Origin of the sequence: Wenyingzhuangia gilva (genome assembly GCF_030519655.1) — a bacterium.
In the GTDB taxonomy this organism is placed as follows: domain Bacteria; phylum Bacteroidota; class Bacteroidia; order Flavobacteriales; family Flavobacteriaceae; genus Wenyingzhuangia; species Wenyingzhuangia gilva.
The window spans coordinates 115,344-162,954 of the sequence record NZ_JAUMIT010000007.1 but is presented as its reverse complement, the minus strand read 5'-3'; the positions used below and the strand labels follow the sequence as shown (position 1 = coordinate 162,954).

Annotated in this window: 51 protein-coding genes and 1 tRNA gene (1 of these 52 running past the window's edge); 24 read left to right on the top strand and 28 right to left on the bottom strand. The window is 30.5% G+C overall.

The window, feature by feature from the left end; genetic code table 11:
• Nucleotides 1-166: 166 nt before the first annotated feature.
• From QVZ41_RS13135 to uvrA, 5 genes are all read right to left on the bottom strand, one after another.
• Entirely contained in the window at nucleotides 167-1,099 is a 933-nt protein-coding gene (locus QVZ41_RS13135; protein ID WP_302885092.1) for a tetratricopeptide repeat protein, read from the bottom strand.
• A gap of 46 nt (nucleotides 1,100-1,145) precedes the next feature.
• Nucleotides 1,146-3,110 (bottom strand): DUF3857 domain-containing protein, encoded by a 1,965-nt coding sequence (locus QVZ41_RS13130; RefSeq protein WP_302885091.1) that lies wholly within the window; start codon nucleotides 3,108-3,110, stop codon nucleotides 1,146-1,148.
• 130 nt (nucleotides 3,111-3,240) lie between these two features.
• Complete coding sequence (locus tag QVZ41_RS13125) at nucleotides 3,241-3,804, bottom strand: VIT1/CCC1 transporter family protein (RefSeq protein WP_302885090.1); 564 nt, start codon at nucleotides 3,802-3,804, stop codon at nucleotides 3,241-3,243.
• Nucleotides 3,805-3,881: 77 nt separating this feature from the next.
• A complete protein-coding gene (locus QVZ41_RS13120) occupies nucleotides 3,882-4,250 on the bottom strand; it encodes a glyoxalase (protein ID WP_302885088.1) in 369 nt (122 codons plus the stop codon).
• Nucleotides 4,250-7,039: an excinuclease ABC subunit UvrA gene (gene uvrA / locus QVZ41_RS13115; RefSeq protein WP_302885087.1), complete on the bottom strand. Its 2,790-nt coding sequence runs from the start codon at nucleotides 7,037-7,039 to the stop codon at nucleotides 4,250-4,252. The genes QVZ41_RS13120 and uvrA overlap by 1 nt, the downstream gene beginning before the upstream one ends.
• Nucleotides 7,040-7,225: 186 nt before the next feature.
• Here uvrA and QVZ41_RS13110 point away from each other — a divergent pair, with 186 nt between their 5' ends.
• Nucleotides 7,226-7,813, top strand: coding sequence for an RNA polymerase sigma factor (locus tag QVZ41_RS13110; RefSeq protein ID WP_302885086.1), 588 nt, complete (start codon nucleotides 7,226-7,228; stop codon nucleotides 7,811-7,813).
• A gap of 222 nt (nucleotides 7,814-8,035) precedes the next feature.
• Here QVZ41_RS13110 and QVZ41_RS13105 read toward each other — a convergent pair whose 3' ends face one another.
• Nucleotides 8,036-8,692 (bottom strand): endonuclease III domain-containing protein, encoded by a 657-nt coding sequence (locus QVZ41_RS13105; RefSeq protein WP_302885085.1) that lies wholly within the window; start codon nucleotides 8,690-8,692, stop codon nucleotides 8,036-8,038.
• Between the two features lie 138 nt (nucleotides 8,693-8,830).
• Here QVZ41_RS13105 and QVZ41_RS13100 point away from each other — a divergent pair, with 138 nt between their 5' ends.
• From QVZ41_RS13100 to QVZ41_RS13045, 12 genes are all read left to right on the top strand, one after another.
• The gene (locus QVZ41_RS13100) at nucleotides 8,831-10,060 is read left to right on the top strand and encodes an MFS transporter (protein WP_302885084.1); all 1,230 of its coding nucleotides are present in this window, start codon (nucleotides 8,831-8,833) and stop codon (nucleotides 10,058-10,060) included.
• Nucleotides 10,061-10,159: 99 nt separating this feature from the next.
• Nucleotides 10,160-10,612 carry a thioredoxin-dependent thiol peroxidase gene (gene bcp, locus QVZ41_RS13095; protein WP_302885082.1) on the top strand — a complete coding sequence of 151 codons (453 nt, stop codon included), beginning with the start codon at nucleotides 10,160-10,162 and terminating at the stop codon, nucleotides 10,610-10,612.
• Between the two features lie 4 nt (nucleotides 10,613-10,616).
• Complete coding sequence (idi, locus tag QVZ41_RS13090; RefSeq protein WP_302885081.1) at nucleotides 10,617-11,129, top strand: isopentenyl-diphosphate Delta-isomerase; 513 nt, start codon at nucleotides 10,617-10,619, stop codon at nucleotides 11,127-11,129.
• Nucleotides 11,129-11,332: a hypothetical protein gene (locus QVZ41_RS13085; RefSeq protein ID WP_302885080.1), complete on the top strand. Its 204-nt coding sequence runs from the start codon at nucleotides 11,129-11,131 to the stop codon at nucleotides 11,330-11,332. The genes idi and QVZ41_RS13085 overlap by 1 nt, the downstream gene beginning before the upstream one ends.
• A 2-nt stretch (nucleotides 11,333-11,334) precedes the next feature.
• A complete protein-coding gene (locus QVZ41_RS13080; RefSeq protein WP_302885078.1) occupies nucleotides 11,335-11,745 on the top strand; it encodes a 6-pyruvoyl trahydropterin synthase family protein in 411 nt (136 codons plus the stop codon).
• Nucleotides 11,746-11,754: 9 nt separating this feature from the next.
• Entirely contained in the window at nucleotides 11,755-12,489 is a 735-nt protein-coding gene (gene kdsB, locus QVZ41_RS13075; RefSeq protein ID WP_302885077.1) for a 3-deoxy-manno-octulosonate cytidylyltransferase, read from the top strand.
• Nucleotides 12,482-13,171 carry an HAD family hydrolase gene (locus tag QVZ41_RS13070; protein ID WP_302885076.1) on the top strand — a complete coding sequence of 230 codons (690 nt, stop codon included), beginning with the start codon at nucleotides 12,482-12,484 and terminating at the stop codon, nucleotides 13,169-13,171. The genes kdsB and QVZ41_RS13070 overlap by 8 nt, the downstream gene beginning before the upstream one ends.
• 105 nt (nucleotides 13,172-13,276) lie before the next feature.
• A complete protein-coding gene (locus QVZ41_RS13065) occupies nucleotides 13,277-13,474 on the top strand; it encodes a methyltransferase domain-containing protein (protein WP_073118923.1) in 198 nt (65 codons plus the stop codon).
• A 57-nt stretch (nucleotides 13,475-13,531) separates the two neighbouring features.
• Nucleotides 13,532-13,912 (top strand): hypothetical protein, encoded by a 381-nt coding sequence (locus QVZ41_RS13060; protein WP_302885075.1) that lies wholly within the window; start codon nucleotides 13,532-13,534, stop codon nucleotides 13,910-13,912.
• A 96-nt stretch (nucleotides 13,913-14,008) separates the two neighbouring features.
• Complete coding sequence (locus QVZ41_RS13055) at nucleotides 14,009-14,881, top strand: MbnP family protein (RefSeq protein ID WP_302885074.1); 873 nt, start codon at nucleotides 14,009-14,011, stop codon at nucleotides 14,879-14,881.
• A 54-nt stretch (nucleotides 14,882-14,935) separates the two neighbouring features.
• On the top strand, nucleotides 14,936-16,042 hold the full coding sequence (locus QVZ41_RS13050; protein ID WP_302885072.1) for a cytochrome-c peroxidase: 1,107 nt from the start codon (nucleotides 14,936-14,938) through the stop codon (nucleotides 16,040-16,042).
• Entirely contained in the window at nucleotides 16,026-16,913 is an 888-nt protein-coding gene (locus QVZ41_RS13045) for a transporter (protein WP_302885071.1), read from the top strand. The genes QVZ41_RS13050 and QVZ41_RS13045 overlap by 17 nt, the downstream gene beginning before the upstream one ends.
• 414 nt (nucleotides 16,914-17,327) lie before the next feature.
• On the opposite strand, the gene QVZ41_RS13040 is transcribed toward QVZ41_RS13045, so the two are convergent.
• Nucleotides 17,328-17,711: a hypothetical protein gene (locus tag QVZ41_RS13040; RefSeq protein WP_302885070.1), complete on the bottom strand. Its 384-nt coding sequence runs from the start codon at nucleotides 17,709-17,711 to the stop codon at nucleotides 17,328-17,330.
• A 145-nt stretch (nucleotides 17,712-17,856) separates the two neighbouring features.
• Between QVZ41_RS13040 and priA the strand changes: the two genes are divergently transcribed.
• The gene (gene priA / locus QVZ41_RS13035) at nucleotides 17,857-20,313 is read left to right on the top strand and encodes a replication restart helicase PriA (protein ID WP_302885069.1); all 2,457 of its coding nucleotides are present in this window, start codon (nucleotides 17,857-17,859) and stop codon (nucleotides 20,311-20,313) included.
• A 34-nt stretch (nucleotides 20,314-20,347) separates the two neighbouring features.
• On the opposite strand, the gene QVZ41_RS13030 is transcribed toward priA, so the two are convergent.
• Nucleotides 20,348-21,382, bottom strand: a complete 1,035-nt coding sequence (locus QVZ41_RS13030; protein ID WP_302885068.1) for an AI-2E family transporter — start codon at nucleotides 21,380-21,382, stop codon at nucleotides 20,348-20,350.
• Nucleotides 21,383-21,654: 272 nt separating this feature from the next.
• Here QVZ41_RS13030 and QVZ41_RS13025 point away from each other — a divergent pair, with 272 nt between their 5' ends.
• Both QVZ41_RS13025 and QVZ41_RS13020 read left to right on the top strand, forming a co-directional pair.
• The gene (locus QVZ41_RS13025) at nucleotides 21,655-22,692 is read left to right on the top strand and encodes an AI-2E family transporter (protein ID WP_302885065.1); all 1,038 of its coding nucleotides are present in this window, start codon (nucleotides 21,655-21,657) and stop codon (nucleotides 22,690-22,692) included.
• Nucleotides 22,693-22,763: 71 nt separating this feature from the next.
• Nucleotides 22,764-23,162 (top strand): DoxX family protein, encoded by a 399-nt coding sequence (locus QVZ41_RS13020; RefSeq protein ID WP_302885064.1) that lies wholly within the window; start codon nucleotides 22,764-22,766, stop codon nucleotides 23,160-23,162.
• 64 nt (nucleotides 23,163-23,226) lie between these two features.
• Here QVZ41_RS13020 and QVZ41_RS13015 read toward each other — a convergent pair whose 3' ends face one another.
• From QVZ41_RS13015 to QVZ41_RS13005, 3 genes are read right to left on the bottom strand one after another with little or no spacing between them, the layout of a single operon-like run.
• Nucleotides 23,227-23,577 (bottom strand): antibiotic biosynthesis monooxygenase family protein, encoded by a 351-nt coding sequence (locus tag QVZ41_RS13015; protein WP_302885063.1) that lies wholly within the window; start codon nucleotides 23,575-23,577, stop codon nucleotides 23,227-23,229.
• Nucleotides 23,578-24,105 (bottom strand): KdsC family phosphatase, encoded by a 528-nt coding sequence (locus QVZ41_RS13010; protein WP_302885062.1) that lies wholly within the window; start codon nucleotides 24,103-24,105, stop codon nucleotides 23,578-23,580.
• The gene (locus QVZ41_RS13005; RefSeq protein WP_302885061.1) at nucleotides 24,089-24,841 is read right to left on the bottom strand and encodes a Rossmann-like and DUF2520 domain-containing protein; all 753 of its coding nucleotides are present in this window, start codon (nucleotides 24,839-24,841) and stop codon (nucleotides 24,089-24,091) included. Before QVZ41_RS13005 ends, QVZ41_RS13010 begins: the two co-directional genes overlap by 17 nt.
• 104 nt (nucleotides 24,842-24,945) lie before the next feature.
• On the opposite strand from QVZ41_RS13005, the gene QVZ41_RS13000 reads away from it, so the two are divergent.
• The 3 genes from QVZ41_RS13000 (at nucleotide 24,946) to QVZ41_RS12990 (ending at nucleotide 26,379) form a co-directional block, all read left to right on the top strand.
• Nucleotides 24,946-25,512: a glutathione peroxidase gene (locus tag QVZ41_RS13000; protein WP_302885060.1), complete on the top strand. Its 567-nt coding sequence runs from the start codon at nucleotides 24,946-24,948 to the stop codon at nucleotides 25,510-25,512.
• A gap of 2 nt (nucleotides 25,513-25,514) precedes the next feature.
• Nucleotides 25,515-26,237: a bacillithiol biosynthesis deacetylase BshB1 gene (bshB1, locus tag QVZ41_RS12995; RefSeq protein WP_302885059.1), complete on the top strand. Its 723-nt coding sequence runs from the start codon at nucleotides 25,515-25,517 to the stop codon at nucleotides 26,235-26,237.
• 66 nt (nucleotides 26,238-26,303) lie between these two features.
• Nucleotides 26,304-26,379 (top strand) — tRNA-His (locus tag QVZ41_RS12990).
• A gap of 417 nt (nucleotides 26,380-26,796) precedes the next feature.
• Here the strand turns inward: QVZ41_RS12990 and QVZ41_RS12985 are convergent.
• The 5 genes from QVZ41_RS12985 to QVZ41_RS12965 form a co-directional block, all read right to left on the bottom strand.
• Nucleotides 26,797-28,674 carry a hypothetical protein gene (locus QVZ41_RS12985; protein ID WP_302885058.1) on the bottom strand — a complete coding sequence of 626 codons (1,878 nt, stop codon included), beginning with the start codon at nucleotides 28,672-28,674 and terminating at the stop codon, nucleotides 26,797-26,799.
• A 36-nt stretch (nucleotides 28,675-28,710) separates the two neighbouring features.
• Nucleotides 28,711-28,986 (bottom strand): hypothetical protein, encoded by a 276-nt coding sequence (locus QVZ41_RS12980; protein WP_302885057.1) that lies wholly within the window; start codon nucleotides 28,984-28,986, stop codon nucleotides 28,711-28,713.
• Entirely contained in the window at nucleotides 28,973-29,152 is a 180-nt protein-coding gene (locus tag QVZ41_RS12975; protein WP_302885056.1) for a hypothetical protein, read from the bottom strand. The genes QVZ41_RS12980 and QVZ41_RS12975 overlap by 14 nt, the downstream gene beginning before the upstream one ends.
• Before the next feature lie 69 nt (nucleotides 29,153-29,221).
• Nucleotides 29,222-29,980, bottom strand: coding sequence for a hypothetical protein (locus QVZ41_RS12970; protein WP_302885055.1), 759 nt, complete (start codon nucleotides 29,978-29,980; stop codon nucleotides 29,222-29,224).
• 83 nt (nucleotides 29,981-30,063) lie between these two features.
• Nucleotides 30,064-30,618, bottom strand: coding sequence for a hypothetical protein (locus QVZ41_RS12965; protein WP_302885052.1), 555 nt, complete (start codon nucleotides 30,616-30,618; stop codon nucleotides 30,064-30,066).
• Nucleotides 30,619-30,833: 215 nt separating this feature from the next.
• Between QVZ41_RS12965 and QVZ41_RS12960 the strand changes: the two genes are divergently transcribed.
• The gene (locus QVZ41_RS12960; protein WP_302885049.1) at nucleotides 30,834-33,287 is read left to right on the top strand and encodes a hybrid sensor histidine kinase/response regulator; all 2,454 of its coding nucleotides are present in this window, start codon (nucleotides 30,834-30,836) and stop codon (nucleotides 33,285-33,287) included.
• Here QVZ41_RS12960 and QVZ41_RS12955 read toward each other — a convergent pair.
• The 5 genes from QVZ41_RS12955 to QVZ41_RS12935 all read right to left on the bottom strand — a co-directional run bounded on the left by QVZ41_RS12955 (nucleotide 33,284) and on the right by QVZ41_RS12935 (nucleotide 36,591).
• Entirely contained in the window at nucleotides 33,284-34,612 is a 1,329-nt protein-coding gene (locus QVZ41_RS12955) for a sigma-54-dependent transcriptional regulator (protein ID WP_302885048.1), read from the bottom strand. The two genes, QVZ41_RS12960 and QVZ41_RS12955, sit on opposite strands and share 4 nt — an antisense overlap.
• A 134-nt stretch (nucleotides 34,613-34,746) precedes the next feature.
• Nucleotides 34,747-35,055 carry a hypothetical protein gene (locus QVZ41_RS12950; protein WP_302885046.1) on the bottom strand — a complete coding sequence of 103 codons (309 nt, stop codon included), beginning with the start codon at nucleotides 35,053-35,055 and terminating at the stop codon, nucleotides 34,747-34,749.
• Between the two features lie 65 nt (nucleotides 35,056-35,120).
• Nucleotides 35,121-35,429 (bottom strand): hypothetical protein, encoded by a 309-nt coding sequence (locus tag QVZ41_RS12945; protein ID WP_302885045.1) that lies wholly within the window; start codon nucleotides 35,427-35,429, stop codon nucleotides 35,121-35,123.
• Nucleotides 35,430-35,477: 48 nt separating this feature from the next.
• A complete protein-coding gene (locus QVZ41_RS12940) occupies nucleotides 35,478-35,786 on the bottom strand; it encodes a hypothetical protein (protein ID WP_302885044.1) in 309 nt (102 codons plus the stop codon).
• A gap of 211 nt (nucleotides 35,787-35,997) precedes the next feature.
• On the bottom strand, nucleotides 35,998-36,591 hold the full coding sequence (locus QVZ41_RS12935) for an HPP family protein (protein ID WP_302885042.1): 594 nt from the start codon (nucleotides 36,589-36,591) through the stop codon (nucleotides 35,998-36,000).
• A 159-nt stretch (nucleotides 36,592-36,750) separates the two neighbouring features.
• On the opposite strand from QVZ41_RS12935, the gene QVZ41_RS12930 reads away from it, so the two are divergent.
• On the top strand, nucleotides 36,751-37,638 hold the full coding sequence (locus tag QVZ41_RS12930; protein WP_302885038.1) for a LysR family transcriptional regulator: 888 nt from the start codon (nucleotides 36,751-36,753) through the stop codon (nucleotides 37,636-37,638).
• A gap of 66 nt (nucleotides 37,639-37,704) precedes the next feature.
• Here the strand turns inward: QVZ41_RS12930 and QVZ41_RS12925 are convergent, their stop codons facing one another.
• The 7 genes from QVZ41_RS12925 to aroB all read right to left on the bottom strand — a co-directional run bounded on the left by QVZ41_RS12925 (nucleotide 37,705) and on the right by aroB (nucleotide 45,195).
• Nucleotides 37,705-39,651, bottom strand: a complete 1,947-nt coding sequence (locus QVZ41_RS12925) for a glycoside hydrolase family 97 protein (protein WP_302885037.1) — start codon at nucleotides 39,649-39,651, stop codon at nucleotides 37,705-37,707.
• 80 nt (nucleotides 39,652-39,731) lie between these two features.
• Entirely contained in the window at nucleotides 39,732-39,965 is a 234-nt protein-coding gene (locus tag QVZ41_RS12920; protein WP_302885036.1) for a hypothetical protein, read from the bottom strand.
• Nucleotides 39,966-40,126: 161 nt separating this feature from the next.
• Complete coding sequence (locus QVZ41_RS12915; protein WP_302885034.1) at nucleotides 40,127-40,945, bottom strand: ATP-binding cassette domain-containing protein; 819 nt, start codon at nucleotides 40,943-40,945, stop codon at nucleotides 40,127-40,129.
• A complete protein-coding gene (gene modB / locus QVZ41_RS12910) occupies nucleotides 40,945-41,616 on the bottom strand; it encodes a molybdate ABC transporter permease subunit (RefSeq protein ID WP_302885033.1) in 672 nt (223 codons plus the stop codon). The genes QVZ41_RS12915 and modB overlap by 1 nt, the downstream gene beginning before the upstream one ends.
• A gap of 42 nt (nucleotides 41,617-41,658) precedes the next feature.
• Nucleotides 41,659-43,779 (bottom strand): DNA helicase RecQ, encoded by a 2,121-nt coding sequence (recQ, locus tag QVZ41_RS12905; protein WP_302885031.1) that lies wholly within the window; start codon nucleotides 43,777-43,779, stop codon nucleotides 41,659-41,661.
• Between the two features lie 6 nt (nucleotides 43,780-43,785).
• Nucleotides 43,786-44,127 carry a DUF1801 domain-containing protein gene (locus QVZ41_RS12900; protein ID WP_302885030.1) on the bottom strand — a complete coding sequence of 114 codons (342 nt, stop codon included), beginning with the start codon at nucleotides 44,125-44,127 and terminating at the stop codon, nucleotides 43,786-43,788.
• Nucleotides 44,128-44,130: 3 nt separating this feature from the next.
• The gene (gene aroB / locus QVZ41_RS12895) at nucleotides 44,131-45,195 is read right to left on the bottom strand and encodes a 3-dehydroquinate synthase (protein ID WP_302885029.1); all 1,065 of its coding nucleotides are present in this window, start codon (nucleotides 45,193-45,195) and stop codon (nucleotides 44,131-44,133) included.
• 126 nt (nucleotides 45,196-45,321) lie between these two features.
• Between aroB and QVZ41_RS12890 the strand changes: the two genes are divergently transcribed.
• The 3 genes from QVZ41_RS12890 to typA form a co-directional block, all read left to right on the top strand.
• The gene (locus QVZ41_RS12890) at nucleotides 45,322-46,569 is read left to right on the top strand and encodes a metallophosphoesterase (RefSeq protein ID WP_302885028.1); all 1,248 of its coding nucleotides are present in this window, start codon (nucleotides 45,322-45,324) and stop codon (nucleotides 46,567-46,569) included.
• 3 nt (nucleotides 46,570-46,572) lie between these two features.
• On the top strand, nucleotides 46,573-47,085 hold the full coding sequence (locus tag QVZ41_RS12885) for a hypothetical protein (protein ID WP_302885027.1): 513 nt from the start codon (nucleotides 46,573-46,575) through the stop codon (nucleotides 47,083-47,085).
• 117 nt (nucleotides 47,086-47,202) lie between these two features.
• A protein-coding gene (typA, locus tag QVZ41_RS12880; protein WP_302885026.1) for a translational GTPase TypA crosses the window boundary here: on the top strand, nucleotides 47,203-47,611 show its beginning. It continues 1,364 nt past the right edge of the window; only the first 409 of its 1,773 coding nucleotides appear in the window; the start codon lies at nucleotides 47,203-47,205; the stop codon falls past the right edge of the window.

The window sequence follows — 47,611 nt, the reverse complement described above, 5'->3', positions numbered from 1 at the left end:
GTTATAGAGTGTTCTCCTTTAAGAATCAACCTTACACATTCTTGTTTAAAGTCTAATGTGTATTTTACTTTTCTAGACATAAAAATACCCCCAAATTGTGTCTAACTTTTTGGGGGCACTCTAAAATTGTAGGGGATTTTTGTTTACTATCCAAGTAGGTTATGTTTTATTTCATCAAAATATTATTAGACTTTAAAATATCTATAAATTTTTCTTCTTTTCCACTTTCTTTCATGGATTTGTAAATCATGTTCATAATGGTTTGAGCATCATTTTTATAAGGAGATTTTTCTTGATCATATATATTATAAGCTTTACATATATAATCTAATCCTTTCTCCGATTCTTTTAATTTAAGGGCATATATTAGTCCAATTCCATAATATATTTCAGGATTGTTATTGTCTATTTCAGCTAGTGATTCAAAGGCCTTAATAGCTTTATGGTATTCTTCTTTGTATTGATAGGCAATGGCAATATTTTGTAAAGGCATCACTCCATTTGGATCTAATGTCAAAGATTTTTCATAACACTCAATGGCTTTGTCATAGTCATTTAATTTTCGATAACTCAAACCTAAGTTGTCCCAAGCAAAAGCAAAAACAGAATCAATTTTAATCGCTTTTTTGAAGTATTTAATGGCTTTTTTGTGATTTCCATTGTTACTCTTATCAATTCCTTTATAATACAACTTCAGTGCTTTTTCATCGGTAGAAAGAGAGTTTTTATTTACAAAATCTCTACTGCCAATTTTTTCCTTCAGTGTGATACAATTTTTAAAAAGATAGTTTTCTAATTTGCTGTATGATGCTTTGTAATCATCTGAGTTTGTATTGGTATTAAGAATGATGTCTTGACTTGTTGTCGTTAAATCAATGTTGGCTAATTTACTACCTATCTGATAAGCTCCCACCTGTTTGTTAATACAATCTTCTACTTCTTTATTAATTAAAAAAGGAGATTTGTTTGTTGTACTAATAGAGTCTATACACATACAGGAATTTTCTGATAGCTCTTGTAATAATTTGTCTTTGTTTATTTGAGATACTCCACTAAAATAAGTGATGCTTAGTATTGCAATTAGTGTTTTCTTTTTCATAGATTTTGATGTTTACAAAAGGCGTTTTATATTATTTATAGGCTAGTTACTCTATTTTTTCTAAAACAACATATTGATTAAATTTATTAACAATTGTGTTTAAATAAGTCTTTATTCTATCATATTCACTAGCAACATAAATAGATTTTTTAAACTTGTAATTTCCTATTACAAAAATGGTCTCTCCATTATTGGCATAGTTTAGATTAATATTAATCAAGTCATTGTCTATACTATAATTTTCAGGTAGACTATTCGTTTTGTATTTTTTTGGAATTTTAATGGTGGCACTAAATTGTTTTTCTTTGATGTATTCAAAATCAACAGGATAACTTCGTTCTTTTAGAGTAAGATTGTTTTTGTCTAAAGGGAAGTTTAAAAAGGGTTTGATAATTAATTTATTAATTAATTGTTCTGTTTGATAAGTTCCCTTTAGATTTATAGCATAAGGATGCATTTCTTTATCAAAAGCACGAGTTTTTACAATATTAATTTCACCAATTTTTGCATCATAGTAGTTTTTTATTTTAAGAGTATCGTTTTCAAAAAAATCTCTATTTTGATAAGCCTCATAATTTGTACTCTGTATAGCTACTAACGCTTTTGTATTTAATGTTAAAGAGTCAATATTATGCTGAATGTTAATTTTTTCTAAGGATTCTAATTGACTATTTAGGCTTACCCATTTTATATCTTCTTCTTCATCTACAATAAGTCCTTTTTCATTTAAACACTTAACGGGTAACATATTATAAGGTAAATGATCTTTAGTAGCGTCCGTTAAAAAAGCTGGACTAGTATTAACAAAAGCAATGACATAATTGGTTACATGATCAAAAGGGTAATCTATAGGGATTTTACCATGACTACGAGTACTTAAAATAATAGGTTTGGCTTCAATACCAGCTTCATTTAACATGGCTATTAAAAAAAGATTGATTTCAGCTACATTACCTTCATGTTTATTAACAAACTCTTTTACTGTTTGATGAGCATATTTACCATGGGAACCATTCCAACTAAAATGAAGTTTTACATATTCAATAATTTTTTGAGCTTTTAAAGTGTTGTTCAAACCACCTAATTGCAAATCTTCTTCTATAATTTTTTTAGCATAGCGAGAAGCACTTTTGATGTATTTACCAAAATTTTTGTGTTTCATCAAAGCTTCGTTTAATGCTGTCCATGTTGACATAATGTCTTTTGTGCCTCCTGTAGGATATTTAACTTTAGACATTTGAAAATCCATTTTCATGATATAATCGTTTACAGAGGTAATGTAAGATTCGTCTTTAAAAGCAGGGATGTCTTTTAATACATATGTATGAACATAGTCTTTAAATTTAATCCCTCTATAACTTCTATCCGAACCTGCTATTTCTGAAAGTTGATAATCAAATTTTTTAATTCCTTGGGCAATAAATACATAATCATAAAAAGGAATCATGCGGGCTTCATATTCGCTATAAATAGTAGGGATTTTATCTTGAAATGTCCAATCAGGAATGTTAAAAAAGAAAGGGGTTTCTAACTCATAGGTAAATTCAAAAACAGAACCGTCTTGAACATCTGGAAACACAAACTTTTTTTGATGCCATCGTTCATTAATTTGTTCGTCATAAATGTTTGAGTGGTCAAGTTTGGTTTCTATTAAATTATTGTTTTCTAAGGTAAAGGTAACGGCTTTTATATTTTTAACGATCTCTGTTTTTCCATAACCATCTACATAATATGGAATAGTGATTTCTGCAAATTCTGAAGCGGTTTTATCAAATATTTTAATTCTTTTATGTCTAGTGAATTTTATGATATAACCTCTATCTGTATCCATAAAACTTGTTTTTCCAATATCAAATAAGACTACGGCCTTAGCAGTTGTATCTTTTTCGTAACTAGACATTTTTATTTCTTCTCTTGAGAATTCACCAAATTTTACGTCTAACTTTTGAGAATGAACCAGCGAAGTAATAAATAAACTTAGAATTAAGGAGGAAATTTGTTTATGTTTCATTTTAAATGTTTTCTTTTTCTTTTTTAACGTAGTTGTATATGGCTATTTAAGAGTGTTTGAATACCTAAACAGACCAAGCAATTGTTTTTTTGTAAACATAATGATAATTTGTAAAAAAGGAAAAGGAGGTTTAAGAAATAACTCCTTCAATAAAATCGCCTACGTAATAAGAAACTAAAGCAGCTAAAATTCCTAGTAAAAGTGTTTCAGCAACTCCTTTCCAAATAGCAATATGGTTGATATAAGACTTTAAAGATCCTACTATTATAAATCCAATTCCGGTACTAATCGAAGAGTATATAAACACATTGGCTTCTATTGGAGAAACATCATCAATAACATAGGCCAAAAGCGGAAAAATCCCGATGAGCAAAAAAGAAGCATAGGTTACCATAGATTTTCCTAAAGGATCAAAATTCTTCTCTATTTCATCAATATCTTCTTTTCTATGTGCATATTTTAATCCATTGTCTTTTTCTGTTTTGGCAGATAAATATGCTCCAACAGACATGGCGAAGCCATCGGCAAGTAAGTTCGCAAAACCTAAAATAATGATAACAGAACTATCTAAATTGGCACCTACGGAACCCGCTACCACCGCAAAAGTTGTGACACACCCATCAATACCACCATAAACAAACTCTCCAAGGTATTTTTCAATTTTTTGGTATAAATGAGACGTAGATGATATCATAATAGTAAGATTGTTAACTTACTTAAAGTTATGACTTTGAGTGTTTAGAAACGATAAAAATTGTGTAGTGCAATGATTTAATAAGTATCTTGAAGTCTTTGAGAAATCATTTGGATAATTCGTCTACTGTATTCAGAAGCATTGTTTAAATACAGTGTAAATTCCTCATCAGTAAACATTCCTATAACCATGCCAACGTACTGATTTCTTAAATGTTGATTTCTTGTTACTGCTGTTTTTAAAAACTCATTTTTTTGATAAACCTCTAGAGATTTTAAATTAAAATCAGCGTGTTGTAAATAGTTGTCAAACAAAGCAATGATCAAGTTGTATTGCATTTTAATTATGGGACGTAAGACTGCATTCTGAAATTGTTCTTCTGCAGACATGGTTTCGTTAACCTTTGCTGATGGAATATTTGGTCTTATTGATGTTTTACTTTCCATTATTTTAATTTTTCTTTTAAAAAGGCTCCTGTATAAGATTCTTTGTTTTGCACCAAAGCTTCAGGTGTTCCCATAAATAATACATTTCCTCCTTTTTTACCACCTTCTTTTCCTATGTCGATGATATAATCGGCACATTTAATAAAATCGATGTTGTGTTCAATTACAATTAAAGAATGTCCGTTGTCTATCAGCGCATTCATAGATTTTAACAACTTTTTAATATCGTGAAAATGCAATCCTGTGGTAGGTTCATCAAAAATAAATAAGGTTGGTTCTTGACGACTTCCTTTCACTAAGAAAGAAGCTAATTTAATACGTTGCGCTTCACCTCCAGAAAGGGTAGAAGAGGACTGTCCTAAAGCGACATAACCCAAACCAACATCTTGTAAAGGTTGTAGCTTTTTACTGATTTTACTTTGTTTGGTTTTTCCAAAAAAGTCAACTGCCTCATCAATAGATAAGTTTAAAATATCATCAATGTTTTTATCGTTGAATTTGACCTCTAAAACCTCTTTTTGGAAACGTTTACCGTTACAAGTTTCACAGGGCAAATGTACATCGGCCATGAATTGCATTTCTATAGTTACCTCACCTTCTCCTTTACAAGTTTCACATCGACCTCCATCTACGTTGAAAGAAAAATGTTTGGGTTGATAGTTTCTCATTTTGGCCAAGTTTTCGCTGGCAAATAAAGAACGAATATCATCATATGCTTTGATGTAGGTCACTGGATTAGAACGAGAAGATTTTCCAATAGGGTTTTGATCAATAAATTCTACGTTTTTAATCGCATCTAAATCTCCTTTAACTTGAGATACTTCACCAATTTTATTTCCTTGTCCAAAAATGTGTTTCTGTAAAGTAGGATATACAATATCTTTTACCAAAGTACTTTTTCCACTTCCTGAAACTCCGGTAATGACAGACAAACAATTTAAAGGAATACTAACATTAATATTTTTTAAATTATTTTCTCTAGCTCCAATAATTTCAATTTTGTTTTTGGTAGTTCTTCTCTTTTTGGGAACTTCAATTTTGTCAGTACCATTTAAATAATTTGCAGTGTGCGTGTTGGATTTTAAGATTTCATCGTAAGTTCCTTCTGCAACCAATTCTCCACCAAACACTCCTGCATCAGGACCAATATCAATAATATAATCGGCCTGTTTCATAATATCTTCATCGTGTTCTACCACAATAACTGTGTTTCCTAAATCGCGCAATTGTTTTAAAACTTCAATGAGTTTTAAACTGTCTTTTGGGTGCAAACCAATACTAGGTTCGTCTAAAATATACATAGAACCAACCAAACTACTTCCTAAAGAAGTGGCCAAGTTAATTCGCTGACTTTCCCCACCAGACAAAGTGTTAGAAGCTCTGTTTAAGGTTAAATAACCCAAACCAACATTGTCTAAAAATTGTAGCCTGTTGTTTATTTCTGTGAGTAATCTTTTCCCAATGACGGCATCGTATTTATCAAGATTTAATTCTTTCATAAAAACCGTTAATTCATCAATAGGAAGATTAATGAGTTCGTTGATGTTTTTTCCACCTACAAAAACATTCTTGGTTTCTGGTCTTAATCTCGTTCCTTTACAAGTAGTACATTTTGTTTTTCCACGATAACGAGATAACATGACACGGAACTGAATTTTATAACTTTTGGCTTCTAAATATTTAAAAAAGTCATGTATACCTTCAAAGGATTTGGTTCCATTCCAAACCAATTCTTTTTGTGCATCGGTCAATTCAAACCAAGGTTTGTGGACAGGAATGTCATATTCATAAGCATGATTGATTAATTGATTTTTCATATCAGCACCGCTTTCACCTTTCCAAGGAGCAATACAATCTTCGTAAATAGATAATGAAGTATTTGGTATGACTAATTCTTCATCTACACCAATAACATTTCCGTAACCTTCACAAGTAGGGCAAGCCCCATAAGGATTGTTAAAACTAAAAAAATGAGTGTTGGGTTCGTAAAAAGTCATGCCATCCAACTCAAATTTATTGCTAAATTCTCGTGTATATTGATCGTCTAAATTTTCTAAAACACAGAGTCCTTTTCCTTCGTAAAATGCAGTTTGAATAGAGTCTGCCAATCTATTGTAGTAATCTTCATCATCTTTAACTACAATTCTATCAATCACTAAATTCAATACTGTTTTGGCGGTAATATCTTTAGGATTTACCTCTTCAATTCTATAGGTTTCTTCATCAACTTTAATCCTGGCATATCCTTGCTGCACCAAAATTTGTAATGCTTTTTCAGGATTTCTATCTCCTAATTCATAAGGAGCCAACAATAATAATTTGGTACGTTCTTTTAACTTCTTTAAATGATTGATGACATCAGAAACCGTTTCTTTTTTTACTTCGTTTCCAGAAATAGGGGAGATGGTTTTACCAATTCGGGCATATAATAATTTTAAGTAATCATAAATCTCCGTGGTGGTTCCTACTGTTGATCGTGGGTTAGAAGAATTTACTTTCTGTTCAATTGCAATAGCTGGAGCAATTCCTTTGATATAATCTACTTTAGGTTTGTTTAGTTTCCCTAAAAACTGACGAGCATAAGAAGATAAACTTTCTACATATCTACGTTGTCCTTCAGCATACAAAGTATCAAAAGCCAAACTAGATTTTCCAGATCCAGACAATCCTGTAATCACCACCAATTTGTTTCTTGGAATGGCAACATCAATATTTTTTAAATTGTGCAATCCTGCCCCTTTGATAATGATAAATTCTTTAGGAGATAAATTTTCAAGTACTTTACTCATGAATAATGCTTGTGTTGAGAATGTAAAAATAATTGTTTTGTAACAATTATAAGGTAAACCATTATTTATATCATGTTAATTAGAATAATTAAATTTTGGTATGTTTATTGTATATTTACAATTCGTAATAACTTTAAAAAACGTCGCCTATACATTAAAATTACTCGAACTAAAAAGTAATTATAAATGGAATTAAATTCTAAGCAGTCAGATGCAACATTGGTCTCTTTATATATTAAAGGTGATGAAAAATGTTTGTCTGAGTTGATAGCGCGACACCAAGAAAAGATTTTCGGTTATATATATTCTAAAACTTTTGATAGAGACTTGTCTGATGATCTTTTTCAAGACACATTTATCAAAATTATTCACACCTTAAAAAGAGGGAAATACAACGAGGAAGGAAAATTTTTACCTTGGGCTTTGCGTATTGCACATAACTTAACCATGGATTTTTACCGTGATAAAAAACGTAAAAAGACAAAATACGCCACAGAAAATTATGATGTTTTAGATTTTATAGAAGCAGAAGATTTGAATGCTGAAGATAAAATTGAACTGGAACAAACCCTTAAAAATGTATCAGAATTGGTTGATTTTTTACCTGAAGATCAACAAGAAGTATTGAGAATGAGGATTTTTATGGATTTAAGTTTTAAAGAAATAGCAGAACACACCAATGTAAGTATTAATACGGCTTTGGGTAGAATGCGCTACGCTTTGATTAATTTAAGAAAAATATTAAATGAAAACCAAGTGATAAAATCTAACTAGTATAATAAAATCTTATATCTAACGTTACTAAATTATCAAACAATAGATATATGATAAAAAACTACTCTGATTCGTCATTTGACAAAAAAATGAATACCCTTAATTTACAACCCAAAAAAGAAACTGTTTCTTTTATTCTTAACTTTTCAAAATCCCTAAGCATTGTTAAGGGAACAGTGATTAAAGAAATAAGGTTTGACAAAAATTAATGTCAAACCTTATTTATTTTTTCTTTTTATAATATTCCTCAATCACCGATTTTCTACCAATGGTTTTGGTAATAACATCTTTGTCTAAATCCCAACCTCGTGCTGGTGAATATTCACGTCCATAGTAAATAATTTGCAAATGTAATTTATTCCAAGTGTGTTCTGGAAACAACCGTTTGGCATCTTTTTCAGTTTGTTCCACATTTTTTCCATTGGTCAATCCCCAACGATACATCAATCTGTGTATGTGTGTATCTACCGCAAAAGCAGGAATGTTAAAAGCTTGACTCATCACTACACTTGCCGTTTTATGTCCCACAGCAGGTAATGCTTCTAAATCTTTAAAATTGGCAGGAACTTCTCCATTGTGTTTATCAATTAAAATATGTGACAAGCCGTGAATTCCTTTTGATTTCATAGGTGATAATCCCACAGGTTTGATAATTTCTCTAATTTCATCTACCGATAATTTTATCATGTCATAAGGATTGTCTGCTTTAGCAAACAATAAAGGAGTAATGGTGTTTACACGAGCATCTGTACTTTGAGCGGACATCAACACAGCAATTAATAAAGTATAAGGATCTTTATGGTCTAATGGAATTGGGGTTTCTGGGTAAAGTTCTTCTAAAGTATCTAGTACAAATTGTACTTTTTCTTGTTTTAACATAGGAATAAGTTTCAGTTCAAAAGTAATTATTTATAAAGAAAAACGACAGAAGTTTGAGATTTCTTTAAATGAAATATTCAAGAAAAAATAGAGATCATAATCTGTAAATAATAATGTTCTAAATACTATTTTTACCTCATGAAAAAATTCATTCCAGCTTATTTACTAACCTTTGTAAACGTATTAGGATTTAGCCTGTTAATGCCTATTTTACCTTTTGTGGTCAATAGTTATGGGGCTCCTAAGTGGGTGTTTGGTTTGTTAATTACTTTATATAGTGCTTTTCAGTTTATTGGAGCTCCATGGTTGGGGTCTATGTCTGATGCCAAAGGGAGAAAACCGTTATTACTAATTAGTCAATCCGGAACTTTATTAAGTTGGATTATTTTTGTCATCGCCATTGCTTTGCCAGAATATCCCATTTTTGGCTTTGCCCTTCCTTTATGGGTGATTGCATTGTCCAGAATTTTAGATGGAATTACAGGAGGAAATACTTCGGTAACCAATGCTTATGTAAGTGATTTAACCACCACCAAAGAGAAAGAATATATTTTTGGTTATTTGGGTGGTATTGCTGGAATTGGAATGATTATCGGTCCAGGTTTAGGAGGGATTACCGCATCAACTTCTATAGGATATTTAGGAACTTTATTTACCTCAATTTTTATTTCTGTAGTAACTTTAATCACCATTTTTAAATGGCTAAAAGAAACACATCCTGTAGAAAAAAGAGTTGCCAAAAAGAAAACAAATATTTGGGAAATATTAATTATTCCCCTAAGGATTAAAAGAGTAGATCCATCACCTCTTATTAAAGTACTGTTTACTATGAAGTTTTTCTTCTCTGCTATGATGGGCTTCTACATAGGGACCATGGCTTTATTTTTAATTGATTTGTTTGATTTTGATGTTAAAGAATTAGGTTTGTTCATGTTTGTTATTGGGCTCTTTTTGTCTTTAAACCAAGCATTTGTATCTAAGTTTTTTATTAGTAAACTAGGAGCTTTTAAAACCTTAATTCTAGGACTTATTTGTTGTGTATTAGGATTAATTGCGATTACATTAACAAAAAACTTGTGGTTGTTTATTCTATTTTATTATGTCTTAAATTTAGGATTATCACTTTGTTTTCCTGTGTTTAATTCATTAATATCTGTAAATGCCAATCCAAAAAAGCAAGGAGAAATTATGGGAATTAGTGAGGCGATTAACTCTTTTTCTATGGCTTGTTTTCCTGTTATTTCAGCTATTATATACTCAACTATCGGAAATCATTTATACCGTTATATGATTTTATTACCCATGGCTGCTTTGGTTTTTGCTTTTATAGGAATTAGAAAATATGGGAAAAGTACTTTTCAACCTTAAGATTTAGTAATTGTCTAAATAACAACTTTCTTGAGTTCTGTTTAGTCATCCTAACTGCTTTCTTTATATTTGTTCTTCGATTAAAAAAATCAACGTATTATGGAGATGTTAAAAGTAGGAGATAAGGCTCCCCATTTTGAGGCAATAGATCAACATGAAAAAACAATCAAACTAAGTGATTTTGCTGGAAAAAAATTAGTAGTTTTTTTCTATCCAAAAGCGAGTACACCAGGTTGTACAGTTGAGGCTTGTAATTTAAGAGACAATTATCAAACTTTTTTAGCTCAGAATTATGAGGTCGTTGGAGTAAGTGCAGATTCTGTAAAAAGACAAGCAAATTTTGCCAACAAACAAGAATTACCCTTTTCTTTATTAGCAGATGAAGACAAAAAAGTGATTGAAGCTTTTGGTGTTTGGGGACCTAAAAAGTTTATGGGAAAAGAATATGATGGTATTCACAGAACTACCTTTATTATTGATGAAAATGGTATTATAGAAGAAGTGATAGCCAAAGTAAAAACCAAAGAGCACACAGCTCAAATTTTAAAATAAATATATGGATCAAGTGATTCTTGTCAATGAACAAGACGAACCAATAGGAACCATGGAGAAAATAGAAGCGCATGAAAAAGCCTTATTACATAGAGCTTTTTCAGTTTTTGTTTTTAATGATGCGGGTGAATTAATGTTACAACAACGTGCTAAAGATAAGTATCATTCTCCATTGTTATGGACCAATACTTGTTGTAGTCATCAAAAAGTAGGAGAAACCAATATAGAAGCGGGAAAACGTAGGTTGCAAGAAGAAATGGGCTTTACTACCGATTTAAAAGATGTTTGTTCCTTTATATACAAAGCACCTTTTGATAATGGATTAACCGAACATGAATTTGATCATGTATTGACTGGGGTTTATAATGAGGAACCTAATTTAAATCCTGAGGAAGCAGAAGCCTATAAATGGATGAAGTTAGAAGATGTAAAAGCAGATATGCAAAAAAATCCCGAAATTTACACGGCTTGGTTTATTATTATTTTTGATAAATTTTATGAGTTTATAAGTCAATAATGGAAAGGGTTAAGAAAAAATTATTTATCGGAATTATCTTTGCCATTTCAGCAAGTTTGGTAAGTGTTTTGATTCAATATCATGAGAATTTATGGGAGTTGATTCAATACAATTCAGAAACTATTGGATTTAATTTTTTATTGTACTTTTTAGTAGGTTATGTATTAATAGGAAACCTATTTGCTAATAAAAAAGCTAATTAATTATGGAAATTACGGTACATAGAGTTGCTTATTTTAATGCAGCGCATCGTTTGTTTAGACCCGATTGGGACGATGCTAAAAACTTTGAGGTTTTTGGTAAATGTAGCAATCCCAATTATCATGGGCATAATTATGAGTTGGTCGTATCTGTTACCGGTGCCATAGATCCAGAAACAGGTTTTGTGATGGATTTAAAAATACTAAAAAGGTTAATCAGAACAGAAGTTGAAGATGTTTTAGATCACAAAAATTTAAACTTAGAAATTCCTGAATTTAAAACAACCAATCCAACGGCAGAGAATATCTCTATTTATATATGGAATCAATTAAGAACCTATATTCCATCACACTTAAAATTGGCGATCACTTTATACGAAACGCCTAGAAATTACGTAACTTATTCAGGAAAATAATCCATTGTTATGAAAGTAATTGCTATGATTCCTGCTCGTTTGCAAGCGACCAGATTCCCTAAAAAATTATTAAGAGATTTATGTGGTAAAACCGTTATTACTCGTACTTATGAAGCAACGGTAGGAACAGGACTTTTTGATGATGTTTATGTGGTAACAGACAGTGAGGAGATAAAATCCGAAATTGAAAAAAATGGAGGAAAAGTCATCATGAGTATTAAAGAACACGAATGTGGTTCTGATAGAATTTCCGAAGCTGCTGAAATGGTTTCTGGAGATATTATTATCAATGTTCAGGGAGATGAACCTTTTACTAGAATAGAACCTTTGCAAGATTTAATAGAGGTTTTTAAAAACGATGCCAAAGAAGAAATTGCTGTGGCCTCTTTGGTACACACCATGGAAGATTGGCACGAAATTGTAAACCCAAACAACGTAAAAGTAGTACTAGATAATAACAATTGTGTGATGTATTTTTCTAGAGCTCCAATTCCACATCCTAGAGACAAAGAAGTAGATGTAAAGTATTACAAACACATAGGAATATATGCCTTTAGAAGACAAGCATTGTTAGATTTTCCTAAAATGAAAATGTGTCAGAATGAAGCGACAGAAAAATTAGAAGGAATTCGTTTTTTGGAACATGGTATGAAAATAAAAATGGTAGAAACGCCTTTTAAAGTTGTTGGGATTGATACTCCTGAAGATTTACAAAAAGCAATTCATATTTTACAACATGGCTAAATACAAAGTCATCGCTTTTGATGCCGATGATACACTTTGGGTAAACGAACCTTATTTTAGGGAAGCAGAAGATCAGTTTGCCAAGCTGTTGTCTATTTACGAAACGGAAAATAAAATTCAGCAAGAACTCTATAAAGTTATTACAGGGAACATTCCTTTATATGGTTATGGAGTAAAAAGCTGCATTTTATCTATGATTCAATGTGCTACAGAGCTATCCAATAATCAACTTCCTGCAAGAATTACCCAACAAATTTTAAACATTGGTAAGGAAATGCTTTCTAAACCTATTGAGTTGCTACCAGGCATTGAAGAGGTTTTAAAATTATTGTCAAAAAAATATACATTAATCGTTTTGACCAAAGGAGATTTGTTAGATCAAGAAAAAAAACTAGAAAGATCAGGTTTGTTAAATTACTTTCATCATGTAGAGGTGATGAGTGAAAAAAATCCAGAAGGATATCAACGAATTTTAAAACATTTAGATATTGCTCCTAAAGACTTTTTGATGATTGGAAATTCTTTAAAATCAGATGTTCTACCGGTACTTAATATTGGAGCAGAGGCAATACATATTCCTTTTCATAGCATTTGGCAGTTCGAAACAGTAGACCAAAAAATACTCGATACTCAACAATATAAAACACTAAGTTCCGTTAAAAAAATATTAAACATTTTATAGATATACTTGTTATTGTTTGCTCAGTATTAACACTGAATTTTCAAATTTTAGTAGAAATAAACAAATGTTTAAGTTATATTTGTTTCGCTATAAAAATTGATAAAAATGCCAAGAGAAATGTACACCTATACCCTAAACATACTTGAAAAAGTAAGTTTTGATGTAGATTTGTTTATTAATGAATTTAATAAGGCAACCAAAAGATTATTACCCCACGAAATAAACGAATTAAATCTTTGGTTAACTAACTATATATTTATGAACCCTCATCTAGAACCTGCTGCAATGGTATTAAAAATCTAAGATATCTATTAGAATCTTAGGTTTTAATTAGAATGCTTTTCTATATTTGCAGCCGAAATGTTTCAGAAATTTATCCTCATATTATTACTGACAACTTTGTCTTTACGTCCCGCATATTTTGTTGGGAACGTGGTGTATTATGAAACTCATTTAAGTGAAATTATAGAGAAGTATTGTGTTAACAAAGATAAGCCAGAGTTACAGTGTAATGGGCAATGTCATTTAGCAAAAGAACTAAGTGTAGCAGATGCTTCTAAAGATGGAAAAGCAATTGTGGAGGTAAGTGCTGCTTTTTTTCCGGTTTACTTTCAAGAAATAGAACAAACCAATTTGTCTTTTTTTTCCATTATGAAAAAGACTCCTTATTTGGATTATGACTTTACTTATGCTTACATGTTAAGTCATAGAATTAACAAACCCCCTATGGTATCATTTTAAATAATTTGTTGGCAAACCTATGCCTTTTTGTGACTTCGATTTCATCATTTCGAAAGTCATCATATCTATTTATTTAAAATTTATTATACCATAAAAATGAAAACCTTAAAATCTTATATATTAGGAGCCATTGCTGCTGCTTTATTAATTTCTTGTACAAAAAATAACGAATCTATTGAAGAAGGTACTCATGTATCAGCAGTCATAAAATTTTATCATTCTTACGCTATTGGAGATGAAATTACTTTAACAGATTCTAATAATGAATCGCAAACTTTAACACTTAATAAGTTTAAATTCATTATTTCTGATGTAATGTTAAGAACTACCGATAATGAACAAGTTCATTTACCTAATAACATTGCTGCTAATTTAATTGATTTGGCCAATGCTGACGAAACCAATAAAGTAAGAGTGTATTTAACAGAAGTTCCATTTGGAAGCTACAAAAGTATTTCTTTTGGTTTAGGAGTGAGTCAAGAGGTGGCTAATGGAAGTACAGAAGATCAAACTAGGTTGATGGAATTGGCCGAGGCGGATATGCAATGGACATGGAATCCTAATTCTTATATTTTTTCTAAAATAGAAGCTACCAATACCAATACTGAAACGACTACACCTAAGAATTTAATCGCTCATGTTGGTAATAAGGGAGGATTTAGTAGTTATGTTACTATTGATTTAGAGTTTCTAGAAACCTTAATCATCAAACAAGAAATTTCTCCAAGTATTCACACAACTGTTGATATTGACAAATTATTTACTCCTGATGAAAGTATTGGAGGTGCAAAAGTTCCATTTGATTTATTAGGACATGGAGAGGCAAATGATGCCTTTAATAATTTTGTAACCAATTATAAGGAGATTTTTGAAATTGGGCATATCCATCCAAATGAACCTGCTATTAATTTGGAAGATGTTGAAGAAAATCATCATACAGAAGAAACTACAACTGGGCATTCTCACTAAACACACACAAATACCATGAACACTTTATTGCTCATGGTATTTGTTCGATAAAAAATGAAATACTCTAAAATTATATATATACTCTTTATTGTCTTCGTGAGTTGTTCGCAAAACAGTGATGAGTATTCAGCGTTTGAAATTAAGTTTCATCAACCTGTTAATTTTCCATCACCAACTTTTGACCTAGAAGACAATCCTATTACGACTGAAGGATTTGAATTGGGAAGAAAATTGTTTTATGATAATAGATTGTCATTAAATAATGAAATTAATTGTGGAGAATGTCATAATCAATCTCATGCTTTTACCCATCATGGACATGATTTAAGTGAAGGAGTTCACCCAGGTGTTTTCGGAACAAGAAATTCTCAGCCTATCCAAAACATGGCTTATATGAATGATTTTACTTGGGATGGTGCCAAAGATAAACTATTTGATCAGCCACTTATTCCAATTACAGAACCTGTTGAAATGGATGAAACCATGGAGAATGTGTTAGTAAAACTGAAAAAGGATTCAGAATATCAGCAAAGGTTTCAATCAGTTTTTAAAACCGAGGATGCTATTACAAGTGTAAACTTATTAAAAGCATTGTCTAAATTTATGGGAGCAATGGTTTCTTCAAATTCTAAGTATGATAAATATGTTAGAGGAGAAGAGGGTGGGACTTTTACTGAAGAAGAAAAAAAAGGTTTGGCATTGTTTCAACAAAAATGTGCTACTTGTCATAACGGAACCTTGTTTACCAATCAGGAGTTTATTAATAATGGAATTGGAGAAAATCCTAGTTTACCTAATGAAACAGGTAGGGCTAGAATATCTTCATCAAATCCATTTGCTACGGTAGAGGAGTTAAAAACAAGTGATGATTATTATAAGTTTAAAGTCCCTAGTTTAAGAAATGTAGAAAAAACTTATCCCTACATGCATGATGGACGTATGATATTATTATCAACCGTTTTAGATTTTTATGATACGGATACGTATCCCTTGATGACCAAAATGAAAAACTTAGATGAACGATTGATTCAAACAAATCAAAAAGAAGAAACGTTAGGTATTCCTATGACAGAGGATGAAAAAGTAGCCATTATTACTTTTTTAAAAACCCTAACAGATTATGAATTTTTAAATGATAGTCGTTTTGCAAAACCTGAATAAAATATTTTTTACCATTTTAACAATTGTTTCTGTCAATAGCTATGCTTGTGATGTTTGTGGTTGTGGATCTACTAATAATAATAACTTCACTAATTTGTTAGGAGGAAATTATGTTGGCTTTACTTATAATTACATGTATTTTCAATACAAACAAGGTAGTTTTAGCAATGTTCCCATGGCTAAAGATGATGTAAATACTATTAGTATTACAGCTCAATATCATATCACAAATCGTATTCAAATAAATGCCAATGTTCCTTATAAGTTCAATCACAGACAAAAAGCCTCTGGTGATATTCATACAAGTGGAATGGGAGATATAATGGTGTACGGATTGATGAATGTTTTAAATACTGATAGCAATCACGTTTTAAAAATAGGAGCAGGAATTAAATTGCCTACTGGAACATTTGATTTACAGAATTCTAGTTTAAATCAAACTTCCGCAGCACAATTAGGAACGGGGAGTTTGGATGTTTTGTTGCCCATTAAATACGGGTATCATTACAATAATTTATCAGTAGTGCTAAGTGCCATGTATTTTATAAAAGGAACAAACAGTGATGAATTTAAATTTGGAAATCAAACACAAGTAAATACCAGTATTTCTTATGGAATTTCTTTGAAAAATAAAGTAGTGATCTCTCCAATTGCAGGTATAGGTTACGATCATTTTTTAGCATCTGAAAGATATGATATTAAAGATCATAGAACTTCGGGAACGATGTATAATGCCAACATTGGAGTACAATTAGAGACCAAAAGAATAGTGGTAGGATTGAATACTCAGTTACCCATTAAACAAAATTTAATTGACAATGAAGTTGTTTTTAAAAATGGAGTGGGACTCTATACTTATTGGAAGTTTTAAACGGTTTTGGCTAGGCTTTGTGCAGGTAAGAAAATCTGAAGATTTTTAGAATGTACTAAGCCTAAGCTTTTTTTGGATTTGTTTTTTTAATTTCAGAGTGTCATCCCGAAGTCTCGGGACAACAAGATTTGGTATCTAACAAATATAGAAAAACATTGGAGTTAAAAAGCAAGCCGTATTAATTTTAGAGGGGTGTGTAAAGTTTTTTATCTGCGGCATGTCATGAAATTAATTTTATAGTAAACAGAACTTAGTTCTTTTTCTGAATGTTTACTTAGTCTTTGCTGAAGTTTTAGTACTTTCCAACATTTACAAAGGAGTTCCCGACATCTACAAAAGCCTTAATTAATAGATATCTTTGTATAAGTTTTTTAATCTTTCGATTAGTTTTGGTTTTCTTTACGGATGTATTTTTTAATTCAGAAATCCATAGTAACCAAAAAGCAGACCCAAGACCAATAATAAAATTGTTATGGGAGCAATACTCTGAGATTTAGATAAAGTGTATTTGATTTTTTGTGTTTGTTTAGGAGCAATGACAAAAAATGCTCCTTTGATAAGGATTCCCCATCCAAATAAAGTAATCATTACTGTCCAGTCATCACTCCAATTAGGATGTACAGAAACAATAATGACTCCACAAGTAATGGCTAAAAAACCACTTAAAAGAACAAAGGTTGGTTTTAATAATAGTTTATTGATTTCTTGTTTGTAATAAGTCTGATTCATTAACATTCCGAATCCGAAAATTAAATAAAGAGCCATTAGAACTCTGGCAATTAGTATAGAATTATTCATGATAATAGATTTTAATATTATAAATGAAGCTACAACTAAAAGCTTGAGGGAACTATGATAATCATCATTTAAAGTTTTATGATTTAAAGATTTTTTTAAACGCTTAAATTCTCATTTCTTTGTAATCATCTTAATTAGCCACAAAGTGTTGTTTAAACCTTTTTTTGTAGATATTTTATTGCCCATTCCTTTAGAAAGACAGTTTACTTATCGTATTACTGAGGAGGAAGCTCATTTTCTAAAAATTGGGATGCGGGTAGCGGTACCTTTTGGAAAAAGTAAAATATATACAGGAGTGGTTTACCGTATTCATGAAGATGAACCACAAGCTTATGAAGCCAAAGATATTTATCAAATTTTAGATGATACTCCTGTATTGACCCAAACTCAATTAAAACATTGGGAATGGTTGGCTAATTATTATATGTGTTCATTGGGTGAAGTTTTGAGAGCTGCGTTCCCATCGGTTTTTTTGCTAGAAAGTGAAACTATTGTTTTGTCTAATCCTAATTTTGAGGAAATAGAATTACTTTCTGCAGATGCCTATTTAATTTACGAAGCTTTACAGAGACAATCTCAAATTACCGTTTCTCAGGTATCTAATATTTTATCAACTAAAAAAGTGTTTCCTGTTTTAAAAGGAATGATAGATATAGAGGCCATCAGTTTAAAAGAAGAAATATATGAGCAGTATCAACCTAAAATGGTTGCTTACGTTCGTTTAACAGAGGAATGGGAAGATAAAGAAAAGTTACAAGAATTATTAAGCGTATTATCTCGTTCGGAAAAACAGAGAACTTTGGTGATGCATTATTTTATGATAAAAGCCAAAGACAAATCACCTATAAAAAAGAAGGAACTTTTAGAAACATCGGGTATTAGTGCTTCTGTTTGCAAAGGTTTAGAAAAAAAAGGTGTTTTTGAGGTTTATGAAATCCAAACAAATAGGGTTTCTTTTGATGATGCCACACAAGTTATCCCTGAGTTAAGTGCCGAACAACAAATTGCTTATCAAGAAATTCAGAATACTTTTATCAATACGGATGTCTGTTTGTTTCATGGAGTTACCGGAAGTGGTAAAACGGAAATTTATGCACATTTAATTCAGCAAGTCATCAATAAAGGAGAACAAGTTTTGTTTTTAGTTCCTGAAATTGCTTTAACTACTCAATTAATTGTCCGTTTACAACGTTTTTTTGGAGATGATTTAAGTGTATATCATTCAAAATATTCACAAAACGAGAGGGCAGAAGTTTGGAATCATATTTTAAAGGGTTCAGAAAAAGCTAAAATCATTCTAGGAACTCGTTCTGCAACCTTATTACCTTTTAAAAAATTAGGGTTGATTATTGTGGATGAAGAACACGAATCTTCTTACAAACAATTTGATCCTGCTCCACGTTATAATGCTAGAGATGCAGCCATTGTTTTGGCAAAAATGCATCAAACCAATATTATTTTGGGTTCTGCTACGCCAAGTTTAGAATCTTATTACAATACCAAAAACGGAAAGTATGGTTTGGTAAATTTAAATCGAAGGTTTGGAAATGTGCAGATGCCTAAAATTCACTTGGTAGACATTAAAGAAAAGCACAAAAAAAAGAGAATGACGGGGCACTTTTCTGATACCATGTTAACAGCTATCAAAGAAGCTTTGGAATTAAAAGAACAGGTGATTTTGTTTCAGAATAGACGTGGTTTTGCTCCGTTGGTTGAGTGTGAAACTTGTGGAGTTTCTCCCCAATGTCCTAACTGTGATGTTAGTTTAACCGAACATAAATTTAAACATGAACTCCGTTGTCATTATTGCGGATATCATCGTGCCATTCCTTTAAAATGTGATGCTTGTGGCAGTGCCGATTTATCTAGTAAAGGGTTTGGAACAGAGCAGATTGAACAAGAGTTATTAAACCTTTTTCCAGAACAAAATATTGGACGTTTAGATTTAGATACCACTCGTGGAAAATATGGATATGCTAAAATTATTGATGCTTTTCAACATGGAGAAATTGATATTTTAGTAGGGACGCAAATGTTATCCAAAGGATTAGATTTTAGCAATGTGACTTTGGTTGGGGTACTGAATGCAGACAACATGTTAAACTTTCCAGATTTTAGAGCACACGAACGTAGTTTTCAAATGTTGACTCAAGTATCGGGTAGGGCAGGACGTAGTCAAAAACAAGGACAGGTATTGATACAAACTTTTAATCCTTACCATCAAATTTTACAGCAAGTAACCACCAATAGTTATGAGCAAATGTATCTTGAACAAATTACAGACAGACGTAATTTTTATTATCCTCCTTATTTTAGATTGATTCAAATCACCTTAAAACATAAGGATTTTAACTTGCTGAATGAAGGAGCAGAATGGTTGGGAAAATCATTAAAAAATAGTTTTGGTAAAAATTTATTAGGACCTACAGCACCCTCTGTGGCCAGGGTTCGTAATTTATACATCAAGCAAATTATGATTAAAATTCCGCCAAAACAATCGGTAGCTGCGACCAAAGATTATATTAAAAAAGTAAGAACTATGTTTGAATCTATTGGGCGTTTTAGGTCTATTAGAATGAATATTGACGTAGATGCTTATTAGTTATATAAAAACCATCTCAAGTTTTAAATTCATGTTAATCTGAACTAATATCTAGAGTTTGAGTATTATTTCCATATTCATTTTTATAAATACGGATAAGAATAAAAAAGAGGTTCATCAGTAAAGGTCCAAAAATCAACCCTATAAAGCCAAATAGTGGAATTCCTATAATTACTCCAAACAAAGTTATTAATGGATGAGCATCATCTAATTGTTTTAATACAAACAAGCGGATTAAGTTATCCGTAGCTCCAACGAAAACAACTCCATATGCTAAAACAGCCCAAGCATTAAACACCTCTCCACTTGTATAGGTAATTAAAAACGCAGGTATAATTCCTAACATACTACCAATAAAAGGAATCATGGATCCAATAGTAACCACTACCGCCCAAAAGAAAGAATTTTCGATATTAAACACTAAAAAACCTAACAATGCTACCATTCCTTGAGCGATGGCAACAAGAGGAATTCCTAGTGCATTTGCTTTTATCATAGAAGTAATTTCTTGATCTAAAAGTTCATAGTTTTTCTTTTTAAAAGGAATATAACTGTATATAACTTTGTTTAGTTTGTTGTAATTAATAAGCATAAAGTATAGTAAAATATACATAATGGCTATGCTCATTAAAGTGTTAAAAGTTCCTCCTATTAAATTTTGGATATTGTCTGATAGAGATTTTGATACTTCTGAAGTATTAATACTAGAGGTAATATCTACACCTATATATTGTTCAATTTCATTGAGCTTATTTTTGATGTTTTCTATAATTTCTTCTGAATTTTCAGAGGCTTTTTTTAATTTATTTCCGAGCATAAAAAAAACACCTAAAACAGGTAGTAAAATGGTGATAAACGAAACAAACATTAGGGTAAACGATGAAATATTTATTGACCAATTTTTATTGACCAACTTTTTCATATATTTTTTTAAAATAACAAATAGAGTAATGGCTCCTAATATACCAGATAAGTAGGCTGTTAAATTAATAAATATAAGAGATCCAATTAGTGAAATAGACAAAAGTATAAACAGTTGTCTAATCACATTAGAGGGAATTAACTTCATAATTTTAATTGTTTATTTAAGACTTTAATTAGTTCTTTTTGGTTATGTTAAACCTAGATTTTATATCAACTGTTTCGTTTTTAATTCTAGGTTTGGTCATGTTTTTCATAAAGATATCAAATAAAAACAAGGATTGATACAAGATTTAAATTAAGAATTTTTTAATAGATTAAAATATTTAAATCCTTGTCTTTATTACATTAAATGATAATTCATTTCCTTATTTTTAGCAATGATTTTATTAAACAAATAATAAGTCATAATACCTAAAAATGAAAGATACCAGAACCACCAATATGCTGTTGCTAATTATAGTAATACCATTTATATTTTTTCTTTTAAAAACCTTATCGTTTATCTTTATTCCCCTTGTTTTAGCCATGTTTATTGCTTTACTGTTTTTACCGTTGATGAGATGGTTTAGCAGAAAAAAAGCTCCTAAGTTTGTTGGGATTTTTGCGGTAATCCTTGTCATTATTGGTGTTGGTAAGATAAGTGCTGTTTTGATAAAATTATCAAGCAATGAAATTTTAGAAGCCAACAGTACTTTTTTTCAGAAAGCCGAAACTAAGATTGTAGATTTAATTGTGATGGTTGAACAATATTTTGGGGTGGTTAGGGTAGAAGGAGATTCTTTGATGAATCATTATTTAAATGGAGGAAATTTTGTTGGGAAAATAGTGCCTTCGTTAGATTTTATAGGAAATATTGTTTCGATGACTTTGATGACCTTATTTTTTGCCATTTTACTACTAGCAGGTTCTATCGATACAGAAAAGCTACTGAATAATACCGTGTTTAAATACAAATACGCCTCGGTTAAAACATTTAGAAAAATTGAAAAAGACATCATTACTTTTGTAAAGGTAAAGTTTGTAATTAGTTTGTTAACAGGAATTGGTTTTAGTTTGGCTTGTGTTTTCTTTGATGTTAGTTTTCCTATATTTTGGGGATTGTTAGCGTTTTTACTCAACTTTATTCAAATGATTGGATCTGTAGTATCTATTGTTTTACTATCCTTATTTGCCTTGGTAGAAATAGAAGTGATGAGTACTTTGTTGTTTTTTGTATTAACCATTACAGGAGTTCAAGTTCTTTTTGGAAGTATTTTAGAACCTATTTTTATGGGGAAAACCTTTTCTATAAATGTGATTACTATTTTAGTGATGTTAATGCTTTGGGGATTTATTTGGGGAATTCCAGGGTTGATTTTATCAATTCCTATAACGGTAATCATTAAAATTATTTTAGATCAATTTCCAAAATATCATGTCATATCTAGTTTAATGGCTGGAGATCGTCCTAAATAAAATTTATCTTTTGTAAACTACTCAGGATAGAAATTAGATATTTATAAATTAATTATTTTAAAAAAAAACTCATGAAAAAAAATGCGGATTTAGGCTTATTAGTCTTAAGAATTGCCATTGGAGGCTTAATGTTATTGCACGGAATTGCTAAACTAAAAGGAATCTCTTATATAGAAGGAATGTTAACTGAAAAAGGATTTCCATCATTCATGGCCTATGGAGTTTATATTACAGAAATTGTAGCTCCGTTTTTAGTGTTGATAGGATATAGAACTCGTTTGGTTTCTTTAGTATATGCTTTTGGAGCTATCTTTATTATTTTCTTAGCACATTCTCAAGAAATATTTTCGCTAAATGATTATGGAGGATGGGCCATAGAATTAATTGGTTTATATCTATTAGGATCTGTTGCCTTATTTTTCACAGGAGGAGGAAAGTTTGGTGTTTCTTCTTCTAATATTTGGGATTAATTTCATTTATACAATATAAAAAGAGGTTGACTATTTAGTCAACCTCTTTTTATTTAACCAAATACTAGTTGTATTTAACTACCCTAGTTTCATCACTAGATTTTAATTCTTTAATCGCCGTTTTTAAATCTACCAAATCATCAGTTTCATAGTGTAAAAAAGAAACTTCTTTACACAAACGTTGGGTTTCTTGTAAAGCTTTTCCATGAAAATCAGCATGAACAAAGGTCAACATGTCTTCCATGCTTTCCCAATGTGTAAAGGAATAAAAAGTTTTGATTCCTTCGTTATGTAGTTGAGATTTTAGGTTTCCTTTACTTTTTTGTGCCTGATTGTAAATTTGTTTAGACAGTTTTAAAAACTCTGGTAATAAGGTGAGTTTTTTTATTTTGAATTGGCCTATAGAAACAATCATCTAATCAAACTTTGCGTAGAATTTCCCGTTCCATTTTCCTTGTACACGCATTACTTGTTCTACAATATCACGCACACAACCTTCCCCGCCATTTTTAGGAGAAACATATTTAGAAACGGCTTTAATTTCTGGAGCCGCATCTTGCGGAGCACAAGGCATTCCAACCAATTCCATCACTGGATAGTCAGGAACATCATCGCCCATATAAACGATTTCTTTAGCATCTAATTGATATTTTTCTAAAATTTCATGATACTTTTCAATTTTATTATGCACCCCTAAATAAATATCAGTAATTCCTAAACCTTCTAATCTGGTTCTAACGCCTTCATTACTTCCACCAGAAATAATACAGACAGTATAACCCGCATCTACAGCAGATTTTAAAGCGTATCCGTCTTTAATATTCATATTTCTTACCAATTCTCCATTAGGAAAAATAGTAACCATTCCGTTGGTTAAAACGCCATCTACATCAAAAATAAATGCTTTCACATCATTTAGTAACTCTTTATAACTTAATGCCATGTTTTTCTTGTATTGATTTGGTTAATATTTGATACACTTCTTTGTCAGTTCCTTCTAATTGATTCAAATGTTTTTCTATGGTTTGTACATCATTTCTAACAGCAGGACCTGTTTGAGCTACTTTAGGAGGAAGTATTTGTGTTTTTAAAAATGTTTCTTGCAATAAAGGTTGTAAAATCTGAAAATCAATTTGATGTTCTTTACAAATATCATAAGCAATGCCCATAACTCTATTACTAAAATTATTAGCAAACACAGCAGCTAGGTGTAGTTTCTGTCGTTTTTCTTCAGAAAGTTCGTAAACATGCTGAGCAATCATGCTCGCAAAATTTTGTAAGAGGTTAAAATCTACCTCAAACTCTGTTTCTATACAAACTGGAACTGCTTTAAAATTGATGTTTTTCTCTTTGGTAAAACTCTGAGCAGGATAAAACACACCACGTCTTTTGGCTTGCAAAATAGTAAACGACTTGGTTCCAGATGTATGAACAATCAATCCTTGTAAGTGAGACAAATCAATTATTTTGATGACATCATCAGGCAAAGCCACAATATACAAATCGGCTTTTTTCAAAGTGATTACATCTGTGGTGATAGGAGTAAGGCCTTTGTAAAGCGTTAATCCTTGTTCAGAACGATTGTAAACTTGAACCAATTGAATCATAGGGTTGTTGATACAAGCCTTTATTAAATGAGTTCCAACTTTACCGGTACCAAGTATACTTATGTTTATCATAGGGTTCAAAAATAAGAACATTTTTATACTTTGATGAAATAAATTAGATTTGATTTCGACCAAGGGGAAGTGTATCTTTGAGAGATAGAAAATATAGACCACTTATGAAAATTTTAATGATTGTGATTCCTGTTTTATTAGTAGGAATTTATGCGTTTAAAAGACAAACTACACTTGTTCCCAATACTAAAAAATCTATATACGATTTTGTAGTGAAAGACATTCAAGGGAACGATTTTGATTTTTCTACTTTAAAAGGAAAAAAAATCATGATTGTGAACACCGCCTCAAAATGTGGATTGACACCACAATATGAACAGTTGGAGGAGATTTATAAAAAGTATAAAGACGATCAAAATTTTATTATTATAGGATTTCCTGCTAATAATTTTTTACATCAAGAGCCAGGAGATAATGAGGAAATTGCAGCATTTTGTAAATTAAACTATGGCGTTACTTTTCCTATGATGGAAAAAATTGATGTAAAAGGAAAAGATCAAGCAGATATATATCAGTTTTTAACCAAGAAACAATTTAACGGATATAAAGACTCAAAAGTAACATGGAATTTCCAAAAATACTTAATCGGTAGAGATGGAACATTAGAAATGATTATTAGTCCAAAAACCAAACCTAATGACCCAAGTGTAATTGCTTGGATAACAAAATAAGCATGAGTTTTAAATTAGACATACTAGCCATAGGAGCACATCCAGATGATGTGGAATTAGGCTGTGGAGCAACCATTGCCAAAGAAGTTGCAGAAGGAAAATTAGTTGGAATTTTAGATTTAACCCAAGGAGAATTGGGAACCAGAGGAACACCTAAAATTAGAGCCATGGAAGCCGAAGCTGCTGCTGGAATTTTAGGAGTGATGGTAAGAGAAAATTTAGGCTTGCCTGATGGTTTTTTAGAAAACATTAAAGAATATCAATTAAAAATAGTAGAAATTATTCGCAAATACCAACCAGATATTGTGTTGTGTAATGCGATTGATGATAGGCACCCAGATCATGCCAAAGCAAGTAAATTGGCTTCTGATGCTTGTTTTTTGTCAGGATTAAGAGCTATTAAAACAGATGTTGGGTATGGGGAACAAGAAGCTTGGAGACCTAAGAGTGTTTTTCATTACATACAATGGAAGAATATAGAGCCAGATTTTGTGGTAGATGTGTCTGATTATATAGATGTAAAGGAAAATGCTATCAAAGCCTTTAAATCTCAATTCTACGATCCTAATAGTAATGAGCCAGAATCACCTATTACCAGCAAGAATTTTATAGATAGTGTGTTGTACAGATCTAGAGATTTAGGAAGATTAACAGGAGTGGAATATGCAGAAGGCTTTACCACAGAACGTTACGTTACAGTTAAAAAATTATCTGATATTTTTTAATTTTTTTCTTTGTAGAAACTAAGAAACCTATTATATTTGCAACCGCTAACGCGAAAGCGCGCAAATGGTGGTTGTAGTTCAGTTGGTTAGAACGCCTGATTGTGGTTCAGGAGGTCGCCGGTTCGAATCCGGTCTTCCACCCAAGAGTTGAAAACTCTTTAAATACAAACGGTTTAAGATACATCTTAAACCGTTTTTTTATGTTTTGAATATTGTTTACTTAATTACAATTGCATTCACTTCTGTCAACATAAGTTTTATTTCCGTTACTGTTAATATAATAACAACCACCTCGTTCACCTGTATGGAGTTTTTTACCATTATGATAACAACTTGAACTATTTGATCCGTAAGAATTATCATTTGAACTACTTGAATAAGAATCATCATTTGAACCTTCACAAGAAATAGTTGTAATAGTTATTGACAGTGTTAAGAATAAAAATAGTTTAACTATTTTTTTCATGGTTTTAGTTTAGTTTTTTATTGATGTTGCCAGCAGTATCGAGAACCACTAGAAGCGTTTCTTTTACATGCTATTTTAAGTAAATACAACAATTTAGGTTTTATGTTTTATAACTATTTTTGCTCCATAATTTTTTACTTCTCTAACTCTATAGCCTTTTGAATTAGGGTTAAGTACTCTTATTAACTTTTCATTAATATCTTTTTTAGCATCATTAAATGGTTTTTTCGTGTTTTTAGATTCATGAAATTCAAGTATCATTTCATTTTCATTAAATTTTAAAACCAATGAATCGATATCAGTTACCTTTCTGTTATTAGGAGACTTAGAATAATCATAAATTATAATCCTTGAGATACAAACTATTGTAGTTCCTTTAAACTCCCTAGAAATAGATTGTTTAAGTTGTTTTAATTCATGCTTTCTATCAATATCTATATTTTCATCAATTGCAATGTCTATATTTTCTTTTAATGAATCAATCTGTTCTTCATTATTATTTATACGAACACCGAAATGTTTATGTTTTTTAGATATGTGGTGGTCAATATCAAAATAATATTCAGACTTAATATGGTAGGTCAAAACAGACCATAATATTTCTTTGAAAGTTGGTATGTTTTGAGATTCAATTATATCCCAGGATTCATAAGATAATTCTTTTGATAAAGATCTATATATTTTTTCCTTAGATGCTTCGTCAATTTCTGATTCTTTTACACCGTTCTTTACACCTACTAATAAATTTGATTTTTGATCTAATAAATGTTCAAGTGTACCTTTAAATTGTTTTTCTAATAAATGTCCTATGTTTGATAGAAATTTAGGAAGAGAATTATTAGCAAATTTGTACGTGTCAATATAAAAATCTAATATTCTTATTTTACTGTAAGGATTGTAATCCATAGAAGCCTCAACATTTTCAACACCTTTTTTTATAGTAAGAATATTTCTCACAGCATCTTTAAATTTACTTTTTTCTAGAAAATCTTGATGTAGTTGTATTCGTAAAAAATGTTTTAAATTATTTTTTTTAGGGTTGCTTAATCCAGTAATTATCGCTTTAGAAATAACATCATTTAAATTATTACTCATATTTTCTATAGCCGAAACTTCATAAGACCTTTGAAAGGTTTGGGTTTTAGGGTTTAGATAAAGTTTATCACATAATAATGAGATAATAGGATTGAATAGTTCGTTAGTTTTAGTTTCTTGATATCTATTTTCATAAAAATCGAATGACAGAATAGTACTTAATATATCTATTGAAATTGGCAGTGAAGAATTTTGAGTATCTAAGGAGATTATACTTAAATCACGAATATTTCTATAAATTAATTTCAATTGCTCTACTTGGCCTGAATTAGCTATGTCTTTGGTATGTTCATTATCAAGTAAAAGAATTTTATAAACTAGAATTATTTCATTTAGTAGAGATTTCTTTCTAGATAAAACTTTATAAATTCTCCATAATGATATAATATGATGAAAGTTAACATAATCAAATTCAGTAATTACTTCTTTTGCCCATACTTTAAGCTGTTCATCTTTGATAGATTTGAGTATGTTTTTTTCAAAGGATTTATTTTGTATTATTTTTAGGAGGATTGATTTTTCATCACCTATTGTGTTTTTACAATGTCCAAAATTTGAAAGTAAAATCCAGCATTTAATTATTTCGTTACCAAAATATTCTTTTTTATTTATTTTAATGCTTCCTTGGGCACTCGTGGTTCCTTTAAAATTATTTTCAACTAATTCAGAAATTACACATTGTAATATTAAATAATCATATCTTGAGTGACTTATTCCTTTAAAAGCTTGAGAAACGAGACCTAAGTGAGGGGTTTCTTTTTGCCTTGTTATCTCATTTTCCTGCTCATAAATATCATATATTTTAGAAGTAAGATTTATTAGATTTATATATACCCTTCCTAGTATGGGAATATGTTCTTCAAGTCGTTTATCCATAGTTTGTAATAATAAGTTTATTTTAAAGACTTTAATTTAATTATTATAAAGCTCTGGAGTAACAGAAATAAGAGTTACAAACTCTCCGTTTTTATCGTAGTACTTGTAATCCATTGTAATGTTGTTATCTCTATATATTTTTAATTCTGGACTATTGGTTACGTTTTCTATTATACCAGGTCGAATAATTTCATCTACAGATTCTAAATCTACTTCAGATTTCTCAAGATTAAGAAGAGAGTAGTAGTAGGTGAAATTTGTTACGCCTTTTGCAGAAGCACTATCTAATCTAGTGAATTCATCTACCTGCATTGGAGTTTGTTTGTTTGTTTAACTTTATGGCTGCATTTTTTAATTCAGTTTCTAAGTCTGGTGTAAAAAATTGTTTGACAACAAAAAAGCATATTAAAAAAGCAACAGTTCCTAAAACTCTAGAAATAATTATTGATTTCTTTGATTGGTCTTTTTCTTTATCCATGGTTTTTCTTGAAGGTAGTTATTATAAAAAGGAAAAGATTTTTAACTTATTTTTCTCATTGTTAGATTTTTACTTGATGATCCATTTTTTCATCAAATCTTTCATCTTTGGTTTGGTTATGGTACTTGATGTTTTGTAATTTTCCATAGAGTCAGGAGTCGATGTATCAAAATATTGAACTATTACATAGTCTTCGTTATAAACTCCTAAGCCTAATAACAAACTAGCGTTTTCATAATCTAATTGGTTAATAAAATAGAATGTTTCTTCTTGTTCAGCATAAGCCAAATATCTCTCGGTTAAAAAGCCAGCTAATTCTGTAACATATTCATTATGAATTAAAACTGCATAACTAGCTATTTTCTGATCACTATCTAAGACAAATAATATGATTGGTGCTTTGTTAAAATAATTATTATATCCTAATAAAGTAAAATTTCCTTCATCTTCTAAAGATATTTCCTCATAATTTTCTCCAAAATTATGAATGATGTCATTTTTAGTATCTCCAAACTCAAATTCTGGTTCAGGATATGTATTGTATTTTGGCTCAACTATAATTTTAATAGTTTTACTGTCTTCTGCATTTTCTAATAAAATATTAGTTTCTCCAACAAATTTTGCTGTCACCATTCCCGACGGTGTAACTTTACTATGATATTCGTTTTCAGTAGAATAAATAATCTTAGAGTTAGAATCCGCTTCTATTTGGTATACTTCCTCTGTGTTTAAGGATTTTTGAGAAATACTTAAAGAGATTGAATCAAATTCTTCTTTAGTACACGATAGGCCAATCACAGCAATGAATAATAACAATGTTTTTTTCATAGTTTCATATTTTTTTTCTTTTATTGAATTGTGAAATCTACAAAAACTATTGTCTTATTTTATTGTTTTAGATAATATAAATTTTAATAGTCTAATTTTTTTTCTTCTTTTTCAATGGTTTTATCAATAATATCTAAAATATTTAAAACGCTTTTATTGTCTTCACTTCTGTCTTTGTTTGGAGAGCAAAAACTTACAACTCTATAATTGTTTTTAGTAGCAATTTCAATTATTACAACATAGGCTTCAGGACCTCTTACTCTATAATTATCATCCTTAAGTTCTAATATTCTATTTTTCACTAAAGAGTCTAAAAGAATTTTAGCATTTAAATCTGTATAAAGTGGAGTGGGCTTTACTGTTGGATTTTTGGGATCTACTTTTATATATTTTGATGAAACAGAATTATTATAATTTATTGTAAGTACCTTCGTTAATCTCCAAACTCTTATGTTTAAAGAATCTTTTGATTCTCTTAAATCTTTAAGTTGTAAGTTTTTTAAGTTATTAGGTAGTCTTTCTATAAAACTTTGAGCGATTGTGTTCCTAGGTCTTTCTATTTTCTTTTGAGCAAAACAAAAATTTATAGAAATAATAATGAAGAACAGGCTAATTGTTTTTTTTGCGTAAAATGTCATAAGGTTGGGTATCTGAAAATAGATGTTTTAAAAAAGCTAAACTATATAAATTGATTGAACTTCTGTTTTTTATAAACGTTTAAAAACACAGATCAACAACTTTTGAGGTTAACGGTATTTCTAAGATATTTTTTCCTCTAAAAGTTAACGTAGTAACATTTTTTTTAAGATTAAAGAAGTCCCTATATTTATATATTAAAAGCTTATTGCATTGTATGAAATCACCAAAGCACAGTATTACATTTAAAATTTTATCGGGTTATATAATTCTTGGTGTTTTGGCAACCATTGCTGGTGTTTTAATTATTTCGGAGATTGATAATTTTACCAAAATTCAAAAGCAAGATATTTCTGATAGGACTAAAATTATAAAAGTAGGGAGTTTAATTGCTAGTATTTACGAAAATGAAAACCTATCAAGAGCGGCTATTCAGTTAAATTCATCAAAAAAAATTAAACAATATACAGAAGAGAATAAACAGCTATCTATTAAAATAGACTCTTTAAATTTTATTGTAAATAATGATTTTCAGAAAAATATTTTAGATAGTATTAAACTCATTATAGATCATAAGTTAAAAAACATCTTAGCGGTAAAAAAGTTAAAACGAAACAACGATTCAGAAAAATCTATTGATACTGTTATTAGTAAATTGAGTTCTATGGATTCTATTCTAGGGAATCAATCAGCTGCTAATTTTGATAAAATATTTATCACAGACTTTATAGAAAACATTGATTTTTACGATAAAAAAACGCCTTCTAATCTTTATTTAAAAGATTATGTTAAAATGTTAAACAAGTTAAATCCTGATGAAAAGGATGTGACCAAAATCAATAAAGATCAAATAGATTCTTTGTTGGTTATATCTAGAAATATTTTAAGTGAAGCCCAAAAAGATCTTGAAAATAAGCGAAAATCTATAGAAAGAAAAGAACGTGATTTGATTGAAAAAGACATTCTTATTTCTAAAAAGTTACGTCAGTTACTGCAAACTTTAGAAAGAGATATTATTAAAAGTACCCAAACTATTAATCAAGAAAGGGAAAACTCTTTAAACAAAAGTAAACGTATTATTTTGTTCGCTGTTGGATTTAGTTTTGTGGTAATTTTAATTTTTTCTATCATTTTTTTAAATGACTTTTGGAAAAACGAACGCTATAGAAAAAAACTAGAAGAAGCCAACAAAACTAGCTCTGCACTTTTAAAAAGTAGGTCTCAAATTGTTTCTATGGTAAGTCATGATTTGCGTACTCCATTAAGCACTATTTCTGGTTACAGTGAGTTGCTTTTAAAGGAGATAAAAAACACCAAAGAAACCAATTATTTAGGTCATATTTACAACGCATCAACTTATATGCAACGACTGGTGAATGATCTTTTGGAATTTTCAAATATCGAAAACAATAAAATTTCTATTACCTCTGTTCCTTTTGATTTAGAAAATTTGATGAATGAAATTACCAATCATTCCGAAAGTTTAATTCAAGACAAACCCATTCGTTTCGTGATAATGTTTGATGAAAAATTAGATCATCTTGTGATTAGCGATCCTTTTAGAATTAAGCAAGTTTTATATAATTTGGTAGCGAATGCTTGTAAATTCACAGAACAAGGAACCATTACACTTAAAAGTGTTTTTGATAAAGACAAAAAGATGTTACACTTGTCTGTAAGCGATACAGGTATTGGAATTGATAAGCAACAACAGCAAGATATTTTTAAACCCTTTACTCAGGTTGAAAGTGCCAACAATCATTATCATGATGGATTTGGATTGGGATTAACGATTTCAAAAAAACTTTCAGAATTGTTGGGAGGAAATTTGGTTCTCACAAGTGAGCTTGGAGTAGGGAGTACTTTTGTTTTTTCTGTCCCCGTGGTTTTGTCTAACGAAACTGTAAAAAACAACCCACCTATGATATCACAAATAAATTTTGATATAAAAGTTCTTGTGGTAGAAGATGATGTATCGATGCAACAATTATTGAAAGATTTGTTTAAACAATATGGTGTTGAATTGTATGTATTTGAAAATGCTCAAAAAGCTTTAAATGCAATTGAACATATTTCTTTTGATATGGTACTTACAGATATCCAGCTTCCTAAAATGAATGGGATTCACTTTATGGAGGTACTTAAAAATCACACTCAGTATAAAAATCAGCCTATTGTGGCCATGACAGGGAGATCTAAATTGTCTGTAAAAGATTATTTAGAAAACGGTTTTTCAGAAGTATTGATAAAACCTTTTAGCATCAATCAATTAGAAACAGTTTTGTTGAAGTATTTTAAGTCAAAAAGTTTTCTAAAAGAGCAGAAAACTAAAGTTAATCTTTTAAAAAACTCTAATGATTTTAGTCTTGAAACTTTACGTGTATTTTTAAATAATGATGAAGAAGCTATTCAGCAGACCTTATCTGTTTTTTTAGAAGATACTAAAAACAATAAAAAGTTACTTAAAAAGGCCATAGAAGAGAAGGATTTTAAAGAAGTAAACGAGCTGAGTCATAAAATGCTCACCATGTTTAAACAATTAGAAGTGCCATTTATAATTCCGTTTTTAGAAATGCTAGAAACAGCAGAATCTATAGATCAAGAAATATTTATTGCTTTTGAAAAAGAGTTGAATAGGTTTATTAATTCTTTAAAAAATTATTTAAGCTAAATATTATAATATTTCATTTTATTATAAAGCGTTTTTCTGGTAATGCTTAATAATTTTGCAGCTTGGGTTTTGTTGTTGTCTGTTTTTTCTAAAGCACTTAAAATCAATTCTTTTTCATTGTCGTGAGTAGAAAAGTTTTCAGTAAAAGCTGTAGTTTTAACGGTTTTAAAAAACTTATCAGGCAAAGCATTTGCCTCAATTAATTCCCCTGGAGTTAGTAATGTAGCTCTTTTAATTATGTTTGATAACTCTCTAAGGTTTCCTGGCCAATCATAATTCTGAAAAAGTGTTAATACTTCTTTAGAAAAACCAATAACAGATTTGTTTAGTTGCTTGTTGGCTTTGTTTAAAAAGAAATCAGCATATAGAATTAAATCATCATTTCTATCTTTTAATCTTGGGACTTCAATAGAAAATTCATTTAATCGATGGTATAAGTCTTCTCTAAAAGTTCCTTTTTCTACTACTTCTAATAAGTTTTCATTGGTGGCAGTAACCAAACGGATATCTACATTTATTTCTGTACTGCTTCCAATAGGTTTAATTTTTCTTTCTTGTAAAGCTCTTAATAACTGAATTTGATTTTCATAAGACAAGTTTCCTACTTCATCTAAAAAAAGAGTTCCTTCATTAGCCGCTTCAAAATGTCCTATTTTGTCTTGTACAGCTCCAGTAAAAGATCCTTTTTTATGACCAAAGAATTCACTAGAGGCAATTTCTTTGGGAATAGCTCCACAATCAACTGCAATAAAAGGTTTGTCTTTTCTTGAACTTTGTAAATGAATGTTTTTGGCCACTACTTCTTTTCCTGTTCCGCTTTCTCCGGTAATTAAAACAGACATATTTGTAGGAGCTACCAAATGAATATATTCTGTTAAAGTTTTTGAAGCAGCACTTATTCCAGTAACAAAATCATTCTTTTCATTTGTTTTTTTAGGAGTTGATGTTTGTTTTGATACCACTTCTTTATTTTCTAAAGCATTACTAATAACCTCTAAAACTTCATTAGGATTAAAAGGTTTAGAAATATAATCAAAAGCACCTTGTTTCATTGCTTGTACAGCAGTAGAAACTTCTGCATAGCTAGTCATTAAGACAACAGGAGTTAAATTTTTCTCCTCCTTAATTTGTTTTAATAAAGAAATTCCATCACCATCAGGAAGACGTAAATCAGTAAAAATTAAATCGTAATTGTTCTTTTTTAACAAATTGTTAGCTCCCGAAATATTATAACTTACATCAACTATGTATGCATGACGTTCCATAAATTTCTTTAACATGTTAGAAAAAGTAACATCATCCTCTATTAGTAGTATTTGTTTCATATGGTAGTGCTTGGTTATACAAAAATATTAAGATATCTCGACTTAATGTGTTTAAAAAATAAAAAGGACGTTTTTATTTAAAAACGTCCTTTTAAGTGAATTATAGGTTTTACGCTATAATTTATATATGCTTGTTATTTAACAGCACTTTCTTCTAACCAGTTACCGTCTTTATCTGCATAAACAGTGTTAGAAGCATCATCAACAGTCAATTCTAATTTGTATTGTCCACTTGAATTTACATATGCTTTATCAATGGTTGCGGTAGCAAAATCTTTTTTTACTGCATTCGTTACAGCTTCTGGTAATTTTTCTACAGCTATCTCTGTAAACTCATCGTTCATTACGATGTTAATTGATGTTGCAGGGGTAACATTGTTTGCTATTGCATAAGTTGATACTCCACTTGCTAAAATTGCGATTGATAAGATGATCTTTTTCATGATATATTTATTTTATGATTAAAAATTATACTTCTTTTTCTTTTTCAAAGCTGAATGCTAAAAAATTACTCAGCAGTACTTAAGTTAATTAAGTTTCCTTCTTTGTCAACATATACAGTTTTTGCTGCACCCTCAACAGTAAGCTCTAATTTGTACTGCTCGCTTGCGTTTACATAAGCTTTGTCAATGGTTGCTGTTGCGTAAGCTTTTTTAACAGCATTGCTTACTGTTTCTGGTAATTTGTCTACAGCTATTTCTGTAAACTCATCGTTCATTACGATACTAATTGATGTCGTAGGGGCAACGTTATTAGCCATTGCATAGGTTGATATTCCACTTGCTAAAATTGCGATTGATAAGATTACTTTTTTCATGATATATTTATTTTTATGATTGTTAATATTTGTTTTTTGAATTATGAATTACTTGATGTCACTTACTTTTATCCAGTTTCCATCTTTGTCTACATAAACAGTACTAGAAGCACCGTCAATACTCAGTTCTAATTTGTATTGTCCGCTAGTGTTTACATATGCTTTACTAATAGTTGCTGTTTCAAAATCTGTTTTTACAGCATTCGTTACAGCTTCGGGTAATTTGTCTACAGCTACTTCTGTAAATTCATCGTTCATTACGATGTTAATAGACGTTGCAGGGGTAATGTTATTTACCATTGCATAGGTTGATACTCCACTTGCTAAAATTGCGATTGATAAGATGATTTTCTTCATGATTAATATTTTTTTGATTTGTTATTAATTATTTACACTAGGTATAAAGGAAGAAATATGCCAATAAGTAAAGTAATAGTATTGAAAAACCACAAACCTTTGTAATTCAAAGGTTTGTGGTTTTTGAGTGAGTTTTTATTAAAAAAACACTTGTGTATAAAGTGTGTAAAAGAATAGTGTGAGTGTGTAATTATTACACGGTTGTATCTCTTTAATATGATTTAGATAGTTTTTTTAAAAGCTTTCGCTTCGTCATTTTTTTAGATGGATAGCATCTGTGTGGGGTGATGTTATTAAATATTAAAGCCACTAGTAATAATATCATGACTCCGGTAAAGACAGGAGCAAGTACATATAAATAACCCAAAGCCTTTACTTTTTCCGTTCCTATTACGGCTATTAATGCAGTTGCTCCTCCAGGTGGATGCATGGTTTTGGTAAATTGCATCAATACAATAGACAAGGCAACTGCTAATGATGCAGTAAACCACATCATGTCAGGAAATAATTTAAACATGGTCACGCCAATAAAAGCTGAAATTACATGACCACCAATTAAATTTCTAGGTTGGGCTAGGGGACTTTGAATTTCTCCATAAATCAACACGCTAGAAGCTCCAAAGGATCCTATTAATAACATGTTTTCTTGATCTATTAAGAATTTAGATTGTATATAGGCAATCAAACCTATACCAACAAAAGCCCCAATAAACGACCAAAAATGTTCTTTATAATCTACTAATGTTTCTTTGTATATAATGTACTTAGATACCCTTAGGGTTCTTTTAAATTTATGTTTGTTCATACTAAAATAAAGGAATGGGAGGTTGCTTAATTTTTAGACTTCGCAAAATTAGAAAGGATGATGATTCTAATTTTTGTTATAGATTGAAAAAAAATCATGGAGGATTGAAATTAATTGAAAATTGTTTGTTTATTATTTACATTACGTAGTTTTGTCAACATGGAAACAAAGTATTTTAGGTTGATTAAAACCATTGTAGAAGAAGGAAACTTAGCAAATGCTACTGAAAAGTTATTCTTAACACAATCTGCATTGAGCCATCAATTAAAAGAATTAGAATTACAATTGGGCTTTAAGGTTTTTTTTAGAAAAAGAAACCAATGGGAATTAACAGAAGAAGGAACAGAGTTATATCATTTAGGAAATACCGTGTTGAGCAGTATTGAAAAAGGATTGAATGATATTAAAAAGATACAAGCAGGCTCTACCGGAACCATTAAGGTGAGTACAGAATGTTATTCTTTTTATCACGGATTGCCTAGCTTTATTCAGAGAATGGGCGTGTTGTATCCAGAGATACAAGTTGATTTAAATTTAGAAGCGACACACCATCCTATTCAGAAAATACTTTCTAATGAAATTGATATTGCCATTGTTACGTTAAAACCAGAAGATAATTCTTTGTTTTGTATACCTTTTTTTGAAGATGAGATTTTAGCTATTATGCATAAAGAACATCCTTTAAGTAAACAAAAGAAAATTGTTGCCAAAGATTTTTCTCAAGAACATTTAATCATACATTCTTATCCTTTAGAAACTGTTTCTGTTTATCAACAATGGTTAAAACCAAACAATGTAATGCCTTTAAAAATATCAGCAGTTCCTTTAACCCAAGTCGCTTTAGAAATGATTGAAGCCAATATTGGAATTACTTGTATGCCTTTATGGGCTTTAAAATTATTTAAGATTCCTGAAGATATTGTTTTTAAAACAATTGGAAATAAAGGCTTAAAAAGAACCCATTATTTGGTGGTGAGAAAAGCAGATAAAACTAAAAAATACATCAATGATTTTATATTGAATTTTAAAGAACAATTTTCAGCATAATATAAGAGTAAAAAAAAGGCTGTGATAATTACATCACAGCCTTTTATAATATATAATACGTAAGTCTTAATCTACTAAAATAATTCCTCCATTAGGTTGAATGGTTATTTTTGCTTTTCCAGATTTTTTAATCTTAGTTTCTTTTTTAGAAGAAATTAAGTTTTTGTCATCATTGTATTCAGTTACTTTTTTTCCTGCCAACATAGGTAAGTTTACTTTTAAAGTAATTGGTTTTGTTAATGCATTTATTCCTGAAACATACCATTTATCTGCATGTCTACGAGCTATTAAACAATATTTACCTGGATATCCATCAATATAAATAGTCTCATCCCAAGTGGTTGGAACATTTTTCATAAAATCAATCGTAAATTCAGGTGCATCTGTTAAGTTATTTGGAGCAATAGCAAACATTTGTACTGCATTTTGATACAATACTGCAGTCGCCAATTGAAAAACATCTGAAGTTCTCCTAATAGATCCTCCATCATTATTTCGATTGTGGCGTTTATTTAATAAAACTGGACCGAACTCCATAGATCCTACAGCATTACGAATAAAAGGATGTAGAGAGGCACTAAAAGCTTCTAAATCATTAGATCTTTGAGTAAAGATTAAATTTTCTGAAGCCAATACAGCCTCACTACCAACATAGTTAGGATACATACGTTCCCAACCTCTTGGTAAAGTACATCCGTGGAAAATAATCATCAATCCATAATCATTGGCATCAGAAAGAATGTCTTCATATAATTTCATGGTAGTTTGTTTGTCTCCACCAAAAAAATCAACTTTTAAACCTTTTACACCAAGACTTTTTAGCCATTTCATTTCTTTTTTTCTGGCGATAGAAGTATCCATTTTTCCTCTTGGATCTTGTGGAGCATCGTTCCAAGAACCATTTGAGTTATACCAAACAAATGGATCTACATTTTTAGAATGCGCGTAATTGATTAGCTCTTCCATTTTATCATAACCAATGTTTTTTTCCCATCCACCATCAATCAAAGCAAATTGATAGTTTAATTCTGAAGCCAAATCAATATAAGCTACTTGATCATCGTAGTTAATGCTGTTGTCTTGCCACATAATCCAGCTCCAAGTAGATTTTCCGTAATTATATTCTTGAGATGGTTCATATAAAGGTTTTACCAAATCAAAAGGAATGGTGGTTTCTACAATTGGTTTTAAATTATTAGCAACGGTAAGTGTTCTCCATGGCGTAACAGCAGGTAAACCTACAGATGGAGTAGTGCTACCTATTCCGTTATTTTCGCCAGCATTTGGAAAAGCAATGGTGTAAAGACCATCTTTGGTTCCATCGCTTAGATGCGAAGCACAATATTTACTATCAACTCCAGTTTCTGATATCAAAACCCAACCGTTCTCTCCAACGTGAAAAAGTCCAGGAAAAGTATAACCCATTCCGTATTTAGAAGGGTTTCCCATCACATCATCAGCAACATATTCTTCTTCATAACTTGGTTTGGTACGTTTCCAACCAATCATTGGAGTGGCTTGTGGCGTTAAAAAAGTAGTAGTTTGTTGTGGAAAATTAAACCCTGTAATTTCTTTTTCAATCACACAACTAAGGGTTTCTCCAAAAGTTGGCAATTGGTAACGGAAACCAATATTATTATTACTAACTCTAAAAACCACATCTATAGTTTGGTTTTTAGCATTGCTTAGGGTAATAATAAGCTCATTGGCTACATAATGTACAGATGATTTTTTAATTCTATCCAAACTGTATTGCTCATCAATATTATTTTCTTTGGTTGCTGTTATTTTGATGTTTTGACTAAAATCTGCAATATCTGTAACCAATCCAAAGGGAGAATCTTCTAACATGGTTACATTATTATATGTAACTTGATAAAAAGGTTTTCCATCTTTGATAGAAATAGATAGATCTAATTTTTGATCGGGACTACTAATGTTCTTCTTTTGTGCTATTGTTCCAAAAGAACAAATCATTAAGAATAGGAAAGAGATAAGTGATTTTTTTTTCATGAAGTATTTATTTTTATATGCTATAAAAATAAACAAAAAAACATAAATGTAATAATTACACTTAGTGTTTTGAAAAAAAATTACTTTTGATTTATAACATCATTATAATATTGATAATAAATATGAGGGTCACATTTGTTTTCACGTAATTCTTTAATCCATTTTTCTAAAACTACCGAATTTTCTTCTTTTTTATAGACTCCTCTAGCTTTGTAAAGTCTCATAATATAACCATTATTCAAGTCTTCGCAGGGCGTTTCGTCGTTTTTGGTGCATGAAATAAAAGCGATAAAAAGACAAGCTATTTTTTTCATTTTTGATGATTTATGCGTTAGTCATAAATGTTTTTATCATTTGTATAATTGCAAACATAACTTATATCAAGATGAGAAAAAAGAAATTAACAACAAAAAATAAACATTTGTTAATGATAAGTTGTTGTCTTTAAATTTATTATTAAATAAGATGATAATGATTAATGAATTTTTATTTCAACTTCATCTCCAATAGTATAATTTTTAGAAAGTATATTTTCTTTTAGAATTGTCATTTTTTGAGTTTCTACCACTACATCTATAGTTAAGGTTCCACTGGAAATGACTACTGCTTTTAGCGTGTTTTTAGGATTTTCTTTTAATAACAAACTAGGAATACCTTGGCTTGTTGCTTTTCCTTGATGGATCACACAAACATGAGAGGCGACTTTTAATACTTCTTGTAAGTTATGACTTACCATGATGACTGTAAACTTTTGTTTCTTTTGTAACTGTATTAAATAAGTTTGAAGTTTACTTCTTAACGTTTCATCAATAGCCGTTAAAGGTTCATCTAAAAATAAAAACTTAGGTTCTTGAACAATTGCTCTAGCTAAGGCAATACGTTGCTGCTGTCCTCCCGATAAATGATTAGGTTTGGTTTTTAGCAAAGTTTCTAATTCCAGCATCTCAACAACTTCGTTTAAAAGTGTTTGGTTGATGTCTTTTTTAGCAAACTCTAAATTTTCTGTTACTGTCATATTAGGGAACAATCCATAATCCTGAAAAACATATGCAATTTCTCTTTGATGACTAGGCAAAAAAGTTTTGTTTTTAGTGTTTAGCCAATCTTTTTTATTTACTCTAATCAATCCTGAGTCTACTTTATCTAAACCACTTAACAAACGCAATAAAGATGTTTTTCCTGCACCAGAATTTCCATATACTACATTGATGGCATTGAGTTGAAAAGAAGCTTCAATATCTATTGAAAAAGATCTTTTTCCAGAATTGTATGTTTTTTGAAAGTTACAGTACATCATCGAATAGTTCTTTTTAAATATCCTCCATTGATTAAATACACACTCAATAATATAATAAATGAAATACTTAATAATATTAATGAATATTGATTGGCAGCAGCATAATTTAAAGTTTCTACTTCATCATAAATTGCTATTGAAGCTACTTTTGTTTTTCCAGGAATATTTCCTCCAATCATTAAAACCACACCAAATTCACCAATGGTATGGGCAAATGTTAAAACCAGACCTGTTAAAATTGCAGGCTTGATATTAGGTAATAAAACTTTCGTCAGAATTGTCCATTTTGATTTTCCCATCAGGACAGCTGTTTCTGTATAAGATTTTGGTAAAGCAGTCAATCCAGACTGAATGGGATGTACCATAAATGGTAAACTATAAATGATAGAAGCAATAATCAACCCTAGAAAAGAAAAGACCAGCTTTATTCCCAACATGTTTTCTAACCAATTTCCAAAAGTGGTATTTGGACTTAAAAACACCAAGAAATAAAACCCTAAAACAGTAGGAGGTAAGACCAAAGGCATGCTCACCAAAGTTTCTACAAAAGGTTTTGTTTTAGAATTAGTTTGAACCAACCAATAACACAAAGGAATGGCAATTAAAAACAACAAAATAGTTGTAATACTCGCTAGTTTAAAGGTTAATAATAGAGGTTCAAAATCCATAGGTTGTTTTAATTCATCAAATATGATGCAATGATGACTTTTTTATTCTTCTTCATGTTCCAAAATAACCAAAGCCATTTTAATGGCTGCATAATCTAACTGTTCATTAAAATACTCGTAATAGCTTTTTAATGATTTTGGATTTTCTACTTTGGTTTGGGCTTCTTTAACAGCTTCAATTTCTTTTTCAGATACAAAATCACTCAAATCAATTTTAATGCCCTCGTTGTATAATTTCACAAAATGACTCTGAATGGTATTAGGAGTTAATCCTCTTTCGGATGCAATTTCTTCAATAGACAACCCTTGTTTGTATAAGTCTAAAGTTTCTAGGTGTGTAGCTGATTTCCCTTTTTTCTTCTTAACAGGTTTTACTACTTTTTCCTTGTTAAACTTGATGATTTCAGTGATAAAATCATAACCATAATCATGTAACTTTTTTTGTCCAACACCTTCAATTTCCAAAAACGCTTCATCCGTTACAGGACGTTCATTGGCTATAGATTTTAAAGTAGCATCACTAAACACTACATAAGCAGGCACCCCTTTGGCAGTAGCCAGTTCTAAACGCAATACTCGTAAACGTTCAAACAAATTATTTTGTGGTTTGCTTGCTTTTTGAGGTGTTTTTTCGTCTGCTTTTATAAATTCAACAGGCCTGGTTAAAGAAACTTTCATACCATTAAATAATACTTCTTTAGAAAGTTCATTTAACTTTAAAGCATTGTTTTCATGAAAAGCAATTTCACAAAAGCCCTGATTGGTTAACTGAACCATGTATTGCTGTAAATCTTTCCAAGAAATATCTTTAGCAACTCCATAGGTTTTTAATAAATGATAGTTTTTATCTAAAATAGCGGCATTTTGGGAGCCTCTTAAAAAATCTACCACCACATTTAAAGGTTCTTTTTCCTGCAATCTATAAATTCCCGACAATGCTTTTTGAGCAATTACTGTTCCGTCAAAAAAAGTAGGAGGATGGTTACAAACATCACAATTTCCACATTTTTCCGTAGCCGTTTCTCCAAAATAACTCAACAATATATTTCGCCTACAACTCGTTGCTTCTGCGTACTGAAGCATTCTTTCCAATTTAGCCAATTGTACTTCTTCATTCCCAGAACCTTCTGCAAATTTTCGTAACTGAATTACATCCGCATAGGAATGGAATAAAATAGTTTCAGAATCTAATCCATCACGTCCCGCACGACCAATTTCTTGGTAATAGCCTTCTATGTTTTTAGGCAAGTTATAATGAATAATCCAACGAACGTTAGATTTGTCAATTCCCATTCCAAAAGCAATGGTAGCACAAATGATAGGAGTAGTATCGTGAATAAAATTTTCTTGGATTTTACTTCTGATGTCTGAAGGCAATCCAGCATGATAAGCTGCTGCTTTAAATCCACTTTTCTTTAACCTATCCGCTAGTTGCTCTGTTTGTTTTCTACTCAAACAATACACAATTCCAGATTCGTTGGGTCTAGATTTAACAAAATCAATAATTTGTGTAACCCTGTCTTGCGCTGGGCGAACTTCTAAACTTAAATTGGCTCTGTTAAAAGAACTGATATTTCTTTTGGCATTAGAAATATCTAATTGATTGGCAATATCTTCTCTAGTGGCTTTGTCTGCAGTTGCAGTTAAAGCAACCAAAGGGGTATTGGGTAAGCGTTTTTTTAAGAATGATAATTGTGTATAAGCAGGTCTAAAATCGTGTCCCCAAGAGGAAATACAGTGCGCTTCATCTACCGCAATTAGGCTGATTTCACAAACCTGAGAAAGTTGCTCAAAAAAAGCAAGACTTTCAGGAGCCAGATATAATAGCTTTATTTCTTTAGATTTAACTCTTTCTATAATAGAAGAATTCTCTATATCAGTTTGGGAACTATTGACAAAAGCTGCGGGAATTCCATTGGCATTTAAGGCATCCACTTGATCTTTCATCAAAGCGATTAAAGGAGAAATCACCAAAGTCAATCCTTCCATTAAAATGGCAGGCAATTGGTAACAAATAGATTTTCCGCCTCCTGTTGGCATAATCACCAAATTGTCTTCACCGTTTAAAATACTAGTGATGATTTCTTTTTGTAAAGGTCTAAACTGCTCGTATCCAAAATAGTCTTTTAAGGTTTTGTGTAAAAGGATATCTTGATTTGTCATAACAGTTTAATATTTTTTAATGGCTTCGTCTAAAATTTCTTGTATCAAATTCAGATCAATATCTTGATGAGGATTGATAGGTAATATTTTAAATATTTTTCTATCACCTTGAATTAATGCAGGGTGATGTAAATCTGAACCTTTCGCAAAGCTAAGATAAGGTTCGTTCGTTTTTTTGTCTTTCCAAAGGTAACACAAAGGTTTTCCCTTAAAATAAAAATAGGGGAGTCCCCATTTTAAATGTAATGTTATTTCGGAATGATATTGATTGATGAAATTTCTAAGAAATATAAAAACTCCTTTATTAGGTTCTTCCTGTTTCTCAAAAAAAGCATCAGTTGCAGACATGATTTATTCAGCTAAATAATAATCTAAAGATTCTTTAATTAAATCTACAGATACTTTACAATCAATTTTATATTTTTCAATTCCTTCAAGCAACACAAAGTTTACTTGACCGTTTACGTTTTTCTTATCGTGTTTCATCAAATTGATAACAGCTTCGTAATCTTCTTTTAATACAGGAACTTTGCCGAAAATTCTGGTAATTATTTTTTTAATTAACGTTAAATCTTCTTGAGGGAAATCAAACAATTTTGATGAAATATAAGCTTCGGTAATCATTCCCAAAGCAATGGCTTGACCGTGCGTTAATGTTTTTTTATGATCAGATTCTAAAAAGTAAGATTCCACAGCATGACCAATGGTATGACCGTAGTTTAATATTTTACGTAAGTTGGCTTCTAATCTGTCTTCAAGAACCACTTCATTTTTAATTTCTATAGAACGGTGAATCATTCCTACCAAATCTACTTCTTTGTTTTCGTCAATAAATTGATGCCATAAAGATTTGTCGTAAGTCAATCCGTATTTAATAATTTCTGCCATTCCAGAAGTAATTTCAATTTCCGACAATGTTTTTAAATACAAAGGATCAATAATCACCATTTCAGGATCGGCAAACAACCCAATTTGATTTTTTAACACCCCTAAATCAACTCCAGTTTTACCTCCCACAGAAGCATCAACCATGCTTAGTAGGGTAGTAGGAATATTAATAAATTGAATTCCTCGTTTGTAAGTAGAAGCAACAAATCCACCCATATCGGTAATCACACCACCACCAATATTTATCAGTAAACTTTTTCTATCTGCTCCTAAATCTGTCAGAGCATGCCAAATACTCATGCAAGTACCAAGGTTTTTATTTACTTCTCCAGATTCAATTTCTATGACCTCAAAAGTAACATCAACCTCTAATTCTTGCTGTAAAATAGGCAAACAATACTCGTGAGTATTCTCATCTACCAAAATAAAAACAGTTTTAAAACCATTTTTAGCAATAAATTCATTGATAGCATCGTAACCAGTTTCTTGAAAATGAACAGGATAGCTTGTAGATAGTATAGTTTGCATGTTTATTGGTATTTGTACTGCAAAATAAAGCAAAATATTTTTTTATTAAAGGGATGTTGTAATAATAATTAAAGGTTTATGACTTAGTTAAAAATCCTTACTTTTAACACCTATTTACAACACAGCATGATTCGTAGAATTCTCATTTTTGTAACCATTCTTTTGGTTCTAGATATATACCTTTTTTCAAGTTTTAGAAATTATTTTAGTAGCAATACCCTTAAATTAGGTTTTAAATGGTTTTATGGTTTAAGCATGCTGGCTAGTTATAGCTGTTTTGCTATTGTAATTTTAAAGTTTGATGACAGACCAACCAATGCAACCCTTTTAATGAATCTATGGTTTGGGTATACTTTTGCTTTTTTAGTATTAAAATTAGGAATGTTTTGTACTGCTTTGTTAGATGATATTATTAGAGTTGTAGAATTTGTTGGTAAAATTATTTGGAGAGTTTTCTTAAGTTCTGATACAAAAGTTGATTTTGGAGAGAGAAGAAAATTCATAGGTCAAGTAGGGTTAGGACTAGCTAGCATCCCGTTTTTAGGTATGTTATATGGAATCACCAAAGGGAAATATAATTACAAAATTAAAACAGTAGCTTTAAGTTTTAAGAATTTACCCAAAGCGTTTGATGGTTTAAGAATTGTTCATGTTTCTGACATCCATTCAGGTAGTTTTGATGATTTTGATGAAGTAGCTCACGGAGTCAACATGATTAAAGAACAACAAGCAGATTTGATTTTATTTACAGGAGATTTGGTCAATAACGAAGCCGAAGAAGTTGTGCCTTACAAAGAATTGTTTGGAAGTATGAAAGCACCTTTGGGAGTTTTTTCAACCTTAGGAAATCATGATTATGGAACTCACAAACATTGGAATAGCGAAGAAGAAAAAAGACAAAATCTGTTAGATTTGTTTATCCATCAAAAAGAAATGGGATTTGATTTGTTAAATAATAGGACTCATACTTTAGAAAAAGACGGACAACAAATAGATATTGTTGGAGTAGAAAATTGGGGAAAACCACCTTTCCCACAAAAAGGAGATTTAAACAAAGCTTTAGAAGGAACCAATCCCGAAAATTTTAAAATTTTATTATCTCACGATCCAACCCATTGGGATGAAAAAGTAATTCCCAACTCACAAAACATAGATTTAACCTTGTCTGGTCACACTCACGGAATGCAGTTTGGTGTTGAGATTCCAGGATTTAAATGGAGTCCATCAAAATATATTTACAAACGTTGGGCAGGTTTGTACAAGAACAAAGAACAATATTTGTATGTAAATAGAGGTTTTGGCTTTTTAGGTTTTCCTGGTAGGGTAGGAATTTGGCCAGAAATTACCGTAATTACGCTGAATAAAAAAGACTAGTGTATGAGTAACTTTGATCAAGCAATAAAGCACTGGTATGATAAATCTAAACTTGCTTTGAACTATAGAAATAGTAAAAAGAAAGAGTTGTTAAAAAGGTTAAGATTACTAGAGTTTTCAGAACCAACTCCAGATTTTTCTATCAATATGGTTAATATTTGTGGTGTTTATAATATTGCAGGAGGGAATCCAGATAGCCATGAAAGTTATTACACAGGTTTGCTTAATATTGATTTGGTGAGCAATCAAATAGAAGCAAGTTGGTTAATAGAAGGAGAGCAACAACAAACAGGCTATGGTTTTGTATTTAACAATACCTTGGTTATTCACTTTCATTACATTGCTAACGATGAGCTTTTTAATGGTATTGTTGCTTATGAATTCATTACACCCGATATTGTAATTGGAAAATGGACAGAAGAAATAGCCTTAGAAAATGCATTTGAAATGGGAAGAAAATTATCTCCAGATGAGTTAGGAGAACCATATCCTGAAGATTTTTTTAGTGCTAATTAATTCAAGGCTTGTAAAGTCTACATTAACAAGGTTTTGAGAAAGGATTAATAAACAGTTTTTAATCATATTTTCTAATATCTTTTGATTACTTTTGCGCTTTAAATTTAAAGTGCAACCATGCAAGAAATAAGAAACATTGCTATTATAGCCCACGTTGACCACGGTAAGACTACTTTGGTAGATAAAATTATTGATCAAGCAAAAGTATTAGACGAACGTAAAGAGCGTACAGACTTATTATTAGATAACAATGATTTAGAACGTGAAAGAGGAATTACCATTCTTTCTAAAAACGTATCCGTTCAATACAAAGGAACTAAGATCAACGTTATTGATACTCCTGGTCACGCCGATTTTGGTGGAGAAGTAGAGCGTGTATTAAAAATGGCTGATGGTGTTTTATTATTAGTGGATGCTTTTGAAGGTCCTATGCCTCAAACACGTTTTGTACTAGGAAAAGCAATTCAATTAGGATTAACTCCAATTGTAGTTGTAAACAAAGTAGATAAAGAAAACTGTACTCCAG

Coding starts and splice junctions, on each gene's coding strand:
- QVZ41_RS13135 (WP_302885092.1), bottom strand. CDS start 1,099: ATGAAAAAGAAAACACTAATTGCAATACTAAGCATCACTTATTTTAGT.
- QVZ41_RS13130 (WP_302885091.1), bottom strand. CDS start 3,110: ATGAAACATAAACAAATTTCCTCCTTAATTCTAAGTTTATTTATTACT.
- QVZ41_RS13125 (WP_302885090.1), bottom strand. CDS start 3,804: ATGATATCATCTACGTCTCATTTATACCAAAAAATTGAAAAATACCTT.
- QVZ41_RS13120 (WP_302885088.1), bottom strand. CDS start 4,250: ATGGAAAGTAAAACATCAATAAGACCAAATATTCCATCAGCAAAGGTT.
- uvrA (WP_302885087.1), bottom strand. CDS start 7,039: ATGAGTAAAGTACTTGAAAATTTATCTCCTAAAGAATTTATCATTATC.
- QVZ41_RS13110 (WP_302885086.1), top strand. CDS start 7,226: ATGGAATTAAATTCTAAGCAGTCAGATGCAACATTGGTCTCTTTATAT.
- QVZ41_RS13105 (WP_302885085.1), bottom strand. CDS start 8,692: ATGTTAAAACAAGAAAAAGTACAATTTGTACTAGATACTTTAGAAGAA.
- QVZ41_RS13100 (WP_302885084.1), top strand. CDS start 8,831: ATGAAAAAATTCATTCCAGCTTATTTACTAACCTTTGTAAACGTATTA.
- bcp (WP_302885082.1), top strand. CDS start 10,160: ATGGAGATGTTAAAAGTAGGAGATAAGGCTCCCCATTTTGAGGCAATA.
- idi (WP_302885081.1), top strand. CDS start 10,617: ATGGATCAAGTGATTCTTGTCAATGAACAAGACGAACCAATAGGAACC.
- QVZ41_RS13085 (WP_302885080.1), top strand. CDS start 11,129: ATGGAAAGGGTTAAGAAAAAATTATTTATCGGAATTATCTTTGCCATT.
- QVZ41_RS13080 (WP_302885078.1), top strand. CDS start 11,335: ATGGAAATTACGGTACATAGAGTTGCTTATTTTAATGCAGCGCATCGT.
- kdsB (WP_302885077.1), top strand. CDS start 11,755: ATGAAAGTAATTGCTATGATTCCTGCTCGTTTGCAAGCGACCAGATTC.
- QVZ41_RS13070 (WP_302885076.1), top strand. CDS start 12,482: ATGGCTAAATACAAAGTCATCGCTTTTGATGCCGATGATACACTTTGG.
- QVZ41_RS13065 (WP_073118923.1), top strand. CDS start 13,277: ATGCCAAGAGAAATGTACACCTATACCCTAAACATACTTGAAAAAGTA.
- QVZ41_RS13060 (WP_302885075.1), top strand. CDS start 13,532: ATGTTTCAGAAATTTATCCTCATATTATTACTGACAACTTTGTCTTTA.
- QVZ41_RS13055 (WP_302885074.1), top strand. CDS start 14,009: ATGAAAACCTTAAAATCTTATATATTAGGAGCCATTGCTGCTGCTTTA.
- QVZ41_RS13050 (WP_302885072.1), top strand. CDS start 14,936: ATGAAATACTCTAAAATTATATATATACTCTTTATTGTCTTCGTGAGT.
- QVZ41_RS13040 (WP_302885070.1), bottom strand. CDS start 17,711: ATGAATAATTCTATACTAATTGCCAGAGTTCTAATGGCTCTTTATTTA.
- QVZ41_RS13030 (WP_302885068.1), bottom strand. CDS start 21,382: ATGAAGTTAATTCCCTCTAATGTGATTAGACAACTGTTTATACTTTTG.
- QVZ41_RS13025 (WP_302885065.1), top strand. CDS start 21,655: ATGAAAGATACCAGAACCACCAATATGCTGTTGCTAATTATAGTAATA.
- QVZ41_RS13020 (WP_302885064.1), top strand. CDS start 22,764: ATGAAAAAAAATGCGGATTTAGGCTTATTAGTCTTAAGAATTGCCATT.
- QVZ41_RS13015 (WP_302885063.1), bottom strand. CDS start 23,577: ATGATTGTTTCTATAGGCCAATTCAAAATAAAAAAACTCACCTTATTA.
- QVZ41_RS13010 (WP_302885062.1), bottom strand. CDS start 24,105: ATGGCATTAAGTTATAAAGAGTTACTAAATGATGTGAAAGCATTTATT.
- QVZ41_RS13005 (WP_302885061.1), bottom strand. CDS start 24,841: ATGATAAACATAAGTATACTTGGTACCGGTAAAGTTGGAACTCATTTA.
- QVZ41_RS13000 (WP_302885060.1), top strand. CDS start 24,946: ATGAAAATTTTAATGATTGTGATTCCTGTTTTATTAGTAGGAATTTAT.
- bshB1 (WP_302885059.1), top strand. CDS start 25,515: ATGAGTTTTAAATTAGACATACTAGCCATAGGAGCACATCCAGATGAT.
- QVZ41_RS12985 (WP_302885058.1), bottom strand. CDS start 28,674: ATGGATAAACGACTTGAAGAACATATTCCCATACTAGGAAGGGTATAT.
- QVZ41_RS12980 (WP_302885057.1), bottom strand. CDS start 28,986: ATGCAGGTAGATGAATTCACTAGATTAGATAGTGCTTCTGCAAAAGGC.
- QVZ41_RS12975 (WP_302885056.1), bottom strand. CDS start 29,152: ATGGATAAAGAAAAAGACCAATCAAAGAAATCAATAATTATTTCTAGA.
- QVZ41_RS12970 (WP_302885055.1), bottom strand. CDS start 29,980: ATGAAAAAAACATTGTTATTATTCATTGCTGTGATTGGCCTATCGTGT.
- QVZ41_RS12965 (WP_302885052.1), bottom strand. CDS start 30,618: ATGACATTTTACGCAAAAAAAACAATTAGCCTGTTCTTCATTATTATT.
- QVZ41_RS12960 (WP_302885049.1), top strand. CDS start 30,834: ATGAAATCACCAAAGCACAGTATTACATTTAAAATTTTATCGGGTTAT.
- QVZ41_RS12955 (WP_302885048.1), bottom strand. CDS start 34,612: ATGAAACAAATACTACTAATAGAGGATGATGTTACTTTTTCTAACATG.
- QVZ41_RS12950 (WP_302885046.1), bottom strand. CDS start 35,055: ATGAAAAAGATCATCTTATCAATCGCAATTTTAGCAAGTGGAGTATCA.
- QVZ41_RS12945 (WP_302885045.1), bottom strand. CDS start 35,429: ATGAAAAAAGTAATCTTATCAATCGCAATTTTAGCAAGTGGAATATCA.
- QVZ41_RS12940 (WP_302885044.1), bottom strand. CDS start 35,786: ATGAAGAAAATCATCTTATCAATCGCAATTTTAGCAAGTGGAGTATCA.
- QVZ41_RS12935 (WP_302885042.1), bottom strand. CDS start 36,591: ATGAACAAACATAAATTTAAAAGAACCCTAAGGGTATCTAAGTACATT.
- QVZ41_RS12930 (WP_302885038.1), top strand. CDS start 36,751: ATGGAAACAAAGTATTTTAGGTTGATTAAAACCATTGTAGAAGAAGGA.
- QVZ41_RS12925 (WP_302885037.1), bottom strand. CDS start 39,651: ATGAAAAAAAAATCACTTATCTCTTTCCTATTCTTAATGATTTGTTCT.
- QVZ41_RS12920 (WP_302885036.1), bottom strand. CDS start 39,965: ATGAAAAAAATAGCTTGTCTTTTTATCGCTTTTATTTCATGCACCAAA.
- QVZ41_RS12915 (WP_302885034.1), bottom strand. CDS start 40,945: ATGTACTGTAACTTTCAAAAAACATACAATTCTGGAAAAAGATCTTTT.
- modB (WP_302885033.1), bottom strand. CDS start 41,616: ATGGATTTTGAACCTCTATTATTAACCTTTAAACTAGCGAGTATTACA.
- recQ (WP_302885031.1), bottom strand. CDS start 43,779: ATGACAAATCAAGATATCCTTTTACACAAAACCTTAAAAGACTATTTT.
- QVZ41_RS12900 (WP_302885030.1), bottom strand. CDS start 44,127: ATGTCTGCAACTGATGCTTTTTTTGAGAAACAGGAAGAACCTAATAAA.
- aroB (WP_302885029.1), bottom strand. CDS start 45,195: ATGCAAACTATACTATCTACAAGCTATCCTGTTCATTTTCAAGAAACT.
- QVZ41_RS12890 (WP_302885028.1), top strand. CDS start 45,322: ATGATTCGTAGAATTCTCATTTTTGTAACCATTCTTTTGGTTCTAGAT.
- QVZ41_RS12885 (WP_302885027.1), top strand. CDS start 46,573: ATGAGTAACTTTGATCAAGCAATAAAGCACTGGTATGATAAATCTAAA.